At 40.8% G+C, this 57,671-nt stretch carries 45 protein-coding genes, 2 tRNA genes, 6 rRNA genes, 1 pseudogene and 1 riboswitch (1 of these 55 cut by a window edge); of the genes and pseudogenes, 8 read left to right on the top strand and 46 right to left on the bottom strand.

The window, feature by feature from the left end:
• Positions 1 to 188: 188 nt before the first annotated feature.
• The 4 genes from argF to ACJYYY_RS00850 all read right to left on the bottom strand — a co-directional run bounded on the left by argF (position 189) and on the right by ACJYYY_RS00850 (position 3,026).
• Complete coding sequence (gene argF / locus ACJYYY_RS00865; protein ID WP_408868996.1) at positions 189 to 1,172, bottom strand: ornithine carbamoyltransferase; 984 nt, start codon at positions 1,170 to 1,172, stop codon at positions 189 to 191.
• Positions 1,173 to 1,306: 134 nt separating this feature from the next.
• On the bottom strand, positions 1,307 to 1,573 hold the full coding sequence (locus ACJYYY_RS00860; protein WP_408868995.1) for a DNA-binding protein: 267 nt from the start codon (positions 1,571 to 1,573) through the stop codon (positions 1,307 to 1,309).
• Between the two features lie 151 nt (positions 1,574 to 1,724).
• Positions 1,725 to 2,081, bottom strand: coding sequence for a YxeA family protein (locus ACJYYY_RS00855; protein WP_408868994.1), 357 nt, complete (start codon positions 2,079 to 2,081; stop codon positions 1,725 to 1,727).
• 105 nt (positions 2,082 to 2,186) lie between these two features.
• The gene (locus tag ACJYYY_RS00850; RefSeq protein ID WP_035314443.1) at positions 2,187 to 3,026 is read right to left on the bottom strand and encodes a VOC family protein; all 840 of its coding nucleotides are present in this window, start codon (positions 3,024 to 3,026) and stop codon (positions 2,187 to 2,189) included.
• Positions 3,027 to 3,170: 144 nt separating this feature from the next.
• On the opposite strand from ACJYYY_RS00850, the gene ACJYYY_RS00845 reads away from it, so the two are divergent.
• Complete coding sequence (locus ACJYYY_RS00845; protein ID WP_035314445.1) at positions 3,171 to 4,325, top strand: amidohydrolase; 1,155 nt, start codon at positions 3,171 to 3,173, stop codon at positions 4,323 to 4,325.
• 244 nt (positions 4,326 to 4,569) lie between these two features.
• Here the strand turns inward: ACJYYY_RS00845 and ACJYYY_RS00840 are convergent.
• From ACJYYY_RS00840 to ACJYYY_RS00800, 9 genes are all read right to left on the bottom strand, one after another.
• Positions 4,570 to 4,642, bottom strand: a tRNA-Thr gene (locus tag ACJYYY_RS00840).
• Positions 4,643 to 4,692: 50 nt separating this feature from the next.
• A tRNA-Asn gene (locus tag ACJYYY_RS00835) sits at positions 4,693 to 4,765 on the bottom strand.
• A 5-nt stretch (positions 4,766 to 4,770) separates the two neighbouring features.
• A 5S ribosomal RNA gene (gene rrf / locus ACJYYY_RS00830) occupies positions 4,771 to 4,886 on the bottom strand.
• Positions 4,887 to 5,008: 122 nt separating this feature from the next.
• A 23S ribosomal RNA gene (locus ACJYYY_RS00825) occupies positions 5,009 to 7,938 on the bottom strand.
• A gap of 301 nt (positions 7,939 to 8,239) precedes the next feature.
• A 16S ribosomal RNA gene (locus tag ACJYYY_RS00820) occupies positions 8,240 to 9,787 on the bottom strand.
• Between the two features lie 220 nt (positions 9,788 to 10,007).
• Positions 10,008 to 10,123 (bottom strand): 5S ribosomal RNA (gene rrf, locus ACJYYY_RS00815).
• 122 nt (positions 10,124 to 10,245) lie between these two features.
• Positions 10,246 to 13,175: ribosomal RNA gene (locus tag ACJYYY_RS00810) — 23S ribosomal RNA — on the bottom strand.
• A 301-nt stretch (positions 13,176 to 13,476) separates the two neighbouring features.
• Positions 13,477 to 15,024: ribosomal RNA gene (locus tag ACJYYY_RS00805) — 16S ribosomal RNA — on the bottom strand.
• The 16S, 23S and 5S rRNA genes sit together here with 2 tRNA genes alongside, the layout of an rRNA operon.
• Before the next feature lie 632 nt (positions 15,025 to 15,656).
• Entirely contained in the window at positions 15,657 to 16,205 is a 549-nt protein-coding gene (locus tag ACJYYY_RS00800; RefSeq protein WP_035313568.1) for a biotin transporter BioY, read from the bottom strand.
• 133 nt (positions 16,206 to 16,338) lie between these two features.
• Positions 16,339 to 16,441, top strand: a riboswitch (TPP riboswitch).
• 109 nt (positions 16,442 to 16,550) lie between these two features.
• Between ACJYYY_RS00800 and ACJYYY_RS00795 the strand changes: the two genes are divergently transcribed.
• Genes ACJYYY_RS00795 through ACJYYY_RS00785 form a run of 3 tightly spaced genes read left to right on the top strand, consistent with a single transcriptional unit; the run spans position 16,551 to position 19,252 of the window.
• Positions 16,551 to 17,129: an ECF transporter S component gene (locus ACJYYY_RS00795; protein WP_035313566.1), complete on the top strand. Its 579-nt coding sequence runs from the start codon at positions 16,551 to 16,553 to the stop codon at positions 17,127 to 17,129.
• Complete coding sequence (locus ACJYYY_RS00790; RefSeq protein ID WP_408868993.1) at positions 17,116 to 18,516, top strand: ABC transporter ATP-binding protein; 1,401 nt, start codon at positions 17,116 to 17,118, stop codon at positions 18,514 to 18,516. The genes ACJYYY_RS00795 and ACJYYY_RS00790 overlap by 14 nt, the downstream gene beginning before the upstream one ends.
• Entirely contained in the window at positions 18,509 to 19,252 is a 744-nt protein-coding gene (locus ACJYYY_RS00785) for an energy-coupling factor transporter transmembrane protein EcfT (protein ID WP_035313565.1), read from the top strand. The genes ACJYYY_RS00790 and ACJYYY_RS00785 overlap by 8 nt, the downstream gene beginning before the upstream one ends.
• A 48-nt stretch (positions 19,253 to 19,300) precedes the next feature.
• On the opposite strand, the gene ACJYYY_RS00780 is transcribed toward ACJYYY_RS00785, so the two are convergent.
• The 4 genes from ACJYYY_RS00780 to murQ form a co-directional block, all read right to left on the bottom strand.
• Positions 19,301 to 20,146, bottom strand: coding sequence for a MurR/RpiR family transcriptional regulator (locus tag ACJYYY_RS00780; protein WP_035313562.1), 846 nt, complete (start codon positions 20,144 to 20,146; stop codon positions 19,301 to 19,303).
• Positions 20,147 to 20,184: 38 nt separating this feature from the next.
• A complete protein-coding gene (locus tag ACJYYY_RS00775) occupies positions 20,185 to 21,231 on the bottom strand; it encodes a MupG family TIM beta-alpha barrel fold protein (protein WP_408868992.1) in 1,047 nt (348 codons plus the stop codon).
• A gap of 90 nt (positions 21,232 to 21,321) precedes the next feature.
• Positions 21,322 to 22,776, bottom strand: a complete 1,455-nt coding sequence (locus ACJYYY_RS00770) for a PTS transporter subunit EIIC (RefSeq protein WP_035313556.1) — start codon at positions 22,774 to 22,776, stop codon at positions 21,322 to 21,324.
• Between the two features lie 12 nt (positions 22,777 to 22,788).
• Positions 22,789 to 23,682, bottom strand: a complete 894-nt coding sequence (gene murQ / locus ACJYYY_RS00765) for an N-acetylmuramic acid 6-phosphate etherase (protein ID WP_035313547.1) — start codon at positions 23,680 to 23,682, stop codon at positions 22,789 to 22,791.
• Positions 23,683 to 23,887: 205 nt separating this feature from the next.
• Here murQ and ACJYYY_RS00760 point away from each other — a divergent pair, with 205 nt between their 5' ends.
• A complete protein-coding gene (locus ACJYYY_RS00760; RefSeq protein ID WP_035313545.1) occupies positions 23,888 to 24,505 on the top strand; it encodes an MBL fold metallo-hydrolase in 618 nt (205 codons plus the stop codon).
• A gap of 40 nt (positions 24,506 to 24,545) precedes the next feature.
• On the opposite strand, the gene ACJYYY_RS00755 is transcribed toward ACJYYY_RS00760, so the two are convergent.
• The 3 genes from ACJYYY_RS00755 to ACJYYY_RS00745 all read right to left on the bottom strand — a co-directional run bounded on the left by ACJYYY_RS00755 (position 24,546) and on the right by ACJYYY_RS00745 (position 32,061).
• Positions 24,546 to 26,888 carry a beta-glucosidase gene (locus tag ACJYYY_RS00755; RefSeq protein ID WP_035313544.1) on the bottom strand — a complete coding sequence of 781 codons (2,343 nt, stop codon included), beginning with the start codon at positions 26,886 to 26,888 and terminating at the stop codon, positions 24,546 to 24,548.
• A 28-nt stretch (positions 26,889 to 26,916) separates the two neighbouring features.
• A complete protein-coding gene (locus ACJYYY_RS00750) occupies positions 26,917 to 29,682 on the bottom strand; it encodes a glycoside hydrolase family 3 protein (RefSeq protein ID WP_051456844.1) in 2,766 nt (921 codons plus the stop codon).
• A gap of 138 nt (positions 29,683 to 29,820) precedes the next feature.
• Positions 29,821 to 32,061 (bottom strand): helix-turn-helix transcriptional regulator, encoded by a 2,241-nt coding sequence (locus tag ACJYYY_RS00745; protein WP_408868991.1) that lies wholly within the window; start codon positions 32,059 to 32,061, stop codon positions 29,821 to 29,823.
• A gap of 238 nt (positions 32,062 to 32,299) precedes the next feature.
• Here ACJYYY_RS00745 and ACJYYY_RS00740 point away from each other — a divergent pair, with 238 nt between their 5' ends.
• Positions 32,300 to 33,463, top strand: coding sequence for a DUF3114 domain-containing protein (locus tag ACJYYY_RS00740; protein WP_051456841.1), 1,164 nt, complete (start codon positions 32,300 to 32,302; stop codon positions 33,461 to 33,463).
• Between the two features lie 280 nt (positions 33,464 to 33,743).
• Here ACJYYY_RS00740 and ACJYYY_RS00735 read toward each other — a convergent pair whose 3' ends face one another.
• The 6 genes from ACJYYY_RS00735 to ACJYYY_RS00710 all read right to left on the bottom strand — a co-directional run bounded on the left by ACJYYY_RS00735 (position 33,744) and on the right by ACJYYY_RS00710 (position 43,541).
• Positions 33,744 to 34,466 (bottom strand): hypothetical protein, encoded by a 723-nt coding sequence (locus tag ACJYYY_RS00735; protein ID WP_408868990.1) that lies wholly within the window; start codon positions 34,464 to 34,466, stop codon positions 33,744 to 33,746.
• Positions 34,467 to 34,469: 3 nt separating this feature from the next.
• Positions 34,470 to 35,933 carry a BREX-3 system phosphatase PglZ gene (gene pglZ / locus ACJYYY_RS00730; RefSeq protein ID WP_051456840.1) on the bottom strand — a complete coding sequence of 488 codons (1,464 nt, stop codon included), beginning with the start codon at positions 35,931 to 35,933 and terminating at the stop codon, positions 34,470 to 34,472.
• 11 nt (positions 35,934 to 35,944) lie between these two features.
• The gene (locus ACJYYY_RS00725) at positions 35,945 to 38,674 is read right to left on the bottom strand and encodes a DNA methyltransferase (protein ID WP_035313536.1); all 2,730 of its coding nucleotides are present in this window, start codon (positions 38,672 to 38,674) and stop codon (positions 35,945 to 35,947) included.
• A 7-nt stretch (positions 38,675 to 38,681) separates the two neighbouring features.
• Positions 38,682 to 42,404, bottom strand: coding sequence for a DUF6079 family protein (locus ACJYYY_RS00720; RefSeq protein ID WP_408868989.1), 3,723 nt, complete (start codon positions 42,402 to 42,404; stop codon positions 38,682 to 38,684).
• Between the two features lie 11 nt (positions 42,405 to 42,415).
• The gene (gene brxF, locus ACJYYY_RS00715; RefSeq protein ID WP_035313534.1) at positions 42,416 to 42,874 is read right to left on the bottom strand and encodes a BREX-3 system P-loop-containing protein BrxF; all 459 of its coding nucleotides are present in this window, start codon (positions 42,872 to 42,874) and stop codon (positions 42,416 to 42,418) included.
• Positions 42,875 to 43,103: 229 nt separating this feature from the next.
• Positions 43,104 to 43,541 (bottom strand): hypothetical protein, encoded by a 438-nt coding sequence (locus tag ACJYYY_RS00710; RefSeq protein WP_035313532.1) that lies wholly within the window; start codon positions 43,539 to 43,541, stop codon positions 43,104 to 43,106.
• A gap of 101 nt (positions 43,542 to 43,642) precedes the next feature.
• Here ACJYYY_RS00710 and ACJYYY_RS00705 point away from each other — a divergent pair.
• Positions 43,643 to 44,772 (top strand): annotated as a pseudogene (locus tag ACJYYY_RS00705) (IS3 family transposase).
• Between the two features lie 56 nt (positions 44,773 to 44,828).
• A complete protein-coding gene (locus tag ACJYYY_RS00700) occupies positions 44,829 to 45,392 on the top strand; it encodes a site-specific integrase (RefSeq protein ID WP_051456871.1) in 564 nt (187 codons plus the stop codon).
• A gap of 227 nt (positions 45,393 to 45,619) precedes the next feature.
• Here the strand turns inward: ACJYYY_RS00700 and rpsI are convergent, their stop codons facing one another.
• From rpsI to rpsH, 20 genes are all read right to left on the bottom strand, one after another.
• Entirely contained in the window at positions 45,620 to 46,012 is a 393-nt protein-coding gene (gene rpsI, locus ACJYYY_RS00695; protein WP_029091508.1) for a 30S ribosomal protein S9, read from the bottom strand.
• Between the two features lie 18 nt (positions 46,013 to 46,030).
• Positions 46,031 to 46,468 (bottom strand): 50S ribosomal protein L13, encoded by a 438-nt coding sequence (gene rplM, locus ACJYYY_RS00690; protein WP_035313824.1) that lies wholly within the window; start codon positions 46,466 to 46,468, stop codon positions 46,031 to 46,033.
• 151 nt (positions 46,469 to 46,619) lie between these two features.
• Positions 46,620 to 47,369 (bottom strand): tRNA pseudouridine(38-40) synthase TruA, encoded by a 750-nt coding sequence (gene truA / locus ACJYYY_RS00685; protein ID WP_035313826.1) that lies wholly within the window; start codon positions 47,367 to 47,369, stop codon positions 46,620 to 46,622.
• Between the two features lie 5 nt (positions 47,370 to 47,374).
• A complete protein-coding gene (locus ACJYYY_RS00680) occupies positions 47,375 to 48,163 on the bottom strand; it encodes an energy-coupling factor transporter transmembrane protein EcfT (protein ID WP_035313899.1) in 789 nt (262 codons plus the stop codon).
• Position 48,164: 1 nt separating this feature from the next.
• Positions 48,165 to 49,037, bottom strand: a complete 873-nt coding sequence (locus ACJYYY_RS00675; RefSeq protein ID WP_408868988.1) for an energy-coupling factor ABC transporter ATP-binding protein — start codon at positions 49,035 to 49,037, stop codon at positions 48,165 to 48,167.
• The gene (locus ACJYYY_RS00670; RefSeq protein ID WP_035313828.1) at positions 49,013 to 49,852 is read right to left on the bottom strand and encodes an energy-coupling factor ABC transporter ATP-binding protein; all 840 of its coding nucleotides are present in this window, start codon (positions 49,850 to 49,852) and stop codon (positions 49,013 to 49,015) included. The genes ACJYYY_RS00675 and ACJYYY_RS00670 overlap by 25 nt, the downstream gene beginning before the upstream one ends.
• A gap of 328 nt (positions 49,853 to 50,180) precedes the next feature.
• The gene (gene rplQ / locus ACJYYY_RS00665) at positions 50,181 to 50,591 is read right to left on the bottom strand and encodes a 50S ribosomal protein L17 (protein ID WP_035313830.1); all 411 of its coding nucleotides are present in this window, start codon (positions 50,589 to 50,591) and stop codon (positions 50,181 to 50,183) included.
• A 20-nt stretch (positions 50,592 to 50,611) separates the two neighbouring features.
• Positions 50,612 to 51,556 carry a DNA-directed RNA polymerase subunit alpha gene (locus ACJYYY_RS00660; protein ID WP_035313832.1) on the bottom strand — a complete coding sequence of 315 codons (945 nt, stop codon included), beginning with the start codon at positions 51,554 to 51,556 and terminating at the stop codon, positions 50,612 to 50,614.
• 68 nt (positions 51,557 to 51,624) lie between these two features.
• The gene (rpsK, locus tag ACJYYY_RS00655; protein ID WP_408868987.1) at positions 51,625 to 52,014 is read right to left on the bottom strand and encodes a 30S ribosomal protein S11; all 390 of its coding nucleotides are present in this window, start codon (positions 52,012 to 52,014) and stop codon (positions 51,625 to 51,627) included.
• Positions 52,015 to 52,042: 28 nt separating this feature from the next.
• The gene (gene rpsM / locus ACJYYY_RS00650) at positions 52,043 to 52,408 is read right to left on the bottom strand and encodes a 30S ribosomal protein S13 (protein WP_029091517.1); all 366 of its coding nucleotides are present in this window, start codon (positions 52,406 to 52,408) and stop codon (positions 52,043 to 52,045) included.
• Positions 52,409 to 52,429: 21 nt separating this feature from the next.
• The gene (rpmJ, locus tag ACJYYY_RS00645) at positions 52,430 to 52,543 is read right to left on the bottom strand and encodes a 50S ribosomal protein L36 (RefSeq protein WP_029091518.1); all 114 of its coding nucleotides are present in this window, start codon (positions 52,541 to 52,543) and stop codon (positions 52,430 to 52,432) included.
• Positions 52,544 to 52,578: 35 nt separating this feature from the next.
• The gene (gene infA, locus ACJYYY_RS00640; protein ID WP_029091519.1) at positions 52,579 to 52,797 is read right to left on the bottom strand and encodes a translation initiation factor IF-1; all 219 of its coding nucleotides are present in this window, start codon (positions 52,795 to 52,797) and stop codon (positions 52,579 to 52,581) included.
• 216 nt (positions 52,798 to 53,013) lie between these two features.
• Complete coding sequence (locus tag ACJYYY_RS00635) at positions 53,014 to 53,658, bottom strand: adenylate kinase (protein ID WP_035313836.1); 645 nt, start codon at positions 53,656 to 53,658, stop codon at positions 53,014 to 53,016.
• 134 nt (positions 53,659 to 53,792) lie between these two features.
• A complete protein-coding gene (gene secY / locus ACJYYY_RS00630; RefSeq protein WP_035313838.1) occupies positions 53,793 to 55,088 on the bottom strand; it encodes a preprotein translocase subunit SecY in 1,296 nt (431 codons plus the stop codon).
• Positions 55,088 to 55,528, bottom strand: a complete 441-nt coding sequence (gene rplO, locus ACJYYY_RS00625) for a 50S ribosomal protein L15 (protein WP_035313840.1) — start codon at positions 55,526 to 55,528, stop codon at positions 55,088 to 55,090. The genes secY and rplO overlap by 1 nt, the downstream gene beginning before the upstream one ends.
• 65 nt (positions 55,529 to 55,593) lie before the next feature.
• Entirely contained in the window at positions 55,594 to 55,776 is a 183-nt protein-coding gene (gene rpmD, locus ACJYYY_RS00620) for a 50S ribosomal protein L30 (RefSeq protein WP_035313842.1), read from the bottom strand.
• 14 nt (positions 55,777 to 55,790) lie between these two features.
• A complete protein-coding gene (gene rpsE, locus ACJYYY_RS00615; protein WP_035313845.1) occupies positions 55,791 to 56,294 on the bottom strand; it encodes a 30S ribosomal protein S5 in 504 nt (167 codons plus the stop codon).
• Positions 56,295 to 56,315: 21 nt separating this feature from the next.
• Positions 56,316 to 56,675, bottom strand: a complete 360-nt coding sequence (rplR, locus tag ACJYYY_RS00610) for a 50S ribosomal protein L18 (protein ID WP_029091525.1) — start codon at positions 56,673 to 56,675, stop codon at positions 56,316 to 56,318.
• 50 nt (positions 56,676 to 56,725) lie between these two features.
• Positions 56,726 to 57,265, bottom strand: a complete 540-nt coding sequence (gene rplF / locus ACJYYY_RS00605) for a 50S ribosomal protein L6 (RefSeq protein ID WP_035313847.1) — start codon at positions 57,263 to 57,265, stop codon at positions 56,726 to 56,728.
• A 27-nt stretch (positions 57,266 to 57,292) separates the two neighbouring features.
• A protein-coding gene (gene rpsH / locus ACJYYY_RS00600; RefSeq protein ID WP_035313849.1) for a 30S ribosomal protein S8 crosses the window boundary here: on the bottom strand, positions 57,293 to 57,671 show its 3' portion. The gene runs 20 nt beyond the window's last position; the window shows 379 of its 399 coding nt (coding positions 21–399); its start codon lies off the right edge, out of view — the gene reads right to left on this strand; its stop codon occupies positions 57,293 to 57,295.

Below are 57,671 nucleotides of genomic sequence, written 5' to 3'. Positions count from 1 at the left end.
TTTTCATCTTCCTCTACATCAAATTCAATATCTTTATTATAACACGTGGTCTATAGCGCGTAACGTGATTTCATTTGTGAAAAGCACATCAAAAAAAGACCAACCCTGCGGTTGGTCGGAGACTGAAGTTAAATGCTGTTCTCTATCGTCACTGTTGATACAATACCCTGTTATCTTGTAGAGAACTGTCAGATTGTATAATAGCTAGCTACCATTATCGCCTTGATCGTATGCAACCGATTTTCTGCTTGGTCATACACTAGCGATGCTTCTGATCGGAAAACCTCATCACTAACTTCTAATTCACTCAAGCCATACTGTCGTTGGATTTTTTGAGCGACGGTTGTTTCTAAATCATGAAACGCTGGTAAACAATGGAGGAAAATGCTGTTTTTGCCCGTTTTATCCATTAGTGTTTGATTGACTTGGTATTTATGTAATAAAGTGATGCGCTCTTCGTAAAGCGACTCTTCGCCCATCGATACCCAAACATCAGTGTATACTACATCAACTGTGTTTAAAGCAGATTGTTCCTCAGTGATAAAGTAACTCGCCCCTGATTTCTTGGCACATTGTTGTGCTAATTCTGTAAGCTCTACATCTGGTTGCAATTTTTTCGGTGCCAAAATCATCACATTGATTCCGACCTTTAAACACCCTATCGTTAAACTATTCGCCACATTGTTACGACCATCCCCAACAAAACAAACCGTGAGACCTTTCAAATAACCAAAATGTTCTTTCATCGTCAATAAATCAGCAAACATTTGCGTCGGATGCCATTTATCTGTTAAACCATTCCAAACTGGTACACCTGCATGCTTCGCTAATCCTTCAACAACCGCATGATTCGAACCACGGTACTCAATTCCGTCAAACATCCGACCTAACACTTTAGCCGTATCCTCTAACGACTCCTTTTTACCAAATTGAATGTCAGACTGACCTAAATATTCTGGATGTGCGCCCAAATCGTTGGCAGCTACTGTGAACGCCGCCCGTGTCCGTGTTGAAGTTTTTTCAAATAATAACGCTATATTTTTACCCGCTAGTAATGGCCGACCTTTGCCTGCCTTTTTTTGTGCCTTTAGCTTGAATGCTAACTCTACAATCGCCAAAATACTACTTTCAGTAAGTTGTGTATCTGAAATTAACCCATTTATGGTTACCATCTGAATACCCCCTATCTTCTTCCTATTTCAACCCTACACTAAAACGGTTTTTTATTCAATTATAGCGTATTATTATGCAACCATGAATAAAAAAAGTTGCCAATAAAACTTCATGGCAACGTGGATATGTATGATTATACCTTTTCTTTTGATGACTCTTTGAAATCATAGGGACGGTATTTTTTACGCAACGCTTCTTGTTCAATAAGTCTTTTTTCAATATCTGATCTAAAATAGAGTTTCACACTGCCTTTTCGCACCTGTTCAATCTTATTACGTAGCACAAGTGAGTAAAGCGCTTGTTTTGTGATTTGCAATGTATCTAGGACTTCTTGCGTGGATAAAAACTCATTGTCTAAAATTTCTAACAATTCATTGCGTTTCCATTTTTTCCTAACCATCGTATGCGCCTCCTTAAAAACATTTTTGAATCATATAACGAAAAATTATATTTTTTAATTTACTACTTATCTTTATTCTACACTATTAGCGAAACAAAAAGAATAGCTTTTTGTAATGTTTCACAAAAACTATTCTTTCGCTTCTTACTATCTACTTACGTCCTGTTTGTAACTGCTTCAATGCCTCGTTCGGAATTTCATTTTCAGCGACTTCTTCGTATGTTTTGACACCGGTTTTATGAATAAACTGTGAGACTTTTAAGTAGTGATTCATTTTTAGTGGACGCTCTTGAAATCCCATGAATTTGAGTTTTTTTTCTTTTCCAGCTTCATTGTAACCCGGCAATTCGTATTCGTAGTTAATGTATGTTTCACTGCCATCTGTCTGTGTTGTTTTTGTTCCTTCATTTGTTATTTGAACATAATAGTCTTCTGATTGACCCATGTACCAATTATACCCACCGAAGACTAAAATCGCTAAAACAATTACACTTAAAAGATATTTCATTACGTTTCCTCCATTACTGTATGTTTATATCTATACTATACATGACAAATTCAGACGTAACCATTGCTTCAGCTTACAATATGACACTACAAGGTGACATTATTGTCATTGTTGTTCTAATTTAATCTTAATACCGTTTGGATCCGCAACAAAAAATCCATCTTTGTTTGTTACAACTGGATAGTTTTTCTCTTGTAACAAATTCACTATTTTTGAAACATCAGCAAAACGCATTGTATAATAGAGCATCCCACTCTCAGTATGTGGTCGTTCTGGTAATGTATGTCCTATCCAATTATTTGTGCCGATTTGATGATGATAGAGCCCCCGCGACATAAATAAGGCTCGTGGAATAATTGTTTTAATACTGAATGATAATAGGTCATGATAGAAAGCCTTGGTGTATTCAATATCACTCACTTGCAGATGAACATGTCCCATAATTGTTCCAGCTGGCATGCCCTCCCACAACGGTGTCTTGATTTCTTTTAAAATATCATTAACATTAACCGCATTTGTCGCTGTTGTAATTAAACCATCTTCGTGCACGTCCCACGTTTCATATGGTCGATCCGCATAAATTTCAATCCCATTACCATCGGGATCCGTAAAATAAAAGGCTTCACTATAGAGATGATCACCCGCACCACCAATCTCTCTTTTATTGATAATCAGATTATAAATAAACTGAGCTAACGATTCACGGGTAGGCAATAACAAAGCTAAGTGATATAAGCCAGCATGTGTTGTTTTTGATTCAGTTTCAACACCCTGTTCTAATCTTACCAATGGGTAACGATTATCCTTAAGACCTAATTCAGCACTCTTCTCCGTTTGAGATAACAACGTTAAACCAATTATTTCTGTATAATAACTAATCGAAGCTTTTAAATCACTTATATTTAAAGCAACTGTTCCTAATATCATATCACTTTTAAAATCCATTTTGATTCCTCCACTCTTTATCTTCTTCTATTAAACCATAAACCTTACTTTTTGTCTAACAAAAAGTAAGTAAGTTACTTTAAATGAAATTGACTATTCTCTCTTTTGTCGCTAATATTAACTATAACTAAAGGAGGCTTTTTGATGATTAGTAATTCTACATTCGAACAATTTTTGATTTCATTTAGACACGATTTACATGCCCATCCTGAGCTTTCAAAAAAAGAAGTTAGAACCACACATAAAATCCGTGAACAGCTTGAGCTCCATCAAATCACCATTCTACCATTAACTCTTGCTACTGGTCTTGTTGCCGAAATAATCGGGGATTATCCTGGTCCAACCATCGTCTTGCGTGGGGACATCGACGCTCTTCCTATCCAAGAAGAGAATGACGTTGCTTTTCGTTCGGTATCACATGGAATTATGCATGCATGTGGCCATGATTTTCATACCACAGCTTTATTAGGCGCGGCCATCCAACTAAAAAAACAAACTGGAAATATTTATGGTCGTATTCTCTTTGTTTTTCAACCTGCTGAAGAAATCGGATATGGTGCTGCTGCTATTATAGAAACAGGCCTACTAAATAAGGCTGATGCGATATTTGGATGGCATAATGATCCTACATTACCTCTTGGGACAGTCGCAAGTTGTCACGGGGCAGTTACGGCCTCGGTTGATGCCTTTGATATTACTATTACTGGTAGAGGTTCACATGCCGCGAAACCAAACGAAGGAAATGATCCATTTATCATTACAAGTCAATTAATTACAGCTTTTCAAACAATCATTAGTCGTTTTTTACCTTCTAATACGAATGCAGTCGTTAGCATTACACAAATTCATGGCGGTAATAATCGAAATGTCATTCCTGAAAAAGTTGTTCTTAGTGGTACAGTACGTGCTTTTGATGCGAAAATTGTCGAGCTTATCAAGCAACGCATGCAACAACTAATAACGGGTCTAGCTTTCACAAACGAAGCCATAATCGAATTAGAGTGGGTAGAAGAATTTTCCCCAGCGACAAATAATCACCCTGAATTAACTGATTTTGCACTCCAACTAGCGGAATTAAATGGTTTCACAATAGAAAAAATGGAACCTTTATCAATCGGTGAAGACTTTGCTAATTACCAAACAGTTATTCCAGGTGCCTTTGTCTTTATTGGATCTGGCAGTCCTTATCCGTTACATCATCCACAGTTCAAAGCAGATGATAACATCCTTCTTCCCATCACTAACTACTTGTTCCAATTAACATTAGCTGCTGGGCAACACCCATTCAAAAAACTTTGAACATTAAAGTTGAACATAAAAAAAGAAGTCCGTTAGGACTTCTTTCAGAGTATAGACAAAGTCTAAACAGTCTTCATTTTCTTTGAATTGATATTATAGTGACTTTGTCTACGAGATGATAAGACTGAATAGAAATGTTGTTATAGTAGGAAACACGAGCCTTTGAGATTGTAGACAAAGTCGAATTAAACTTCTTTTTCTGTGAACGTTAGTTCAAGTTCTTTACGAGCACTTTAAACTATTAAGCCATTTGCCGGGATCGAACCGGCGACCTCATCCTTACCATGGATGCGCTCTACCAACTGAGCTAAAACGGCATGATACAAAATTGGAGTACAACTAAGTTGCACTCCAATTTTTAATTTTACTCCGCAAGTAGGGCTCGAACCTACGACAACACGATTAACAGTCGTGTGCTCTACCAACTGAGCTATTGCGGATAAATGCTTGGCAACGTCCTACTCTCACAGGGGGAAACCCCCAACTACCATCGGCGCTAAAGAGCTTAACTACTGTGTTCGGGATGGGAACAGGTGTATCCTCTTTGCTATCGTCACCAAACAGATAAATATGTCTGGATAATTATGAAATTATCATGAAAGTTTGCACTCTCAAAACTGAATACTAATTGATTTTTTTCGAAAGGTAACAACCCATCGTCATTTTCGCTTTTAAAACTTAATAAGGTTAAGTCCTCGACCTATTAGTATTCGTCCGCTCCGTACATCGCTGCACTTCCACTCCGAACCTATCAACCTGATCGTCTCTCAGGGGTCTTACTCACATAAAGTGATGGGAAATCTCATCTCGAGGGGGGCTTCACGCTTAGATGCTTTCAGCGTTTATCCCTTCCACACATAGCTACCCAGCGATGCTCCTGGCGGAACAACTGGTACACCAGCGGTGTGTCCATCCCGGTCCTCTCGTACTAAGGACAGCTCCTCTCAAATTTCCTGCGCCCGCGACGGATAGGGACCGAACTGTCTCACGACGTTCTGAACCCAGCTCGCGTACCGCTTTAATGGGCGAACAGCCCAACCCTTGGGACCGACTACAGCCCCAGGATGCGATGAGCCGACATCGAGGTGCCAAACCTCCCCGTCGATGTGGACTCTTGGGGGAGATAAGCCTGTTATCCCCGGGGTAGCTTTTATCCGTTGAGCGATGGCCCTTCCATGCGGAACCACCGGATCACTAAGCCCGACTTTCGTCCCTGTTCGACTTGTAGGTCTCACAGTCAAGCTCCCTTGTGCCTTTACACTCTGCGAATGATTTCCAACCATTCTGAGGGAACCTTTGGGCGCCTCCGTTACTCTTTAGGAGGCGACCGCCCCAGTCAAACTGCCCATCTGACACTGTCTCCCACCCCGATAAGGGGTGCGGGTTAGAATGGTCATGTCACAAGGGTAGTATCCCACCAACGCCTCATCCGAAGCTAGCGCTCCGGAGTCCAAGGCTCCTACCTATCCTGTACAAGTGACACAAACATTCAATATCAGATTGCAGTAAAGCTCCACGGGGTCTTTCCGTCCTGTCGCGGGTAACCTGCATCTTCACAGGTACTATAATTTCACCGAGTCTCTTGTTGAGACAGTGCCCAAATCGTTACACCTTTCGTGCGGGTCGGAACTTACCCGACAAGGAATTTCGCTACCTTAGGACCGTTATAGTTACGGCCGCCGTTTACTGGGGCTTCAATTCGCACCTTCGCTTGCGCTAAGCACTCCTCTTAACCTTCCAGCACCGGGCAGGTGTCAGCCCATATACTTCATCTTACGATTTTGCATAGACCTGTGTTTTTGGTAAACAGTCGCTTGGGCCTATTCACTGCGGCTCTCTCAGGCTTTCACCTTAATAGAGCACCCCTTCTCCCGAAGTTACGGGGTCATTTTGCCGAGTTCCTTAACAAGAGTTCTCTCGCTCACCTTAGGATTCTCTCCTCATCTACCTGTGTCGGATTGCGGTACGGGCAGTCATTAACTAACTAGAGGCTTTTCTTGGCAGTGTGGAATCAGAACCTACGGCACTAGGTGCCACCACATCACAACTCAGCTTACGCGGAAAGCGGATTTGCCTACTTTCCTGCCTAATTGCTTGTACATGCATATCCATCAGCATGCGTTCGTATCCTACTGCGTCCCCCCATCGCTCAAACATTAATGACTGGTACAGAAATATCAATCTGTTGTCCATCGCCTACGCCTATCGGCCTCAGCTTAGGTCCCGACTAACCCTGGGCGGACGAGCCTTCCCCAGGAAACCTTAGATATTCGGTGGACGGGATTCTCACCCGTCTTTCGCTACTCATACCGGCATTCTCACTTCTAAACACTCCACCAGTCCTCACGGTCTGACTTCGCTGTCTTTAGAACGCTCTCCTACCACGAACATCATAGATGTTCATCCACAGTTTCGGTAATACGTTTAGCCCCGGTACATTTTCGGCGCGGTGTCACTCGACTAGTGAGCTATTACGCACTCTTTAAATGGTGGCTGCTTCTGAGCCAACATCCTAGTTGTCTAAGCAATACTACATCCTTTTCCACTTAACGTATATTTAGGGACCTTAACTGGTGGTCTGGGCTGTTTCCCTCTCGACAATGGATCTTATCACTCACTGTCTGACTCCCGAGTATAAGTCGATGGCATTCGGAGTTTATCTGAATTCAGTAACCCTAGATGGGCCCCTAGTTCAAACAGTGCTCTACCTCCACGACTCTCTACCTCGAGGCTAGCCCTAAAGCTATTTCGGAGAGAACCAGCTATCTCCAGGTTCGATTGGAATTTCTCCGCTACCCACACCTCATCCCCGCAATTTTCAACTTACGTGGGTTCGGACCTCCAGTAAGTTTTACCTTACCTTCATCCTGGACATGGGTAGATCACCTGGTTTCGGGTCTACGCCTACTAACTAATTCGCCCTATTCAGACTCGCTTTCGCTGCGGCTCCGTCTTCTCGACTTAACCTTGCTAGTAAACGTAACTCGCCGGTTCATTCTACAAAAGGCACGCTATCACCCATTAACGGGCTTTAACTACTTGTAGGCACACGGTTTCAGGAACTATTTCACTCCCCTTCCGGGGTTCTTTTCACCTTTCCCTCACGGTACTGGTACACTATCGGTCACTAGGGAGTATTTAGCCTTACGGGATGGTCCCCGTGGATTCCGACGGAATTTCTCGTGTTCCGCCGTACTCAGGATACATTCTGGAGAGAAGCGCTTTTCGTTTACGGGACTGTTACCCTCTTTGGTTAACCTTTCCAGGTTACTCAACTAAACGCTTCCTTTGTAACTCCGTGTAGAATGTCCTACAACCCCAAAGAGCAAGCTCTTTGGTTTGGGCTGTTTCCGTTTCGCTCGCCGCTACTCAGGAAATCGATTTTTCTTTCTCTTCCTGCAGGTAATAAGATGTTTCAGTTCCCTGCGTCTGCCGTCAAACAACCTATGTATTCAGTTGTAGACACTATGCGATCAAGCATAGTAGGTTTCCCCATTCGGAAATCTCTGGATCAAAGCTTACGTACAGCTCCCCAAAGCATATCGGTGTTAGTCCCGTCCTTCATCGGCTCCTAGTGCCAAGGCATTCACCGTGCGCCCTTTCTAACTTAACCTTCAGATTTGTGTTCGTTGTTAAACAACTACTAACGCCTCTTTACTAATCACCTTACGGCTTTTAGTTCGACATAATGAACATATGTCTGGTTGGTCGTGCGATACGACCTGATGATTATAAATCACCTAAAATGAGTCTCGGTTGTTACTTGGTCTTTCTATTTCATATCAATTAGTATTCAGTTTTCAAAGAACAAACATAAATGAGAAGATTGACTTCTCAAAACTAAACGAACAAGCAGATGTCATACAACAATTAATGTAACTTATCACACCCGAAGGTGTGTTCCTATTCCTTAGAAAGGAGGTGATCCAGCCGCACCTTCCGATACGGCTACCTTGTTACGACTTCACCCCAATTATCTATCCCACCTTAGACGGCTAGCTCCCGAAGGTTACCAAACCGGCTTTGGGTGTTACAAACTCTCGTGGTGTGACGGGCGGTGTGTACAAGGCCCGGGAACGTATTCACCGTAGCATGCTGATCTACGATTACTAGCGATTCCGGCTTCATGCAGGCGAGTTGCAGCCTGCAATCCGAACTGAGAATAATTTTATGGGATTGGCTCCACCTCGCGGCTTCGCGACCCTTTGTATTATCCATTGTAGCACGTGTGTAGCCCAGGTCATAAGGGGCATGATGATTTGACGTCATCCCCACCTTCCTCCGGCTTACACCGGCAGTCACTTTAGAGTGCCCAACTTAATGCTGGCAACTAAAATCAAGGGTTGCGCTCGTTGCGGGACTTAACCCAACATCTCACGACACGAGCTGACGACAACCATGCACCACCTGTCACTTTGTCCCCGAAGGGAAAGTTCTGTCTCCAGAATGGTCAAAGGATGTCAAGACCTGGTAAGGTTCTTCGCGTTGCTTCGAATTAAACCACATGCTCCACCGCTTGTGCGGGCCCCCGTCAATTCCTTTGAGTTTCAACCTTGCGGTCGTACTCCCCAGGCGGAGTGCTTAATGCGTTAACTGCAGCACTAAGGGGCGGAAACCCCCTAACACTTAGCACTCATCGTTTACGGCGTGGACTACCAGGGTATCTAATCCTGTTTGCTCCCCACGCTTTCGCGCCTCAGCGTCAGTAACAGACCAGAGAGCCGCCTTCGCCACTGGTGTTCCTCCAAATATCTACGCATTTCACCGCTACACTTGGAATTCCACTCTCCTCTTCTGTCCTCAAGTCTTCCAGTTTCCAATGACCCTCCCCGGTTGAGCCGGGGGCTTTCACATCAGACTTAAAAGACCGCCTGCGCGCGCTTTACGCCCAATAATTCCGGACAACGCTTGCCACCTACGTATTACCGCGGCTGCTGGCACGTAGTTAGCCGTGGCTTTCTGGTTAGATACCGTCAAGGGGTGAACAGTTACTCTCACCCTTGTTCTTCTCTAACAACAGAGCTTTACGACCCGAAGGCCTTCTTCGCTCACGCGGCGTTGCTCGGTCAGACTTTCGTCCATTGCCGAAGATTCCCTACTGCTGCCTCCCGTAGGAGTTTGGGCCGTGTCTCAGTCCCAATGTGGCCGATCACCCTCTCAGGTCGGCTATGGATCGTCGCCTTGGTAAGCCATTACCTTACCAACTAGCTAATCCAGCGCGGGTCCATCTCACAGTGACAGCCGAAACCGTCTTTCACTTGAACATCTTATGATGTTCAGCACATTCGGTATTAGCATCGATTTCTCGATGTTATCCCCAGCTGTGAGGCAGGTTACCCACGTGTTACTCACCCGTCCGCCACTAACTTCAAAGGAGCAAGCTCCTTATCCGTTCGTTCGACTTGCATGTATTAGGCACGCCGCCAGCGTTCGTCCTGAGCCAGGATCAAACTCTCGTTAAAAAGTAACGGTGTTTAAACCGTCAAATGATCCTTAACTAGTTCGCTAGCTAAAAATTTATTACTTGTTGTCGTTACGAAATTAATTGGTTAAACTCCTAAGAGTTTAAGCATATAACATCTTTTTGTTCGTTCAGTTTTCAAAGGTCAATCGTTGACTTAACAACTTAATAATCATACCATGATGAGTGATTAATGTCAAGCACTAATCTCATAGTAGATTGCTTGGCAACGTCCTACTCTCACAGGGGGAAACCCCCAACTACCATCGGCGCTAAAGAGCTTAACTACTGTGTTCGGGATGGGAACAGGTGTATCCTCTTTGCTATCGTCACCAAACAGATAAATATGTCTGGATAATTATGAAATTATCATGAAAGTTTGCACTCTCAAAACTGAATACTAATTGATTTTTTTCGAAAGGTAACAACCCATCGTCATTTTCGCTTTTAAAACTTAATAAGGTTAAGTCCTCGACCTATTAGTATTCGTCCGCTCCGTACATCGCTGCACTTCCACTCCGAACCTATCAACCTGATCGTCTCTCAGGGGTCTTACTCACATAAAGTGATGGGAAATCTCATCTCGAGGGGGGCTTCACGCTTAGATGCTTTCAGCGTTTATCCCTTCCACACATAGCTACCCAGCGATGCTCCTGGCGGAACAACTGGTACACCAGCGGTGTGTCCATCCCGGTCCTCTCGTACTAAGGACAGCTCCTCTCAAATTTCCTGCGCCCGCGACGGATAGGGACCGAACTGTCTCACGACGTTCTGAACCCAGCTCGCGTACCGCTTTAATGGGCGAACAGCCCAACCCTTGGGACCGACTACAGCCCCAGGATGCGATGAGCCGACATCGAGGTGCCAAACCTCCCCGTCGATGTGGACTCTTGGGGGAGATAAGCCTGTTATCCCCGGGGTAGCTTTTATCCGTTGAGCGATGGCCCTTCCATGCGGAACCACCGGATCACTAAGCCCGACTTTCGTCCCTGTTCGACTTGTAGGTCTCACAGTCAAGCTCCCTTGTGCCTTTACACTCTGCGAATGATTTCCAACCATTCTGAGGGAACCTTTGGGCGCCTCCGTTACTCTTTAGGAGGCGACCGCCCCAGTCAAACTGCCCATCTGACACTGTCTCCCACCCCGATAAGGGGTGCGGGTTAGAATGGTCATGTCACAAGGGTAGTATCCCACCAACGCCTCATCCGAAGCTAGCGCTCCGGAGTCCAAGGCTCCTACCTATCCTGTACAAGTGACACAAACATTCAATATCAGATTGCAGTAAAGCTCCACGGGGTCTTTCCGTCCTGTCGCGGGTAACCTGCATCTTCACAGGTACTATAATTTCACCGAGTCTCTTGTTGAGACAGTGCCCAAATCGTTACACCTTTCGTGCGGGTCGGAACTTACCCGACAAGGAATTTCGCTACCTTAGGACCGTTATAGTTACGGCCGCCGTTTACTGGGGCTTCAATTCGCACCTTCGCTTGCGCTAAGCACTCCTCTTAACCTTCCAGCACCGGGCAGGTGTCAGCCCATATACTTCATCTTACGATTTTGCATAGACCTGTGTTTTTGGTAAACAGTCGCTTGGGCCTATTCACTGCGGCTCTCTCAGGCTTTCACCTTAATAGAGCACCCCTTCTCCCGAAGTTACGGGGTCATTTTGCCGAGTTCCTTAACAAGAGTTCTCTCGCTCACCTTAGGATTCTCTCCTCATCTACCTGTGTCGGATTGCGGTACGGGCAGTCATTAACTAACTAGAGGCTTTTCTTGGCAGTGTGGAATCAGAACCTACGGCACTAGGTGCCACCACATCACAACTCAGCTTACGCGGAAAGCGGATTTGCCTACTTTCCTGCCTAATTGCTTGTACATGCATATCCATCAGCATGCGTTCGTATCCTACTGCGTCCCCCCATCGCTCAAACATTAATGACTGGTACAGAAATATCAATCTGTTGTCCATCGCCTACGCCTATCGGCCTCAGCTTAGGTCCCGACTAACCCTGGGCGGACGAGCCTTCCCCAGGAAACCTTAGATATTCGGTGGACGGGATTCTCACCCGTCTTTCGCTACTCATACCGGCATTCTCACTTCTAAACACTCCACCAGTCCTCACGGTCTGACTTCGCTGTCTTTAGAACGCTCTCCTACCACGAACATCATAGATGTTCATCCACAGTTTCGGTAATACGTTTAGCCCCGGTACATTTTCGGCGCGGTGTCACTCGACTAGTGAGCTATTACGCACTCTTTAAATGGTGGCTGCTTCTGAGCCAACATCCTAGTTGTCTAAGCAATACTACATCCTTTTCCACTTAACGTATATTTAGGGACCTTAACTGGTGGTCTGGGCTGTTTCCCTCTCGACAATGGATCTTATCACTCACTGTCTGACTCCCGAGTATAAGTCGATGGCATTCGGAGTTTATCTGAATTCAGTAACCCTAGATGGGCCCCTAGTTCAAACAGTGCTCTACCTCCACGACTCTCTACCTCGAGGCTAGCCCTAAAGCTATTTCGGAGAGAACCAGCTATCTCCAGGTTCGATTGGAATTTCTCCGCTACCCACACCTCATCCCCGCAATTTTCAACTTACGTGGGTTCGGACCTCCAGTAAGTTTTACCTTACCTTCATCCTGGACATGGGTAGATCACCTGGTTTCGGGTCTACGCCTACTAACTAATTCGCCCTATTCAGACTCGCTTTCGCTGCGGCTCCGTCTTCTCGACTTAACCTTGCTAGTAAACGTAACTCGCCGGTTCATTCTACAAAAGGCACGCTATCACCCATTAACGGGCTTTAACTACTTGTAGGCACACGGTTTCAGGAACTATTTCACTCCCCTTCCGGGGTTCTTTTCACCTTTCCCTCACGGTACTGGTACACTATCGGTCACTAGGGAGTATTTAGCCTTACGGGATGGTCCCCGTGGATTCCGACGGAATTTCTCGTGTTCCGCCGTACTCAGGATACATTCTGGAGAGAAGCGCTTTTCGTTTACGGGACTGTTACCCTCTTTGGTTAACCTTTCCAGGTTACTCAACTAAACGCTTCCTTTGTAACTCCGTGTAGAATGTCCTACAACCCCAAAGAGCAAGCTCTTTGGTTTGGGCTGTTTCCGTTTCGCTCGCCGCTACTCAGGAAATCGATTTTTCTTTCTCTTCCTGCAGGTAATAAGATGTTTCAGTTCCCTGCGTCTGCCGTCAAACAACCTATGTATTCAGTTGTAGACACTATGCGATCAAGCATAGTAGGTTTCCCCATTCGGAAATCTCTGGATCAAAGCTTACGTACAGCTCCCCAAAGCATATCGGTGTTAGTCCCGTCCTTCATCGGCTCCTAGTGCCAAGGCATTCACCGTGCGCCCTTTCTAACTTAACCTTCAGATTTGTGTTCGTTGTTAAACAACTACTAACGCCTCTTTACTAATCACCTTACGGTTTTTAGTTCGACATAATGAACATATGTCTGGTTGGTCGTGCGATACGACCTGATGATTATAAATCACCTAAAATGAGTCTCGGTTGTTACTTGGTCTTTCTATTTCATATCAATTAGTATTCAGTTTTCAAAGAACAAACATAAATGAGAAGATTGACTTCTCAAAACTAAACGAACAAGCAGATGTCATACAACAATTAATGTAACTTGTCACACCCGAAGGTGTGTTCCTATTCCTTAGAAAGGAGGTGATCCAGCCGCACCTTCCGATACGGCTACCTTGTTACGACTTCACCCCAATTATCTATCCCACCTTAGACGGCTAGCTCCCGAAGGTTACCAAACCGGCTTTGGGTGTTACAAACTCTCGTGGTGTGACGGGCGGTGTGTACAAGGCCCGGGAACGTATTCACCGTAGCATGCTGATCTACGATTACTAGCGATTCCGGCTTCATGCAGGCGAGTTGCAGCCTGCAATCCGAACTGAGAATAATTTTATGGGATTGGCTCCACCTCGCGGCTTCGCGACCCTTTGTATTATCCATTGTAGCACGTGTGTAGCCCAGGTCATAAGGGGCATGATGATTTGACGTCATCCCCACCTTCCTCCGGCTTACACCGGCAGTCACTTTAGAGTGCCCAACTTAATGCTGGCAACTAAAATCAAGGGTTGCGCTCGTTGCGGGACTTAACCCAACATCTCACGACACGAGCTGACGACAACCATGCACCACCTGTCACTTTGTCCCCGAAGGGAAAGTTCTGTCTCCAGAATGGTCAAAGGATGTCAAGACCTGGTAAGGTTCTTCGCGTTGCTTCGAATTAAACCACATGCTCCACCGCTTGTGCGGGCCCCCGTCAATTCCTTTGAGTTTCAACCTTGCGGTCGTACTCCCCAGGCGGAGTGCTTAATGCGTTAACTGCAGCACTAAGGGGCGGAAACCCCCTAACACTTAGCACTCATCGTTTACGGCGTGGACTACCAGGGTATCTAATCCTGTTTGCTCCCCACGCTTTCGCGCCTCAGCGTCAGTAACAGACCAGAGAGCCGCCTTCGCCACTGGTGTTCCTCCAAATATCTACGCATTTCACCGCTACACTTGGAATTCCACTCTCCTCTTCTGTCCTCAAGTCTTCCAGTTTCCAATGACCCTCCCCGGTTGAGCCGGGGGCTTTCACATCAGACTTAAAAGACCGCCTGCGCGCGCTTTACGCCCAATAATTCCGGACAACGCTTGCCACCTACGTATTACCGCGGCTGCTGGCACGTAGTTAGCCGTGGCTTTCTGGTTAGATACCGTCAAGGGGTGAACAGTTACTCTCACCCTTGTTCTTCTCTAACAACAGAGCTTTACGACCCGAAGGCCTTCTTCGCTCACGCGGCGTTGCTCGGTCAGACTTTCGTCCATTGCCGAAGATTCCCTACTGCTGCCTCCCGTAGGAGTTTGGGCCGTGTCTCAGTCCCAATGTGGCCGATCACCCTCTCAGGTCGGCTATGGATCGTCGCCTTGGTAAGCCATTACCTTACCAACTAGCTAATCCAGCGCGGGTCCATCTCACAGTGACAGCCGAAACCGTCTTTCACTTGAACATCTTATGATGTTCAGCACATTCGGTATTAGCATCGATTTCTCGATGTTATCCCCAGCTGTGAGGCAGGTTACCCACGTGTTACTCACCCGTCCGCCACTAACTTCAAAGGAGCAAGCTCCTTATCCGTTCGTTCGACTTGCATGTATTAGGCACGCCGCCAGCGTTCGTCCTGAGCCAGGATCAAACTCTCGTTAAAAAGTAACGGTGTTTAAACCGTCAAATGATCCTTAACTAGTTCGCTAGCTAAAAATTTATTACTTGTTGTCGTTACGAAATTAATTGGTTAAACTCCTAAGAGTTTAAGCATATAACATCTTTTTGTTCGTTCAGTTTTCAAAGGTCAATCGTTATCAACTCCCGCTGACAACTTTTTAATTATATCGCATCTTCTAATCAAAGTCAACAACTTTCTAAAACACTTTAGTTTGTTCAGAAAAGTTTTTCTCTAATGCAACTTAATCAGTATAGCATGTTAACCTCATACGTGTCAAGGTGTTTTCAACATTTAGTTGTTACTCTTTTCACATTCGATTGCCTACTTTTCTGTTCGATGCAACTTTTATATAATATAACATTTTAGCTATCAAGTCAATACTTTTCAACTATTTATTAGAAAGATTTCACCTTACTAAAATTTATCGCCTTCATTTATCTTTCACTTTGTTTGCTTCTAACTAATTGATTTCACAAAAAGAGTCTTTAAAGTGAGTGTGCTGATGGCACTCGACTCCGAGAAGGTGAAGCGACAGCGTTTGTGTTCAACCTCACACCATACAGGTGTTTCAACTTACACCGAAGATAGAACACAACACCCTCTCATGCACATACTTAGGCCTTCATTAGTTTAACCCGCATTTGTTGAGGCATTCGCATCATTACGATTACACTGATAACCGCCTTAATCAAATCTCCCGGAATAAAGACTACATTCGATAACAGTGCCGTTTTTAAAGAGAGCCCCGTATGCCAATGCAATCCAATGGAGCCACAGAGATCGATAATAAAAACCCCTCCGAAAAGCGTTAGGAGTAACAAACGTATGAAATTTACTTTGGATGATAATCTATCACGCCCGTAGCCAATCACAGTAACAGCGATAAGGTAGCCAATCACATAACCACCAGTTGGACCATAGAAAACTGCAACTCCACCACTCCCACCACTAAGCACAGGCAACCCTATACTTACCATTATTAATAGAAGCAATACTGTAATCGTTCCTTTTTTTTGCCCTAACAATAATCCAGTTAAAAAAATCCCCATATTTTGCATCACTATCGGAACAGGGATTACTCCAATGGCAATTGGTGGGACATAACCTAAAACAATTAGTACAGCTAACATAATACCTATATATGCTATGGCCTGTGTTTTCATCGCTCACTCTCCTCTTTTACTATCTTCTTAGTTTATCGACCTCACCCAACAATGTCAACTTTTTTTGATAACAGTTAACATAAAAGGTGTTTGCATCACCCTTTTTTATATGTTATATTTTAGGCAACTTATATCCATCCACTAGGGGTGCTATTTTTAGCTGAGATAGACATTCGTCTAATCCCTTTGAACCTGATTTGGTTAATACCAGCGTAGGAAAGTGGAAACGTCGATTATCTCGCTGTGAGTTCATACTCTCACACCTTCGTTTCGCTTACCGCCTTGTATTTGGCTGCTGTAAGCGGGCTTTTTTTGCCTTAATTTAAGAAAAGAGGAGATTAATCGATGAAAACGCAACAACTCACATTAAAAGATATTTTAGTCGCTATCGTTATCGCACTCGTCTTCGGCCTTCTTTATAAAGTTGGTAATGTTCCTTATGATTTATTAAAACCATTTGGCTTACAGCTAGAGCAAGTCATTTACGGTTTTTGGTTCATGGCTGGCCCCTTTGCAATGCTCGTCATCCGTAAACCCGGTGTCGCCTTAATTGCCGAAGCTGCTGCAGCCTTAATCGAAACCTTCTTCGCTGGTGGTTTAGGGATGCAAAGTTTCGTTTACGGTATTGGTCAAGGGATAGCCTGTGAATTAATCTTCATAGCGACTCGTTACAATCGTTTCACAATGGATACCACCATCATTGCGGGCCTACTTGCTTGCTTGGCGTCCTTTTTAATCGATTGGCCCTACGGCTATTTAGCTGTACAACCATGGGCCTTACTCTTAATTTTTATCTTCCGTGTAGTCGGTACTATTCTGATTGCCGGTTGTTTAAGTTTTTACTTAGCCAAAACGATGGAAAAAACCGGGGTCGCTCAGTTAGTACGACCGATTACAAAGGATGATTACGATGCCCTCGACTAATTATGGCGTTAAAAACCTCCGACTGCTCTTTCCTGGCATGTCTCAACCTTTTTTAAAACAACTTGATTTCAGCTATACGTCTGGTGAGAAAATTCTGATTCTTGGACCAAGTGGCGCCGGAAAATCAACCTTACTCGAAGTGTTAGCCGGGGTTATTCCTGATATCATCACCATCCCAACAAAATGGGACTGGTCCAACACACCTTCAAATACCGCTTACTTTTTTCAAGACCCTGATTCACAATTCAACATGCCCTACACAGATGAAGAAATTGCCTTTGTGTTAGAAAATCAGCAACGCCCTTCAGCCGAAATGCCAGAACGGATTCGCCACTTTTTAAAGTTAGCCAACGTGACCGCACCGTTTCATACACCAATTAACAACTTATCTGGCGGGATGAAGCAACGTTTACAACTGGCTAGTTTGCTCGCGCTCGAAAGTGACTTTTACTATCTAGACGAACCGACAGCAATGCTTGACCCCGCTGCCACTCGTTATTTTTGGCAACAACTAAAACACGTGACCAGTGAGAAAACGCTGCTAATCGTTGAACATAAGATTACCGAAGTCATTGATTTTGTTTCACGCGTTGTCATTATCGATGCTGATGGTAAAATCGTCGCCGACGGACCAACCGAACACGTATTAACAGCCCATCGGTCTTTTTTAGAAGCTGCCGGTATTTGGCACCCGAACAGTTGGGATCAGGCGCCTGCCTTTAAGAGAATCACACTCACCCAAACGACACCTCTGCTCAACATTAACAACCTAACCGTCAAACGAAAAAAACAAGCAGTTGTCTCACTAGAGCAACTGACAATCAACTCCGGCGACTGGTTATGTGTCACCGGAGAGAATGGTTCTGGTAAATCAACCTTGCTTGAAGGCATCCGTGGTTTGTTAAAAACAAGTGGTCACCTTACTTTTTCAGAAGGTTCGCAAGATGACTGCGGTTTTGTCTTCCAAAATCCGAATTACCAATTTATTTGTGATACAGTTGAGAGTGAGCTAGCCTATGGGCTGCAGTTTACCCAGTTAAGTGCTACAGAGCAAAATGAGCGTTTGGGGCTTTTTTTACAGTCCTTTAACCTCACTACAAAAAAAGATTTGCACCCGTTAGCGTTATCGATGGGGCAAAAACGTCGGTTGAGCGTGGCCTGTAGTCTCATTACACAACCAACACTGTTATTGCTCGATGAACCGACTTTCGGCCAAGATGCCCGTAATACGTTTCGTCTGATTGAACATTTAGAAGAATGGCGCCAGGCTGGGATGGCCATTCTCATGATTACGCATGAACCAGAAATCATTAACCGTTATGCCACTGCTGTGCTCGAAGTAACAGATGGCATCGCGACTTTAAAGGAGGCGACCTCCGATGCTTAAGCCTACGTCCTTTTTCGAACGGGTCAACCCCGCCTTGAAATTTTTAATTTTCTTCACCATTACGATTTCAACACTTTTCATTCATTCACTTACAACACTTGGCGCATTGGTCGGTTGTGCATTGTTACTTTATTTACTCTTTTCACCGATGAAATGGCGTTGGCGCCTTAGCTTACTACTGCCCTTTTTGCTGCTGTCGTTTACAAGTGGTATTACAGTCATGCTCTTCGGACTCGGTGATGATGTCTTATTCCAGTTTTGGTGGTGGCGGATTTCGAGTGAAAGCCTGCTGAACGGGAGTATTATTATGCTTCGGACCTTGTATTTTTCATTGCTCGGTCTATCCTTTGCAACAACGACAAATCCCGTCCTCTTTTTTTATGCCCTGATGCAACAATTTCGCGTACCGACGTTTATTGCTTATAGCTTTCTAACCGTTTTTAGATTACTGCCGATTATGCTGGAAGAGTTTACGATTTTAACAAAAGCAATGCGTGTACGGGGCATGCATAAACAGCATGGCTTAGCCGGACTCGTTGCTAAATTGAAGCGTTACAGCATCACGATGCTCTCACAATCGATTCGACGCGCGTTTAAAATATCAGTCGCGATGTCTGCCAAGAAATTTAAAAAAGGACCACGTTCCTTCTATTACATAACAACTTATTCGCGCAACGATTTTTACTACGTACTCCTTTGGCTTGTTGTTATCGGCAGTTGTCTCTTTTTAACCTAACTAAAAGAACGTCTTCGCTATCGAAAGGTCGATAAGGAAGACGTTCTTTTATTTTAATGCCTTAATTGCTGCACGTGTCTCTTGCAACGCTGCTTGGGTATGTTGGACATCCATTGCCGCATAGACATAAAATAAGGCATCGATAATAAACAATTGGGCCGTTCGCGAACTTGTTGCTGCACTGCGCAAAAAGGCTTCCGGCGCATGCGAGGTTTGCAAAACATAATCGCTCGCACGGTTTAACGTATTGCTGCCAAAGCCCGTTAAAGACACCGTTGTAATACCCTTTTCAATGGCACGATCGCGTAGCTTGATTACCTCTGGTGTTTCACCGCTGTATGAAACGCCTAAAAACAAGGCCGGTGTTTGGGCAGTCGCCATCATCGTCGCCATCAAATGAATGTCTTGGACAGCATGCACATGTTTCCCCATCCGTAACCACTTTTGCATAAAGTCTTCTGCCACAAGCCAAGAAGCACCAATTCCATAGACAAACACTGTTTCGGCTTGCGTCAGTGCTGTCGCAATGGCTTGCAACTGTGCGACATCAATGAGAGCCAATGTATCTTCCACCGTTTGCATCGTATTCGCTTTCAATTTCTCAATCAAAATAGCAGCGGGCTCATCTGCGACAATATCAAAATAACCCGTCATTTTGGCTTGCGCCCCTTCTGCCGATAGCGCCAACTTCAGCTCAGGTACACCTTTCAATCCCATTGATTTACAAAAACGCACGACTGATGCTGGACTCGTCTGCGACTCTTTCGCGATTTCTTGGGTTGATAACTGCATCAATGCACTTCCTTGATCCAAGACAAGTTGCGCGACTTGTTGCTCAACCTTCGATAAATTACTAATGTTCATTGCAATTCGCTGACTGATGATACCTTTCATTCCAATCCCTCCGTTCAACAACTCCTGCGCTTATTTTATCATTTTACAGCGCTAAAAGCGAAAGCGGTACCCGGACGATTAAGAAATCGTAACAATGAGTGCTCCCCTGTAATTACCTGCCCCAATACGTTCACTCGCGAATCTGCTTGCAAATCGGTTAACATAATTTGAACTTCACCTTCATAACGTAAATACGCCGCATTATCAATTGTGATACAGCCACGTAAACGCTCATTTGTCTGTTCGGCCGCAATCGGATGATAGCGTTGCGCTAAACGCACACGACTATCCGCTGCCCGAATCACATCCCGCGCCACATCCCGACGCACATGAAACACATCATCGAGCCATGCAAAGTCGCTTTGATTATCGACATGTAACAACAGGAGCTGATCGGTAAACCATCGTTCAAACTGTGCCATCGTGGCTGACTGCAACGATAAATCACCCACCAATACCGTATCAATACCACAGTCACGTAAATCAAGGTATTGGGCAAGGGGATGAAGGTCACGGTGTTCTTCCAACGTCGGTAAACCGGCATATATCGGCCCCCGTTGTTTACCATCACCATGAATAAATGCGCCCGTTTCAATCGCATAACTTTTAATAAAGGCCGTATGTTTTATAAACGCCTCACGTTCCAAGCCGGTTTCTGGACGTGGGTAATAATTGTACCAAGCCGCTAACCGATTCATGTGCGCATGGTTGTTCATCAAGTCATTCATATCCGCCGCAGTTAATGTACTCGCATTTAAAATAATCTGCCATTCTTCGGTCATGGCCGCAATGTCTGCCATTGAAATTCCATCATCAATCCTCAAACCGGTAAAACCAAACGCTTTTAAGCGATTCAAGGTAAACTGTTCAAACGTCATCGGTGAGACATCGGCAATCCATTGCACCTGATGCGCTTTTAAACAGGCGCCAATTTCAAGCAACACCGCTTGGAGGTCCGCTGGTTTTTCTTCAGGCATCTGCAATGAAGTAAACGCATAACGACTCCCCGTTTGTGCCATCCGTTCAATTAATCGCTTGTTTTCGGCTACCGTTTGTTCTGTTAATGAAATTAAAAAACCTAACATCTTTTCTCCTCCTTTAAAAAAACGTAGACCTGTTAAGTCTACGTTTTCATTTATACACTGTTGGACGCTCTAACAAGCCTTACGTCCCGTTTATTCCGTTTCGGCCGCGACTGCTTTCGTCGCTTCTTTTGGTACACCAAAGATGTAGGTTAATATCATCCCGCCAGCATAAGCTGCAAGTAAACCATACACATAGATGAGCCATTTTCCGTCATGAATGAGGGGAATGAGCGCGACACCCGATGGTCCAATGGCAATCGCACCAACATTACCGAAGGCACCAATGACAGCGCCACCAATCCCACCACCTAAACAAGCGGTAATGAACGGACGACCTAATGGTAATGTCACACCATAAATGAGCGGTTCACCAATTCCTAAAATTCCAACTGGCAACGCACCTTTAATGATGTTTGTAAACGGTTTGTTTTTGCGACATTTAACCCATAAAGCAATCGCTGCACCGACTTGGCCAGCACCTGCCATTGCGATAATCGGCAATAACGTTGTCATATGCACTTGATTAATCATTTCAATATGAATTGGGGTTAACACTTGATGTAAGCCAAACATTACCATCGGTAAAAAGAGGACAGCTAGTAAGAAACCAGAAATTGCACCTCCGGTACCGATCACCCAGTTAATCGCTGTTAACATCCCATCTGAGACGTAACCTGCGGCGGGCATAATTAAAAAGATTGTTGCTAAACCCGTAACTAACAGAGCAATCGTTGGTGTCACAATAATATCAATCGCATTCGGCACAAAGGTACGCAAGCCTTTTTCCACGATTGAAAGCAGATAAACCGCAATAATAACGCCGATAATGCCACCTTGATTCGAAAGCAATGCTTCATGCGTGAAAATATTTTGAATCGTTTGGTCGGGTGTCACACCATTAAGTAAGATGACACCACCGATGACACCACCGAGCGGTAAGGTTGCACCAAATTGTTTCGCCGCATTAATACCGACATAGATATTCAAGAAGGCAAACAGCGCGTTTTTAATGACATTCAGCACTAGTACAATTTCAGACCATTGACTACCATCTAACTTACCTGCCACAATCATGTTGGCTATTATCGCACCAACACCCGCAATTAAGCCCGCACCAACAAAGGCCGGAATGAGGGGAATAAAAACACCCGAGATTGTCGCTAAGAAGCGTTTCATCGCTCCGTTGCCACCTTTTTTATACTTCGCTTTATTGGCCGATGCAATCGCTTCGACTTGTTCACGGTTTGAACCACTCACTTTTGTTGCTTGGGCTGTTTTAATTTCAGCACCGAGTTCAACACCAGTCATGTCGGTCATCGCCTTCGCCACCTTGTTAACTGTTCCGGGACCGACGATAATCTGAATCGTGTCTTCTTCAACAACACCCATGACACCTTTAACTTGCTTTAACGCATCCATCTGCACTTGCTCATTATCACGCAATGATAAACGGACACGCGTCATGCAATGGTTCACGATTTTAATATTGTCGAGACCACCAATTTTTTCAACAATCCGTTGTGCCAATTCAACTTCTTTACTCATCTATGCTCCCCCTTACAATTTAGGTAATGTCCGACGGACAAAGCCTTTGCTTTCAACTAAACTCTTTGTTGCTGCGGTGTAATCCATCCCTGTTAATACCATAACAATCGCAGTTTTAACGTGATGATTACTTTCTTCGAAAACACGTTCAGCCGTTGCTTCATCACAACCGGTTGCGTCTTTAATGATATTTTTAGCACGTTGCACTAATTTGATATTGGTTGAACGGACATCAACCATTAAGTTTTTATAAACTTTACCAATGCCAATCATCGCTGTTGTTGAAATCATATTGAGCACTAATTTTTGGGTCGTACCTGCTTTTAAGCGGGTTGATCCCGTTAAAATTTCAGCACCTGGGACAACTTCAATCGCTAATTGTGCATGCGCGCTAATTTCAGCGGGTGCATTACAGGCAATGCTTGCCGTCATTGCACCAACTGTTGTCGCATAGTCTAAGCCACCGATGACATAAGGTGTGCGTCCACTTGCAGCAATACCAATGACAATATCTTTTTCATTTAAGTTGACTGCTTGTAAATCGGCCACAGCTAATTCTGTTGAATCCTCTGCCCCTTCAACTGCATCTTTAATCGCTTTAGCTCCACCAGCGATTAAACCTTGTACCATTTCTGCCTCTGTTCCAAACGTTGGTACGCATTCAACCGCATCTAAAATACCTAAACGACCACTTGTTCCGGCACCGATGTAAAATAAACGGCCTCCTTGTTCAAAGACGGTGATAACCGCTTTAACGACAGCTTCAATCTGCGGTAATTGCTCCGCTATCGCTAACGGTACCCGTTTATCTTCTTCATTCATCACTGCTAAAATTTCGTGTACTGACATTTGATCTAAGTTAGCTGTTCTCTCATTGCGTTTTTCTGTGTTTAAATGTTCAATCATTTTTCCCACTCCTCTAATTCGACTGTATCCGTTTACATCTTTATTGTACTTCTTCTGAAATATTATTTCAACTTTTTTATTTTATTAAGTAATTTTATTTCACAATTCATTCAAAAGATTGTCACTTCCCTATACATTTATAAAAATACCGCTTTATTTTAGTTCATGCTATACTTTACTTAACGAACATTGAGGAGGTTTTTTCATGCTAACAATTAAACGTATTATTAACGGTCGTATCGCCGAAAACTGTTACATTATTCACAATGAATCACACTGTTTGATTATCGATCCGGGCGAAGATTTCGAGGCAATTACGGCTGCGATTACTGCCACAGACACAACACCCGCCGCTATTCTTTTAACACATACCCACTACGATCATATTGAGTCACTCGAACAAACACGGGCTCGTTATCACGTTCCGGTCTACGTTAGCCCGATTGAGCAAGCGTGGTTGAGCAATCCTGCGTTTAACTTATCCGCTAATAGTGGTAACGCTTTGGTGGCTGCACCAGCTGAGGAGTTACTTGTGTCTCACACAGACTACACACTCGGGGGCATCACCTTTTATTGTGTCGAAACTCCCGGACATTCACCAGGGAGCGTGAGCTTTGTCTTTGACAATTTTGTCGTGTGTGGTGACGCCCTCTTTAAAGGCAGCATGGGTCGCACTGATTTATACTTAGGCAATCAGCAGCAATTGCTACAATCAATCAGCACACAACTGTTTACCTTACCAGCAACCTTTGCGGCCTATCCAGGCCATGGTGAGGCGACAACGATTGGGACTGAAATTGCCACCAATCCTTACTTTAATTAGAACAAAAAAGGAACTGCTTCGCGCAGTTCCTTTTTTTTAATCATTTGCCATTCACCCAACGTAAATAACGTAACACGGCTTTACGACTAATTTTCCCACCCGTAAAACGTTCCACTTGGCGAAACGGCATGTTCAACACAAAATACATATTATTGGCCCATAACGGTTGTTTCAGTAACTCTAATATTTTTTTCACGAAGATGACCAAACCATAACTGAGTTTACCTAACCAATTTTTATTTTTTGCTTGTGCAATCGTATCATTCATCCCTAAAGCAGCTTCGGGCTTCCATAGGGGTGCCGGTGGTTCATAACCTAACAACTCCCGATATTCAGCATCCGGAATCGCGTGGATGTTGCCTGCTGCATACTGTGGAAAACGACTGAGGGCATACTCCTCTGTTTCATTTTCACCTGAACGCTCAATCGTGCCACTGAGATGAATCGCCTGTATAGAACTCCCGATTTGCAACGTATACGTCCCTTCTTCGACTGCCCATGCCTGCTTCACCACGCTATAATATGCAAAATCACTCTCTTTGAGGGTGATGCTCACTGCTTTTGCTTCTCCTGGCGCCAATGCCACCTTCACAAACCCTTTTAACTCTCGCTTGGCACGAATCATCCGTGACTGCTCTTTTTGGATATAAAGCTGAGCAATTTCTTCCCCCGCAATCGTCCCGGTGTTCGTCACTGTAAAGTATACCGTTAACTCCTCACGTTTAAAGTCGCTGTAACGATAGCTTGTATAGGACAAACCGTGACCAAAAGGGTAACGAACCGGTACATTGAACGTATCAAAATAACGATAGCCGATAAAAAGACCTTCCCGATGCTCAGAGGTGGCTTCTTTACCCGGGTAATAAGGAGCTGAGGGGACATCTTCATAACTAAGCGGATATGTTTCACTCAACTTACCACTCGGATTATAGGCGCCGCTTAACAGTTCTACTAATGCCTGTGCCCCACCTTGGCCCGCCAAATACGTATGGACAATTGCCGCCACTTCATCGGCAAACGGCAGTTCAAGCGCACCACCACCCGCCAGCACGACAATTAGTGGTACCTGTAATGCTGATAACGCCTCGATTACTGCCAATTGATTGTCTGGCAAGCGCAGATTCTCGCGATCAACACCCTCTGCCTCACTGCTTTCATCCAACCCAACAAACAAGAGTACCTTATCGGCCGTCTGTGCTAATGCGATGGCTTCTTTCATTAAACGGTTACTTCGACCACCCATTCGTTTAAACCCTTGGGCATAGCCACAAATCGTCAATTCACTGTCAGCCAATACATCGATTGGACGCGGCACCTTTGTCGGGTTAATTAATGAACTCCCCGCCCCTTGATAGCGTGGTTTATCAGCAAAATCACCAATGACCGCTACTCGTTCAGTTGCCTGTAACGGCAAGCTGTTGTCGGCGTTTTTCAACAAGACCAATGAACGTTTAGCTGCTTCCACCGCTCGTTGGTGATGCTGCTCATGATTGATTGCCACTTGCGATTCTGTCGTCGGCGCCGTACTGAATACGAGTTCTAACAAACGATCGACCGCCTCATCGAGTACGGTTTCTGCTAACGTGTTCGCTTCAATCGCTGCAACAATTTCCAAGTCAGTAATGCCATTAGTCGCAGGCATTTCAAGTTGATTACCCGCACGTAGCCCTGCTACACGGTCGTCATTTCCGCCCCAATCAGTTACCATCACGCCACCAAAATGCCACTCATCATACAAGATGACGTTCATTAACTGCGGGTGTTCGTTGGCATAAATACCATTGACCTTATTGTAGGATGACATAATCATCTGCGGCTGCGCCTCAGTCACTACCCGCTGAAAGCCCTGCAAATACAGCTCACGCAATGAGCGTTCATCAACAACTTCGTCAATCGTCATCCGCAGATGCTCTTGACTGTTAACCGCAAAATGTTTCGGACATGCCGCCACACCCTGTGCCTGAATTCCCTTTACTTGCGCGCTAGCTAGTACTCCCGTTAAGAACGGATCCTCTGAGAAATATTCAAAATTACGGCCACATAAGGGATTTCGTTTAATGTTCAACCCCGGCCCTAATAACGCACTCACCTGTTCAGCGACACATTCCGCCCCTAAGTCTGCTCCGACTTCCTCCAACAATTGTGGATCCCAACTATTAGCGAGCGTCGCCGCTGTTGGATAACAGGTCGCAGGCAGACTAGCATTTAGACCGAGATGATCGGCCTTACCGCCTTGCTTTCGTAATCCATGCGGCCCATCCGTCATCATAATTGACGGAATATTTAAGCGTTCAATCGCCTTCGTTTGCCAAAAATTAGCCCCCGACATTAATGACGCCTTTTCTGCCACTGTCATTTGTTTGATTAGCGCTTCGTGTTTCACTGCTTCCACCTCAATTTCATTCGTTCTGTTATTTAATTAAATACGTTTGTAATAAGGCATACATGATATTGTGTACACTCGTTCGTAACCCAATCGCCGTTCCCGATGGGTCCGCCTCATAGGCTGCCTTAATTCGTTTCACATTTTTAGGCGCACTCATCGTATCGAGCATTAAGTCATTACCTGATACAACGGCATCATCTGCATGCATAAAACCAAAGACGGCATCGCTGGAGACAACCCCTTCAAAGCCCCATTCATCGCGCAACACCTGATTGAGCAGTTCCGCGTTGCCACCGGTCCATTTACCATTGATTAAACTAAAACTCGACATTGTCCCTAATGTTTTACCCTCTTTGACGGCAATTTCAAACGGACGTAAATGCAGTTCGCGGATTGATTGCTCATTGGCCCATACATATAAACCAGAGCGCGCATTCGTTTCTTGGTCATTCATCGCAAAATGTTTCATAAAGACGATAATATCTTGTGCCTGTGCCCCTTTAATGACTGCTGCACCCATCTTGCCGGATAAGACTGGGTCTTCTGAGAAATATTCAAAGTTGCGTCCACCCATTGATGTCCGATGTAAATTGACTGCTGGCGCATACCAACCATGCACACCATAAACCTTCGCTTCTTTCCCAATCGCTGCACCCATAGCGTAGCCTAACTGATCATTCCAAGTCGCTGCCAACACATTTTCAGATGGGAACGAAGCCGCTTTGAATTTTTTAAAGAAGGAATTAAGTCCAGCCGGACCATCGAGTAACATCGCAGACGGTACACCTAAACGGTCAATCGCCTCCGTTTGGTAGGCACCATTAACAACATAATCGATTAATTCTTCTTTAGTAAACTGGTCTAAAAACTGCTCCCACTTCGGATCATCGTAAGCAAGTCCTTTTAAATCAGCTAATTTCAACTGATTGTCTTGTTCAAATTGTGGCATTGGTAACTTCGAATCGGTTGGTTTCTTCGCTAACTCATCAAGCACGAACTGCGGTGCCCGATGATTGTTCGCCTTATCTGACGGGTATGTTCCTTGCCAATCTGCCCGTGAAAGATAAGTTAAATCAGCCTCACTCGCTGCAAATTGATTTTTAATCGTTGTCCCTGTCACAGCATCGGTTTTAATCACCTTCGTTTTCGGCACCTTATACGTAAAGTCGAGTGTCGATTGATGGACGTTTTGCGCTAACTTCAGCTGATAGTCGCCCGCCTCGAGTACGTAAGCTTCTTCTTTGTTCGCATCATATGAGGCCATATCATTCGTACTGTACGATAAGGTAAGTGTTTGTTTTTCTCCAGGTTGGAGCAGTTTCGTCTTACCAAACGCACCTAACACAACGGCAGACTTTTCAAGTCCTCCGTTTGTATACGGCGCAGAATAGTAAAGCTGGACCACATCTTTCCCGGCCCGTTTTCCGGTATTGGTGACTGCGACCTCCACGGTGATTTTATCTGTAGTTAACTGTTTATCAACAATTTCCCAATCGAAATCGGTGTAACTTAAACCATGACCATAAGGGAACTGGACGGCTTTATGATAACCGACCTCATCGTCTTTGTAGTAGGTCTCATAATAACGATAGCCAATATAAATCCCCTCTTGATAGTTAACGTAGGACTGTTTTAAATTATTATATTTATAATCGCCGAAGTTTTCAGTCGCTGGTGCCGACTTAGCATCATAGGCATACGTATCGGTTAATCGTCCTGATGGATTGACTTTTCCAGCTAACACATCACCAAGGGCTGCTGTTCCATATGGCCCTGGCGTTCCAACCCATACAATCGATTTAATTTGTGGAAATTCCTCTAAATAACCTAATTCCAGCGCATTACCTGCATTGACAACCACGGTAACATTGTCAAAATTAGCAGCTACCGTCTGAATCAGTGCACGTTTGTTTTTGGTCAGTTGCAGTTGCTCTTGGCTCATATCACTGCTTTCAACACCTGAACTCGCCAATAATATGACAGCATTATCTGAATAAGCCTGCGCTTGTTTAATGACCTTCTCTTTCAAATAAGCAATTGCCGGCTCATCTTCATCGTTACCTGAAATCATCGATTTAACGACCTGCATCATGCCACTATCGTTTTGCGTCGCCTCGGCTTTTTTTACCTCAGGTAAAGCTTCGTAAAACTGACGCAGTTCTTGATTATAGCTCACATCGGCTTGCTTCAAACCATCAAACAAATTAACCGCTGCTGATGTGTCGATTCCACCTGAACCCCCACCACCATAACGGAAGTTAAAGGCCGCAGTTCCAAACACATTGACACGGGTATCTTTCAACGGTAAGTTATCCGCCTCGTTTTTCATCAAAACAATGCCTTCGGCCGCTATCTCGCGCGACACCTTATTGCCGAGGGCACGCGCTTTTTCGCCCGCGGGTGTCTCTGTATTGATCACCACGTTTTTGCCACTCATAATCGTGTACATATGCGCTGCTGTTGGGCCGATTTTTATCGCGACACCGACGACAACCAAGGCAACGGCTGACCAAATAATGAGCCGTCGTGGTCTGTTTTTTAGTTTACGATAAACCTTGGCCTCTTTTTTACGTTCGTTCCGCTCCGCTTTCGGCAATGCTTTAAGCACACGTTTATCATTCAAGCGTGCTCTTTTTTGGGCCCGTTTATCAGCCACTAACGCTTCCTTTTTCTGCGCCAATGGCAGTTGCTTAATCGCTAATCGTCGCGCTTGTCGTTCAGCTCTATCACGAGTGAGCTGCTCGCTCATTTTAATTTTTCGACTGCGACGTTTCGTTAATTTACCACTCATTTAATCCGCCCCCTTTAGTCTTTACACCTCCATTGTATGACAACGCTTTCATTTGTGTTGTGCTGTTATTGTGCAAAAAAAATAAAATATTGCTGTTTCTTGAGGATTCTCCTCTTTTTAACAGCAATATTTAGCAGTTTAATCCGACAGCTTATTTAATTCGAGGTACACAATCGTTAGTAACCCGAGATCGACCTCGAACGAATAAGCGCCATCGAGGTGCAAGTGTTCACTTTTGTGCGCTGGACGTCGTAACGCATTATAAGAGCAGACATCCTCTGCCGTTAAACTCACGCCAGCAGCTACTTGGAAAAGTTGTTTTTGTCTGTCACTTATTAACGGTGATAAGGTTTCGGTCGTTTGGTGATAGCACCCCTTTATTGCATTGATTGTAAGAGCATAGCTATGATGAAATGCTGCCGACTCCGTTAAGGTCGAGGCCTTTTTAAAGCCGGTGACTTCCCTCATATTGTTAAGGTCAGGATGACAGAACAACATCCGATAATTTTCATTTTTTTTCGTTACGATACACTGCTGATCTCGATAAACGACTGTCTCAAATAGCTTATTCAATAATGTATAGGTATGAGTATTCAGTTTGAACCGACCATCAGGATAAGCCAATGCCATTTTACGTGATAACTCACGTGGAAAATCTCGATACAACGGTTGACCATCCAATGAAACCGGCAAATAGTAAAGCTCATGTTGTTGCAGGTGATTGAAACAATACCAAATCATGTAGTTAGCCATTGTCAGTTCCGTCAGTTTTGCAAAATATGCATCATTATCGGCCGCTCGCAATTGTTGTAACACAAGCTGTTGGCCATGACTATTGCTCATTTCCGCTATCTTTTCAATAATTGAGCGTGCCGAAATTAACCGCAGCGCCGCCTCATAAGGCAAGTCTCTCACTGCTGAAAAATCATCGATGACTTTGATTGTCTTCTCCTTTGTAGTTTGTGGTTCCTCCTGTCCTGGAAAACGCGGAAAATGAAGCAACACCTCACCAATCGGTTTAAAATAACGAACACTATCGACCAACGCCTGAATTAAAGCGCTACTATCGGCTTGTTCATTGAAACAACGAAACTCAAACACCCATTGCGCTGTCAAAGGATGCACCCGTTGCAAATGATAAGCAAACTGTTCCATCATCGTTGCAAAAGTCAGCTTCACTTTGGCAGATTGATAGCTTTGCCAATCGGACACCTGCCATTGGAAATACGGGATAAAACCAGCCGCACAAAGCTGACGTAAGCGTTGATCGATCCGTTGATAATCAATCGTGATGTCATCGACAAAAATAAAGTTATCCACAATGTTGTCAACAGCCACATACCGGATTCCACTCCGATGTAATTGTGTGACAATTGAGGCATTCAACTCGAGTACATCAAGTTTCACAAAAAAACGTTGCTTACTCAAAATTTTCTGTTCGTTCGTCACAGTCAGACGTTTCACATGCTTATCCACAGGCAGTTGCTTGACCAAATCACCCTCATTACTTGTTAAATAACCTCTTAACCGTTGTTCTACAAAGCGGGGGATTTCGGCTGCTGATTCTTTGGCTAAGGCTAGCTTTCGATTGCGAAAAGCTAACGGACTAATACCGTTACGCTCTCTGAACAAATCACTGAAGGCGCGCGCCGTTGAAAAACCAACCGCTTGAGCAATGCCGTTAATCGACATGGTGGTTGCTTCTAACAACCGAATCCCCTTCAACAGTCTTATTTCTCTAATATAGTTGCCGATTGTAAGACCTCGTTCTGCTTTAAAACGATGGGCCAAATAAAATTTACTCATATAAAACTGATCGGCTAATGACTGCAGACTAATTTTCTCGGTGTAATGACGGTGCAGATAGTCGACGATAGCGTCATTTCGCACCGAATGGCTTGGCGACTGCTGCTCATCTGTTAATTTTGTGCTGTACGGTAAACTTCTCACTAAAACACCAAGTAACAGTCTAATGTAACCTTCTATCACATAACGATACCCTTTCGCGCGCTCTGCTTGTTCCAGATAAAGACGGGCCAGCAGCTTCGTCAGTTGGTGATGCACATCCGGATAATAGCGAGGGGATAACGGCTGTGTCAATTGAAAAAAGCCGCTGAACGGTTCCAACTGAACGGTATCAACTTCAAGTGATAGCACGCTATTGTCTGCACTCGCTTCAACACTCACCATTTCACCGCGATTCACGAGCGCTATTTCACCGGTTTCAACGGCTGTCAGCCGCCCCTGTGTCACCAATTCGAGGCGACCTACCACAACAAACAGCAGTTTTAAGTCATTATTAAGTTGTAAATCAGTCGATGCCAGTGTTTCTAACGACAGACGCGTCGTTGTCACAAGCAATTCTTTATTTAAGTTCACAGGCTATCACCTCCTCAAAAAAACACTCTCCTTTTATTTTATGATAGTTCGAGCTGAAAAGACAGCTTTAGCGCTTGTTTATCCACATGTGGATAACTTGAACTAGGCTGCCTTGTCAACAGATGGGGATAAGGCTGTTAATAACTGCTTACCGAGTTGATTTTTTTATATTATCGATTAGATATGCTATTCTTTTAGTAGACGTATCACATCACTCTCACAGTTAGGATGAATGCCAATGACGAGACATAATGAGACCTTTCTTACAAATGCCGGTTGGGATGAAGCCGCGATATTAGTCTATCGGACAGCGACCGAACAGCAACCAACAGACACAACCCTCGCGGACTCCCTTTTTTTAATCGGTTCGCCCCTTTACGAAAAAATGTTTGATGCCTTGCACCTGTCAGCCACCTCGAAGTTGACGCTTTTAATACATCAATTAGAGGCAACGATTGATCAACACCAGTTTTTGCAGCTGACTGGGCCGTATCGTATTGATCCGGAACTGCCGCCGCATGCGCTTTTTTTTAGTAAATTACGACGCAGTGTGCAACTCGCCTTTCCGACGGCTGAGGGTCTCGGCACAAGTCCGCTCGGTCGTAAGCTCCATTTATTTCGCAGTTATATCGATTTGCATAATATGACCTACATTCGCACACACTATGATGGAAAAACGGATTATGAAAAATTACAACACTATCTCATAGCTTTTAAACTGACTTGTGATTACACAACCGGTGCTAATTTTCATAATCGGGCAGCGACTGGCTTTCGTTTCCCCGCCAACATGAAGCTCCAAATCCCCCAAAAAAACACGGCACCACGGCCGTATAACAATGCCCGGATGGCTGAATTCATCGTTGAGATTGCGACCGGCCGTTTTGTGAGTGAATGGAATTGTTACACGCGCTTGGCGAACGGGCACTATCAATCGGATCCAACTGCATACGAGTTAACCAATTGTCGCGATATCGCCAACACCGCCTCCTTTAATTACGGTGTGTCGCACGGACAAAATCATGACGTTTCAAAAAATGATCAGAGTCACCAATGGCTCGATGTGCAACATCCAGCTGATCCGTTATTACGTAAACAAGCGACACGGCTGTGGAAAAGCGAAGGTGATTTTAATAAAACGGGCAACTATGCGGACTTAGTCAAACGCGGGCCGCGAGATGTGAGCGCTTGGCACACGATTCCAGTCGCACAACAGGACGACATGTACCAGGCCTTCGTTGCCTTTTGCCGCAACAAGCGACGCAACAAAGGCTTCCACCGCTTTTACCGTCAACTGCCACACTCCCAAAAAAGACGCACACTTACTTTGGTGCTATATGTCATCAGTATCTGCTTACTGTTACTAATCCTGTGGTTATTCTCACAGCTCATCAGCCTCTAAAACAACAACCATCTGTCAGCTTCTTCGCGGCAGATGGTTTTTTTGACAAAAAAACACTTCCCAATTGCTTGGAAAGTGTTTGAAACGGCAATATGTAACTATTAACGTTTTGAGAATTCTATACTTAAAAACAAAGGATACTCAGTACCTATGAGCCCTTTTATTCCAATACATAAGAAATATAAAATGGTTTATTAAATGATAGAAATCCATTGTTTTGGATAAAATTAACACCAATTAACACCATAAAATAGACTAGTCATTCTTTAAAATATTACTCTTATGATAATATCGAAATATAAGTATCAAGTCTGTCTTCAATAATTTCAAATTGAGAAGATACTATATCTTCTTTTCGGATTAAATATCTAAAAGGAAACATAGATGCATGATTGTTAATTTGTTCAACAGTTAATGAATCACCCACGTAATTTTGAATAACTACAAGTACCAGGAGATTTAGTTGAAACTCATTACTAATCTCTAATAAGTTCTCCTTAAAAACATAATGATTCTTACTACTTCCTTCTGATAATATCTCCCAACTCTTCAAACCATTTAAAACAGCATTGACTCCCTTATAAACTGACTCTGCACTTCCATAGGAATTTCTCATTTCAGATAAAATAACACTAGATTTAAAAGTATCAGACATTTTTAAGTATTTCCCAATAAATGTTGTCGTTTCACTAAAGAATGGAAATGCTAAAGAAGTCATCAAATATTGATAGATAATCTTATCATTTTTATCTGACGCATTATATTTGGCTAATACTTCTTTTTGAAAAGTGGAAGGTTCCTTTTTACCACCTGACCATACTCTAGTCAAATTATTTATTATCTTTCGGCGACCTTCCTTACCTTTAAACTCTTTGGCTAAAACATCATCTAATATTTCAAATGTATCAGTTATCGAATACTTAACTAAAAGCTTAGCTGTTAAATCTAAGTGGTCAAATCTCAATGGGCGAAATAAACCGACTGTTTTCCTCATTCTATTCATTCCTTACCTTGTTACTTTAACAAATGGTACAAATACTTCTTCAATGCTTGTCCCACCATGCCCAACAATTTTATCATTTTTAGTGATAAATGCATAATTTTCTTTCGCAATTAAAGGATAATAATTCCGCGGTAAAAACTGGCTATCCCAATTCTCGCTTACTTCAAAATAATCTTCTCTAGTTCTATTTCGTATACTTTTATCATCATATACTCTGACTCTTTCTCCCTTTGAATTCGCTAACACACCTTGGTTAATCCTTCCAACACCATGGGATTCTATATTTCCATGATCTGAAGTCATATATACTTCAAAATCATTCTCAATCAAATCTTTTAAAAATGATAGTAAGAAGCCTCTATTCAACCAATAATTTAATTCAGAATGAACGGACCATAAACCTTGTTGAGCAGCATGCATAAATCTGTCTATACTATCTATCACACAACCAACAATTTTTTTATTTCTTAGTAAATGCTGTAAATCCATTTCTAAATAATTATCACTTCCTAGAGCCCTTTGATAAAAAACATCAGACTTGTCAAATCCTTTATCTATCCAAAAACTTTTCCATTGTATTTCTTCATAATTTGTTGTATTAATAGTATCACTAAAATTCAACGGTGGTTTTCCAGAAAAAATAGATTGTCTTGATACTGAAGTTATCGAAGGTACCCATGCTAAAGTTGGAGTAACTTCTGTTTTAAATTGATTATCTGCAAGATAGTCTTTTATTATATTCCACTGAGTAAAACTCATTCCATCCATTACAATTAATGCTTTTTTTTGACTATAATCACTATGATTCATAAAATCGGGAATTTGATGAACCATTTTGGGTTTAGGGTACGATGGTAAGGAGACTGTTTGATCAAAATTTTGAATTAACCACTTCTGAAATTTTGAATTAACATTATTAATACTTGAAATTTGCTTTTCATTTAAGGTATTATCCCCACTTCTCCATTGACCAATAATCATAGCTGCTAATCCAAATGTTTTTATATCATTTGTTACAGGCAACACATACTCTTTCATATCTTCATGTTTGTTTTTTTTAGATAACAATATCTTAGTTTCTTCGTAATTTAAAGTTTTATATTGAAAGGAATCAATGTCAATTAATTCAGGTAGTCCGATTTTACACTCTTTAATTGCTGTGTAATCCAAAAATGCTATTAAATCTTTTAAATTAATTTGTATCTGAAAAGCCTCAGCATAGACATCATAAGGTATATCAGAATAGTTCACAGTCCGAATTATCAAAGTATTAGTTCTTTCATATTTATAGGTAGCCTCATAAGTATGCCGAAAAACAATTGGGTCAAGAAAATCAACATAGTCAATATCATTCCTACTAAACATGTCTATTACACTTGAATCATCTAGGATTCCATCCGAATCCTTTACGAGATAAAAGTCTCCTGTTCTAGGGAACATGTTTTTTATTTTCTCTACCCAATCCATCATACAACCTCCTAAATATCTAATCTCATTAATGCGTGAGTATGGAACATTAACAACTTATCATCTTCTTGAATAATTTTTTCTGGTAAATATTCTGCTACGTCTACAATTTTTTGATAATCTTTTTCGCTCCAAGCTTTTTTAAATCCTGCTCGAATAGCTTCAGAACGGAAGAGTTTTAATTTCTTCTTAGTTCCACTAACTTCTTCTACGTAATGATTAAATTCTCTTAACAAACTCTTTTCTCTTAATTTTTCTAAATCGGCTTGTTTGTTTGGATCAGGAACATACCATCTATTTTTAGCCTTACTCTTCATCTTATCATCTTGATTTTCTAGACCACGCATATCATGATAATTTTTTCGTAAATAAGCAGCAATTTGATCTGGCACAACATCTTCACTATCATATAACAAGAAGTTTTCTGCCAAAAGATTATCTAGTTCAGGGAGCTCCTCATGTTTTGCAATATATTGAATTTCTTTCATAAATTGAGGATGAATATCCTGTCTACTTTGTGGTTTCTTCATCAATTGTTGACGTAACCATTCGATTGCACTACCTTCATCTGAGACGAATAATGACTGTTGCGAAAATTCTTTCGCTAAAATTCTCTTCTTATCATACTCAGCTACTTGAGACTCTAAAAAGACCATTCCATCTCTCATAACATATTTTTGAGCGACTTTCTCCTGAAACTCAGCAGAAGAGATTGGAACTGCCATACCCGATTGAACGTGATATGCAATCATTCTATCAAATAATATTCTAGGCGTTCTCTCCGTAACAATAGTTGCTTCTCCACGTTCCCCATCAAATACAGGTAGCTTTAAAAGATGTTGATCTATAAATAGCCAAGCTGAAGTTTCACTCCCATTAGCTTCTTTAATTTTCGATATGTTTGATTCTAAAGGTTTATATGCTGAGATAACTAAATCTTGTTTAACAGCTGTTGTAGTCGTAACTGCTTTAAAACTCCCCTGTTGCTTATCCAAAGCTGAAACATTAGCTATAATAAATCCTGATTTCTGCATAGCGTCTTGTATTGCATTCCAGACACTTGCTTTAGAATTACTAAATTCGACAGTAATCCATTTATTAGGTTTTAATATTCTATAATACTCTGAAAATGTAGCTGTTAATAATCTTAAATATTCATCCACCGCTTTGTTTTGTTTTTTACTAATTATCGTTTCTTTATCTGTATTAGTTTGTATTTTTAACCATGTTTCCCACATAAAACTAAGTTCTGAATACATTAAATTAGCTCCAAAGGGAGGATCTGTAAAAATATAATCAATACTATTGTCATTTAGATTAATTTTTGTTGAGGACTGTGTTGAAATCATTGTATTTCTATTTTTTATAATAAAAGCTTTTTCAAATTTCTTTAGTTTATTTCTATAAGCATCAATTACATTAGACTCACTTACAAGGGATCCTATGTACATAGTCCCACTCATTGGATTATATGGAAATGATACTCCGGGTCTAAATCTATTCAATTTTGATATATTAATTAATTGGCTAGTAAATAATAATAATAAAAAGTCTTTATTATTGGAATTATTTATCTTTTCTCTAAAATCTGATAGTATGATTTGAGATTTTTTAAAATATAATTGATTCACATTAGTTATTCCTAGCCTCCTAACTCTGGGTATCTCATCTCCATTAGGGATTTCATTTGTAGGCAACCAATTTGTAATTTCTTCTGAATCAATTTTTTTGAATAGTTCAATATCCTTTTTTGTCGCTCTTTCTAGTATTTTTTTTCCATTATAATTTGTATAATTCACCAAGACTATTACCCTTTTAGCTTCATTAACAATTTTATCAATAGTTGGATCATGTTTCTTTTCAAATGCACGATTTAATTTATTCTTGGTTAGTCTTGCTTTACAATTAGGACACGCAAATTCTTTCTGTACTTTCCCATCATCATCACTAGCTGCATCAAAAAATACTATTTCTTCACTACAACTTGAGCATACAAACACATCACTCCATACCCAATAATTTACTTTAAACTCCCTTTCTTCTCTGTGAGTTATAAAGAAATTTTTGTATTTTTCTTCCAAATTATTTAATATAGTATTGGCTTCTTTCAAAAAAGATTCAATATCAATAGGTTTATTCAAACAACTAGAAATAAATGTCGCTTGTGGCGATAAGTCTTGCAATAATACATTTCTTTCGCCCATATTTCCTACCACTACTCCAGAACTATCGACCACTCGCTTATCTTTTAAATCATATCCAAGTTCTCTCACTTTAGATTCTATATTTAAATAACTAGATGCAACACCAGTCATACCCGTCCCAGAAAATCCATCAAATATAAAATCTCCTGGCATAGTATAGTGCAGCAAATATCTCATTATTGCTTTTGGAGGAACTTTTGTATGATACGTATGAACGTTATAAATGGGTTCGTTTTTCCCTTCGCTAACATCTGCAGTATACGGTTTTAACTCGGTATAGGCTTCATCAATTTGTTTATTATTAGAAACAAATTCATTCATCCATGGATTTGGACAAGCTGTATAATACGGTGGATCAGATAACTCAATAATATCTTCATCTTCACCAATAGGAAATCCCTCAATACTTCTTAAGTCTGGTAACTTTTTTCGCAACTCATTTCTGAAATATTCTCTTCTCTCATTATCACTCTCAAATGTCATTCCCAAACATTCGACAGGTCTATTTTCTTCTTCAAACAACGAATCTTGATCCATAAAATCATCATCCTTTATACATTATTCTTACTTTATCTTTATCTTTGCCATCAATAGCCGTCTCTATCAATTCACGAATTCTACCTTCTAATTCATTAACACTCATAGGACTACCATTTCCAAGCATTTTTATAATATCTTCTTGAGATAGCTCTACTTTTTCAAATCCATCAAAAAGGTTTTTTATCATATCTATATATTTCTGATCCAATGGTAATGGAAGTTCTTTGCTAGATATTAACAATTCAACGGATTTTTGCTCATCATTGGATAAAAGAGATAATCCCTCTTGGATAGAATCCTGTTTTAAATTATCTACTAAAATATTTAGCCAGTTATCATAAATATCAGTTAGCTCAGACATTGCATTCTCAACAATATTTCTTGAATCACGTCTATCTGCGCTCAATAAAAAATTACAATGTGGACAAGTCGGACTCGTTTCTAAATCAGTTTTCTTTAATTGATAACATGTTTTTGTTTTTTCCAGATTTTCTTGCCAAGTATTTAACTGCTCTCCTGGTAGTAAAGATATACTTGATTGTAGGCGTCGAAGCATATTTAATTGTGGGGAGCGTAATATTTCTTGTTTTTTATTATCTTCAGTCGCTGTTAATCTTGATTGTTCATGAATTATATAGTATTGCGTAATATACTCTTCCTTTAATTGACGTAATTCAGAAAGATTAGACATATATGATTGTCCATCAGAAATATTTGAACGTAGTTTAGATACAGTTTCATCAATAGTTTTAGACCAATCTGAATTTTGTCCATAACTATATTTTGCTTGATCAAGATAATTTACTAACTGACTTACTTCATCTACATTTTTTTTCAAAATATTTAATGATTCAACAAGTTCTTTATTTTGTTTTTGCTTTTCTATTTCAGAAATAGATACATTTAAATTTTTCATTTTAGGAATACTATTATAGCGTAGTAGTTGTTCGCAAAATAATTTAAACGACTCTAATTGATCTGCATATTCGCTTCTCGTATTGTTATCTAAAACATCTAAATTACCAACAAGATATCCTATTGATAGGTCACGTTTAACTTTTAACACTTCTTCAATAGAAGTATTAAGCTTAGAATTCATTCTGCGGATTGAACCTTCTAAAACTTCTTCATTATTATTTGGAGCTGATTCTCCAAATAAATGCAAAATTTCATTAATTTCTGTTAAAGGCAATCCTGATGGCTTTTTAATATATGAAAATCTTGTTAACTTATCCATAGATAATACTGCAAATTCTGAAAAATTCATTGCTGTATATGTTGTTCCATCTATATTCACTTCAATTTTCCCTGTACTTAACAAAGCTCCTAGTAAAACAACAACTAATTCAGGTTCCAAATCAAAGGATTTTGATAATCGACGATCTTCAACACCACGAACAGCGTTAATATTAAAAAATTCATCATTGTTTAATACTTTACCATTTCCTTTTATTTCTAATGTTTCAACTATCCAACGTGCATAAGCTGAATTTGTAACAGATTCACTAGTAATTGTCTTTTGATTACTTAGAAGAACTAAGCCTTCTAAAACTGACTCACCTTGAATACTGTTTCTACCATTTATTCTTTGTAATGCGTCAGAAGCAACACCTTTAATATTATTACTAGAAATAAATCCTGGTTTATAATTTCTAAAACTTGGGTATTCTGGATACTTCTCAGAAAAATGTTTTGCAAGAAATTCCTGTGCAGAAAAATTGACTAAAGACTTAACGTTATCCTCTTGAGGTAAGAACATTCCAAAATCATTTAAGTATCCTGTTTTTCCTTTATAAGTTATTTTAAATGCATTCACAAAGTGTTCTGTTAACCATTTATTTAGTTTTTTAAAATAACTATCTATTTTGTCTTTATATAACCTTTTTTGAGCTGAAGTAGTTTCATTATATAACTCGTTAGCTGCAGCATAATTCAATAAATTCATTTTAAAATTTTTATCTTCTAAACTAAGTTCAAAGAATACCTCATCTGATTTCAATTCATCTTTATATTGAACTTTTTCAAACGGTCTCAGCATATAGACATAAAAATCACGTTCTGGTTGAGCTGTAGATCTTTCGTTAGGTGACCCAAAGAAAAGGTATCCTCTTCTCATTACCCTTCTTTGTTCCCAAGGTAACTCATGTTGCCAAATACGATAGCCTGAAACGTAAGTGTTATCATCCAATGCAACAGCATTTTGTAGAATTTTATAATAGTAACTATCTAAAGTAGCATTTTCTATGATTTCTGTTCGCTCGCTAATTAAACTCTCAATATCAATATCTTTCTTTAAATCAAGGTAATATTGTCCATTCTCTTGGTTTACTGAAATATACTGATAGCTTACAGTTTCCATGATCGTTTTTATTGCAACAGACACACTTGTTTCTAAAAATGCTGACGGATCATCGTCCTCCAATAAAAAATCTAATTGTCCTGGAATTACAAGAAATAGATCATCTTTCAACGTTGATGCTGTTAATCCGACAGGACTATATATATCATCCATTGTTAGTCTATTCAACGCCAACCCGTTAATAACTTGAAGCGAAACATCTTTATACATCTGTCCTTTACGATCACTAGGAAATGATGAATTGACTTTATCTTTTAAAATAGCTGTTTTTTCTAAAACTTCTCGAACAGATGGGATAGTTTTATTAGATGGATCCTCTTCAATAAAAGACCAATAATTATCATATGCAACTACTCCTGTACTATCCACTGGTACATCGTGATCAATTATTTTCTGAATTTCCATAGTAATGATTTTTAATGCTACTCGTTTTTCAATATTGTGAACTTTCTCAAAAGCAGTTAAGTAACTTGGATGAATTGGATAAAGATCCACAAACTTATCCATATCTTCAGCTAGTCTACTGTATAATTTAGTGAAACTAGTTAGATGCTCCCTAACAAGAGCTTTTTGCTTCTCATCTTTCTTTAAAAGTCTTTCAGATATGACATATGAAATATCTTCTTTCACAATTCTTACTTGTTCAAAACGCTCTTTTACACGTCTCAAAGAATCCGCTACAAAACTAAATCTTGGGTTATCAAAAAGCATTTCTTGAATACCCGCAATAAATCGAAATCTTGTATTGTGTGCAATTTCGCCAATTTCTCGTAAAAATCCTAAATCTAAAGTTAACTCTTGCTCTTTTCTTCCTCTTAAATAATCTAGTAACTCATCAACTACTAGTAATAAACCTTTGTCAGGATATTTTTCATTAAAAATTGACATCATCTCTAGTAAAGAATTTTTATTACTAACAATTTGATCGGCATTAGGAAATTCGAAAGTAATTCCTAACTCCAATAATCCGAGTTCCAATTGTTGTGTTATTATTTCTCGTAATGACATTTCTGTACTTCCGATTTCAAATCGAATAACTTTAAATTCCCCTTCAATTTCCTGTGCTTTTTCAGCAACAGCTTCATTTTGAAGGCGCTGACTTGAATCACTATACTCAGCAATTGTAGAGATAACACTCATTAGATGAGATTTACCACTTCCGTAATTACCTACAATCATCAATCCTTTATTATCTGTGGGTTTGGAAAATTGCAACTGATTAATGATAGTATTATTAATTGTATCAGCCATTCTATCGGATATAACAAAGGTATCTAATAAGTGAAGAGCTCTATCTTTATTGTTTGCATCTGTTAATTGGATGACTGAATCTATTGGTTCAAAATTAACTAAATCTCTATATTTCATTCTTCATTCTCCTAATTGATAATCATTTCATTTTTATTTATCTGTGCTTCCTGATATTCAATATGTTCTGGGACCGCATAAACTAATCTATTATTTTCATAAGAATAACGCCAAATAACAATAATGGTTTTATAACGACTCAGTTCTCTAAATAATTCTATTGGTTTAACTTTTAATATTGGACTAAATAATATCTCAAAATTATCAATAACAATAACCTTTTGAGGATTATTTCTAATAACTTCAGTGATAATTTGCTGTGTTTTTATAGCTTGTAATTTAGAAGGTATATCTAATAATTGCTCTGATACGATTACATTGATATTAAGTATAGACGAATCTATTTCTTCAAAAAGGTGTTTAATCTCGGTATTATTATTCCATAACAAAACCATGAATCGATTATAATCTAAATTCTTTTCTTCTATTTTTTCTTCAAGCATCTTTACTAACCATTCAATATCTTCCATCCAGCCACCACCTATAAGATTTACTTTTTAAACCACATGTACTTATTATAACATCTATAACGACTAATATAGTTTATTTTTTGAATGTTACCTTCTTAAAGCAATTCAAATTTTTCTGAGTAATAATTTAGATGAAAGCATTCTAATCTATATATCCAGTATAATTTTCATCTAATTCCTATGTTGTCTAATGAGCTTAATAATAATTCATTATCATAATGTAACTTTTCTACTTGCTCTCTAAGTGTAATTCCAAATATATATATCTAAACTGTGCTGCTTCTGAAATGATACTATTATCTTTTGAGATTTCTATTTCAAGTTTTTCTAACTGATACTTCTCATATGAATAAATTGAAGATGAAATACTTTTTATTTTATCCTCTGTAAACGTAAAATCTTTATATTTATCACTCAGTTTTTCTTTTTCTTTCTTAATATCCAAATCAAAAATAAAGGAATTACTTAACTCGGATTTTATCTTGAAGAATTTTTCAAATAATTCCTTTTCCTTTAAACTACTAATAATTCGATCTATTACTTCTGGATAAGTATTTTGCCATTTAATAAAAAAGTGATCAATATTAAAATATCGCTCTATTTCAACATCTTTAGCTTTATTATGTGTAATTACTAAATTTTCTTTTTGTTCATTGAAGTCCTTCAAAAGAATATCTGAATTTTGTAAAATGGATAGGCTACACTAAGTTAGACAGAATAAATGAGGGCTTGTAAACTAAGACTACTAATAAAAAGGAGTGTGCTACTATGCCACGTCAACGTCGAACATTTACGCCTGAATTTAAACTGCAAATGGTGAAGCTTTATGAAAATGGAAAGTCACGTGCTGATATTGCTCGTGAATATGATTTAACCCCTTCGGGATTAGATAAATGGATTAAAAATCATCAAGCTACTGGCTCGTTCGCAGCTAAAGATAATCGAACAGAAGATGAAATAGAACTAGATAAATTACGTAAAGAAAATCAGCGGTTACTAATGGAGAATGATATTTTAAAGCAAGCGGCGCTGATCATGGGACGAAAATAAATGTGATTCGTAATAACGCTCACCTTTATTCGGTATCAGCAATGTGTGCCGTCCTCGAGATTAAAAGGAGCACCTATTATTATCATATAAATTTAGATGCCACTTCGCAGCGAAAAACAGAGGACATCGCATTTTCAAAAGAAATTGAACGGATTTTCAAAGAAAGCCGTAATAATTAGGGTACGCGTAAAATCAAAAGAGAATTATTAAAGTTAGCTGAACCTAAACATGTATCAAGACGCCGAATTAGCCGCATAATGCATTCGTTAGGTTTAGTTTCAAACTACACTGTGGCTCAATTTAAACCGCAAAAATCACGTTCGAATGAGGCACTTATAAGAAACGAGTTAAAACGTGCGTTCATTCAAGAAAAAGAATTAGCTGTCGTTGTAAGTGATTTAACATACGTTCGTGTCGGTGGAAAGTGGCATTATGTATGTTTATTTGTAGACCTTTTCAATCGTGAAATTATTGGACATAGTGTAGGAGAAAACAAGACTGCAAGTCTTGTCTATGAAGCATTAGCAAGCATTTCTGCAAATTTAAATGACATACAGCTGTTTCACACGGATCGAGGGAAAGAATTTGATAATCGGTTGATTGATGAAGCGCTTGAAACATTTAATATTCAACGTTCACTAAGTATGAAGGGTTGTCCTAACGATAACGCTGTAGCGGAAGCAACATTCAAAGTGTTTAAAACAGAATTCGCAAACCAAGCTCACTTTTCCAATCTTAATCAGCTGGAACTTGAATTAAATGATTACGTTCATTGGTTTAATAACATCCGTATTCATGGAACATTGGGTTATTTAACGCCTACCGAATTTAAATTACAGCCCTTATAATTTTTGTTCAATTTACTGTTGCCATTCCAGATATTGTAGAAAAAAATTATGATTACATGTTATTTGCTTCGTTTAGACTTTTAGCTTTTACTGGGTTAAGAAAAAGTGAGTTACACGCACTTAGATGGTCTGACATAATAGAAAATCAATCTATCATTGTTAATAAAAGCCTAACCACTATTAAACGGATTCAGTATATTGCAGACACTAAAAGCAAATCATCAAATCGAATAATTGATATCGACCAAAAAACTATGGATATATTAAATAAATGGAAACTGATACAACAAGCAAGATATGCAAAAGTGAATGATAATCATTTAATATTCACAAGGGATATTCCTCTTAAAGGAGTAAAAGATGTAGCTTTTGATGCTGACTATTTAAATAGAGCGTTACGCAAAATTACTACCGACCACCAATTGGATAAAATCACTATTCATGGATTTAGGCATACCCACGCAAGTTTACTATTTGAAAGTGGAGCGACCATTAAAGAAGTTCAAGACCGTTTAGGACATGCTAACTCAGAAATTACGTTACAAATCTACACGCATGTATCCACTGACCAAAAAAGAAAAACGGCTTCAGCTTTATCTGAGTATATTGATAGCGATTAAAAGTATAGGAACCCCCTATACTTTTTTATTTTGACAAAATTTCTCATTGGTTGACTAAACTAAATAAATTATCTAAACGTAAAAAAGAATTATGGCTTTATAATTTCTTTCACAACCTAATTAAATAACACCGTTAAATCAACGTTTGCAAGAAACAAATTTCTCTTTCCAACTAAAAAACACTTCCCAATTGCTTGGAAAGTGTTTGAAACGGCAATATGTAACTATTAACGTTTTGAGAATTGAGGAGCACGACGTGCACCTTTAAGACCTGGTTTTTTACGTTCTTTCATACGAGGGTCACGAGTTAAGAGACCAGCTTGTTTAAGAGTTGAACGGTATTCAGGATCTACTTGTAATAACGCACGAGCAACACCGTGACGGATAGCTCCTGCTTGACCAGTATAACCACCACCATCAACGTTTACGAAAACGTTGTAGTTACCTACAGTTTCAGTAAGTGTTAACGGTTGTTTGATAACTGAACGTAAAACTTCGAATGGGATGTAGTTTTCTACATCACGGCCATTGATTGTAATTGTACCATCGCCAGGAACTAAACGAACACGGGCAACAGAGCTTTTACGACGACCAGTTCCATAATATTGTACTTGTGTCATATTATTTTTCTCCTCCTATTATCCGCGTACTTTGTATTCAACTGGTGATTGAGCAGCATGTGGATGCTCTGTACCAGCGTACACGTTCAATTTTGTAAATTGTTTACGGCCTAAAGTGTTTTTTGGTAACATACCTTTGATAGATAATTCTAACAAACGTTCTGGTTTAGTAGCACGAAGCTCACCAGCTGAGATAGATTTTAATCCACCAGCGTAACCAGAGTGACGGTGGTAGATTTTACCATCGGCTTTGTTACCTGTTAAAGCGATTTTTTCAGCATTGATAATGATGACGAAGTCACCTGTATCAGTGTGGGGTGTGAATGTTGGTTTGTGTTTTCCGCGTAAGATAGCAGCGACTTCACTTGATAAACGACCAAGTGGAACATCAGTTGCATCTACGACATGCCAGTCGCGTTGGACTTCGCCAGTTTTTGCCATATATGTTGTGCGCATTTGTTTTGCCTCCTATTAATTAATCATTCTTTTTTATAAAAATTCTGTCATTGTTTGTATAAGCATAATAAGTTTCCGGGGCTTATCATGGGGTAAACAATACCACAATCAATAATACATGCTTTCACAAATTAAGTCAAGAGTCACATTCTTAATTCTTTTCTTTATAGCTAACTTCCCATAAATAAAGCCCTTGTGGTGGGGCTGTACGACAGTTTAATGCTGTCCGATCTTTTTTTTCTAAGGCAGCTTGTAGCTCCTGTGGTGTTAATTTTTGTTGGCCAACAGACAACAAGGCGCCGACTAAAATACGCACCATATTGTATAAAAAACCACTACCTTTAAATGAGAACTCCCAACCATCAACGTTTCGATTAATTGTAATTGCATAAAGTGTGCGTACCTTGCTGTCGCGCTCCGTCCGTGCCGAACAAAAACTCGTGAAATCATGTTCCCCTTCAAGTAAACGAGCCGCCTCATTCATGCGTGATTCATCGAGACTAAAAGGATAATGCAACGCGTAATGACGGGTAAATGGATCACGCTGCGCCGCTGTTTTCACAAAGTAACGGTATTCTTTCGCCGCAACATCGTAGCGTGCATGAAAATCATCAGCTACCTGCTCAACCGCGACAATCGCTATGTCATCCGCCGTTAAGGTTTCGAGTCCGCGCTGATAGCCTTCGAGCGGAATCGTAAGCTCAGAGTCCCAGTGTACCACCTGACCCTTAGCATGCACGCCCGTGTCTGTTCGACCAGAAGCATGGATTTTAACGGGCGTGCCCTTATGCATTTTTGTTAAGGCCTTTTGGAGTTCATCTTGCACTGTTCGACCAGTCGCCTGAATTTGATAGCCTAAAAACTGCGAACCATCATATTGAATAATTGCTTTATAACGCATCTACCTTAACCTCCTCGTGTTAAAAATAAGAGGAGCGTGTACACCATCATTAACACAATCATGAGCGTGTCACGGGCTTCCCATTTTAAAATACGGTATTTAGTACGGCCTTCACCGCCATGGTAACCCCGAGCTTCCATTGCAATCGCGAGATCTTCAGCCCGTTTAAAGGCACTAATAAAGAGCGGGATTAACAGGGGAATAATCGCCTTAACGCGGGCTAATAGCGAGCCACTATTGAACTCAACGCCACGGGATTTTTGCGCCTGCATGATTTTTTCAGCCTCATCCATCAATGTTGGAATGAAACGGAGGGCAATACTGAGCATCAATGCCATTTCATGTACGGGGAATTTCACTTTTCGCAGTGGATTCAACAACGACTCAATTCCATCGGTCAATGAAATTGGACTGGTTGTTAACGATAATAAGGTCGTCATAAAAATAATCAGCATAAACCGGAGCGCGATGAAGACGGCATTAATAATGCCGGCATCGGTAATTTGTAACGGTCCAAACTGTAACAATACCTGTCCTTCGGTCGTGAAAAATAATTGCAGGATGACTGTCAATAAAATTAAAAAGATAATCGGGCGTAAGCCACGAATAAAAAATAAAAACGGGATTTTTGAAAGTACTAATAAGCTAAACACTAATAGAAACGATAACAGGTAGCTCAGCAAATTATTTGCGAAGAAAACCATCACGATAAAGTACATGACGGCAACGAGTTTCGCGCGTGCATCTAACTGATGCAACCACGAATCACCGGGAACAAACCGTCCTAAAATCATATTATTCACTAACGGTTCCCTCCTTCCAGTGTAGTGTTAAGTAATCACTTAACTCTTGACGTGTTAAACAGGTCACCGGCCATCGTTCTCCTGTTTGCTCCTCCAAGCGACGTTGCAAGCTCAAAGCACTCGGTTGGCCTATTGCTAAGGCATTGACCTGCTCATCTTGAGCAAATAATGCCCGCGGTTCACCGACAGCCTCAATCTCGCCGTTGCGCAAAACGATCATCGCATCCGCATAGGCGGCGACATCATCCATATTATGCGTAACGAGCACAATCGTCAGTCCCTTTTCCTTATGTAACCGATAAAACAATGCCATCATCTCAGCCCGCCCACGAGGGTCTAAGCCCGCGGTTGGTTCATCAAGCACCAAGATACTCGGTTCCATCGCCAAAACGCCTGCAATCGCAACCCGACGCATTTGACCACCTGATAACTCAAACGGTGACGACTCGGCAATTGCTTCTGGCAGACCAACAACATTTAGCAAGGCTAACGCCCGCTCCTTTGCTTCAGCCTTGCTCACACCAAAATTCATCGGCCCAAACATAATGTCTTTTACAACGGTTTCTTCAAACAGCTGTGACTCAGGGAATTGAAAAACAACACCAATTTTTTGACGGATAGCTTTTAAATTTTTCTGTTTCTGACCAGCAATAATTGTCCGTGAATCAAAGATTATTCGGCCTTCTGTCGGTTCTAAAATAACATTTAAGTGCTGTAATAAGGTCGACTTTCCTGAACCGGTGCGCCCGACAATGGCAGTGTATTCACCATCCTTCACCGTAAAAGAAATATTAGTTAAAGCCTTTTTTTGAAAAGGCCCTCCCGCTTGATACGTGTATCCTACTTGTTCGAACGTAATTGGCATAAGGCGTTCACTAACTCTCCTTCCGAAAAATAAACAGTGTTAAATTTGAAACCGGCTGTCATTAAATCTGCTTGTACTTGGTTAACAAACGGTACATCTAAACCAATTTCTTGCAGTTTAGTGGTCTCCTTAAAAATAGTTTCTGGCTTGCCTTCCATCAAATAGCGGCCCTTGTTCATCACAATCACACGATCTGCCATCGCAGCTTCTTCTAAATCATGCGTAATTGAAATAACGGTTAACTGATGTTGCTCTTTGAGAGCCTTAATTGTTGCCAACACACTGACGCGTCCTTCAGGATCGAGCATTGATGTCGCTTCGTCGAGGATTATCAAGCCAGGACGTAGTGCAATCACACCAGCAATCGCCACACGCTGTTTTTGACCCCCTGACAATCGATTAGGTTCAAATGTTTCAAAACCATTCATAGCGACGTCTGCAAGCGCCTGAGCAACCCTCGTCACCATCTCTGTTTGAGGAATGCCATTGTTTTCGAGACCAAAGGCGACGTCATCTTGTACAGTGGCACCAACAAACTGATTATCGGGGTTTTGAAAGACCATCCCCACCCGTCGTCGAATCTCCCAAATGTTCTCCTCAGTCATCGGTAAACCACTAACAGTAATTTCACCTGTTCGCGCCACTAATAGACCATTGATGAGCTTAGCCATCGTCGATTTCCCTGAACCATTATGCCCGACAATAGCGAGCCACTCACCCTCTGCGACTTGTAATGATACGTCATCTAAAACAGTCTTGTCTTCTTCATATGAGAACGACACGTGTTCAAATGTTACGATGTTATTTGCTTTCATTGGTTTCTCCTCTAACTTTTATCATAGTCAATTACTGTCATTTTAGCATATTCTGTGATATTCACCAAAAAACAGCCCCTTTTAATGCTCAACAAAGCTGATTTCAATCCGTTTTGTTCAACAACAAAAAAAGGACCTTTGTCCATCGAATACTCGATTTCCAAAAGCCAGATTTTCTATCAAATTTACAACAAAAAAAGCCGTGCTCCTTTATCCCCGCAAAGAAAGAAGGAGCACAACAGCGCTAGACAAGATGATCAACGAGTCAATCACCTTATCATGACACGCCCAAGCTTTAGACGTTTTTCATAAAAATGATCGAATTTACTTATTTAACCAATTCAATAATTACAACTGGTGCGCCATCGCCGCGACGTTGACCTTTTTTGAAGATACGTGTGTAACCACCTTGACGTTCTGTGTAACGGCCTGCAATATCATCAAATAATTTTTGCAAAGCGTATACCGGACGTGTTTTAGTCACAGTTTTACCTTCTTTATCAGTTGTTTCTTTTTCTACATAACCTACGATTTCGTGACGTACAATAGCAGCAGCACGACGACGAGCGCTTAAATCTCCACGTTTCCCAGCAGTGATTAATTTTTCAACAAGTTTACGAACTTCTTTAGCGCGAGCTTCAGTTGTTTCGATGCGTTCGTTGATGATTAAGTCAGTTGCTAAATCACGTAATAATGCTTTACGTTGTGAGCTTGTACGGCCTAATTTACGGTAACCCATTAGTGTTTTGCCTCCTTTAATTAATCTTCGTTGCGAAGACCTAATCCTAAATCAGTTAATTTAACCTTAACTTCTTCAAGTGATTTACGTCCAAGGTTACGAACTTTCATCATATCCTCTTCCGATTTATCTGCTAATTCTTGCACAGTATTAATACCGGCACGTTTTAAGCAGTTGTATGAACGAACTGATAAATCGAGTTCTTCGATTGTCATTTCGAGCACTTTTTCTTTCTTGCTTTCTTCTTTTTCAATCATAATTTCTGCATGTTGAGCTTCATCTGTTAAGTTAACAAAGATGTTCAAATGCTCCGTTAAGATTTTAGCAGCTAAACTAATCGCTTCTTTAACACCGATGCTACCATCAGTTGTTAAGTCAAACGTTAATTTGTCAAAATCAGGATTTTGACCTACGCGTGTGTTTTCCACTTGGTAGTTAGCTTTAAGAATTGGCGTAAAGATAGAATCGATTGGTAAAACACCAATTGGCATATCTTCGCGTTTGTTTTGATCAGCTGGACGATATCCACGACCGCGACTTGCATGCAAGCGCATATGGAAATGTGCATTTTCACTAAGAGTCGCAATATGTAAATCCGGATTTAAGATTTCTACATCACTATCAAAGTTAATATCAGCTGCCGTAACCACACCTGGTCCTTGAACATCAATTTCTAATGTTTTTTCATCATCAGAATAGATTTTCAAAGCAAGTTTCTTCAAGTTTAAGATAATGCGAGTTACATCTTCAACGACACCATCAATTGCTGAGAATTCATGTAACACTGTGTCTGCTTGAATTGAAGTAACTGCTGCTCCTGGTAATGAAGATAAAAGGATACGACGCAAGGAGTTGCCTAAAGTGATACCATAACCGCGTTCTAGTGGTTCAATTACGAACTTACCATAACGGCTATCTTCACTGATCTCAATCGTCTCAATTTTCGGCTTTTCAATTTCGATCATTTAATTTACCTCCCATGATAAACGTCTTGTAACAATATTGAATATAACACTTTAACCAAGGTTAAAGATTATACACGACGACGTTTTGGTGGTCGACAACCATTGTGAGGAATTGGAGTAACATCTTTAATAGCAGTTACTTCAAGACCAACAGCTTGTAAAGCACGGATAGCAGCTTCACGACCTGAACCAGGACCTTTAACTGTTACTTCCAATGTTTTCAAACCATGTTCCATACCTACTTTAGCAGCAGCTTCTGCAGCCATTTGAGCAGCGAACGGTGTTGATTTTTTAGAACCACGGAAACCTAATGAGCCTGAAGAAGACCATGATAAAGCGTTTCCTTGCATGTCTGTTAATGTAACGATCGTGTTATTGAATGTTGAACGGATATGTGCAATACCTGATTCGACATTTTTTTTCACACGGCGTTTACGAGTATTTGTTTTACGTGCCATTTGTTAGTTGACCTCCTTACTTAATTAATTATTTTTTCTTACCAGCGATAGATTTCGATGGACCTTTACGAGTACGAGCGTTGTTTTTCGTGTTTTGACCACGAACAGGTAAACCACGACGGTGACGAATTCCTCGGAAAGAACCGATTTCTTGTAAACGTTTGATGTCTAATGCGACCTCACGACGTAAGTCACCTTCTGTTTTAACTGTATCAACAACTTCACGAATTTTAGTTAATTCGTCTTCTGTTAAATCACGTGTACGAGTATTTGGGTTAACGCCTGCTTCTTCTAAAACTTTTTGAGCAGTAGTCGTACCAATACCGAATACGTAAGTTAATGAAATAACGATGCGTTTTTCACGTGGAACATCCACTCCAGCAATACGTGCCATTTATGTGCACCTCCCTAATTATTAACCTTGTCTTTGTTTATGTTTCGGATTTTCACAAATTACCATGACTTTACCCTTACGGCGAATAACTTTACATTTTTCGCAGATTGGTTTCACGGATGGTCTTACTTTCATCGTAGAATACCTCCTTCAATATGCCGGAGTTCAGATTATTTGAAACGGTATGTTATTCTTCCGCGCGTTAAATCGTACGGAGAAAGTTCAACAGTTACTTTGTCCCCCGGTAAAATACGAATATAGTGCATACGAATCTTACCTGAAATAGTAGCAAGTACCGCATGACCGTTTTCTAACTCAACCTTAAACATAGCGTTTGGTAAAGTTTCTTTAATTACGCCTTCAACCTCAATTACATCTTCTTTCGCCATTTCTCGTTACCTCCTTTTGTCTTGAACTTTGGAATCGTCTTTATCCGCCGTTCGGAAGTTTAGTTAAAACTTAATTGACACTTCAAAAATAACGGGATCTTACGAAAAAGACGCATTATTTCTTCGTACAATTGAATAAATCACAGCAAAAAAGTGATGAAATTCAACAATTCGTTGCCAGTTATCCATTATACTAGACTTCGAGCGTTTTAACAACTATTTCGATAATAGTTTGTTAACATCCTTAAAGACTTCATCAATTGCTTGTCCACCATTAATATCTTTTAAATACCCTTTTGAGGTATAGAAGTCAAGCAATGGTTGGGTTTGTTTCGTATTAACAGCCAAACGATTTTTAACTGTTTCAGGTTTGTCATCTTCTCGTTGATATAATGTTACGTTATCATCGTCACAGACACCAGCAGTTTTTGGAGGGTTGTAAGTTGCGTGGTACGTACGTCCACACGTTGAACAAATCCAACGACCTGTTAAGCGTTCCATTAATAATGATTGATCAACTTGAATGTTGATAACAGCATCTAAGCTACGATTCAAATCATTTAAGATAGTTTCTAATTCTTCAGCTTGAGCGACAGTTCTTGGGAAACCATCTAACAAAAAGCCTTCTTTAGCATCATCTTGCGCCAAACGTTCGCGAACGATACCGTTCGTTACTTCATCAGGTACTAGATTTCCTTCATCCATAAACGCTTTTGCTTTCAAACCTAAGTCTGTTCCGTTTTTAATAGCTGCACGGAACATATCTCCAGTTGAAATATGCGGAATATGGTACTGAGCAACGATGCGCTCAGCTTGTGTGCCTTTACCAGCACCAGGAAGCCCCATTAAAACTAAGTTCATTTTGGTTTTTCTCCCATTCTTCAAAGCAAAAGCAAGCTTTGTTTTTCGAAGTTTGTTGCTACCTTGCAAAGCCTATAAAAAATTTTGAGGGTAAGGCAGATGGAAGCGAAGATAAATCTTGCTTCCATAAACACTTACTTAAGAAATCCTCTATAGTTACGTTTCACAAGTTGTCCTTCTAATTGTTTCATCGTATCTAACGCCACCCCTACCATAATGAGTAGTGATGTACCACCAATGCCAAGGCCTTGAGGTAAGCTAAATAACTGAGTTCCAATTGTTGGTAAAATCGCAATTGCTGCTAAGAAAATTGATCCAACAAACGTTAACCGAAGTAAAACGCGTGAGAGATATTTTTCTGTATCTTTACCAGGACGAATTGTTGGCACGTAGCCACCTTGCTTTTGTAAGTTTTCAGCAACTTTTTCTGGATTCACTTGAATGAACGCATAGAAGTAAGTGAAAGCTAAAATCAAGATAACATACAATACCATTCCCGCCGGTTGTTGGAGGTTAAATACTTTACCTAACGTCGTTACCCAACCTTTATCTTGGTCCGCAAAGGTCAAGAGTGTTTGTGGGGTAATGATGAAGGCAGAAGCGAAGATAACCGGAATAACACCAGCTGAGTTCACTTTCAAAGGTAAATGCGATACTTGAGCACCACGAGGGGCAGCTGAAGATGACGCACGTTTTGAATAATGAACCGGAATTTTACGTGACGCTTGTTGTACGAAGACAACTAACGCAACGATAACAATTACAGCTACAACAAGTAAGATCATTTCAATCACAGTGATGAAAAGAGGTGTGCCTGTTTTAGCAAGTTGTGTCGTAAGCAGTTGACCAACTGATGAAGGAACGTTTGCGATAATACCAGCCATAATAATGATTGATACACCGTTCCCGATACCTTTTTCAGTAATTTGTTCACCCATCCACATCAAGAACAATGTTCCAGTTGTAAGGATGATAGCCATTAATGCAAACTGACCCACAGAAGCGTTAGGAACGAGCGTAGCACCTGTCATGTTGTTGAACCCGTAAGAGACACCAAATGACTGTACTAAGCCTAAAACAATCGTTAAATAGCGTTTAAGTTGATTTAACTTACGACGGCCCATTTCGCCTTGTTTTGCCCATTCTGATAACTTTGGAACGACATCCATCTCTAACAATTGCACGATGATCGATGCTGTAATATACGGCATAATCCCAACGGCAAAGATTGAGAAGTTAGATAGCGAACCACCACCGAAGAGATCTAAGAAACCTACGAGTGATGTGTTTAAAGCCTTCAGTTGTGATGCATCCACACCAGGAACTGGAATGTGTGCACCAATACGAAAGACGATTAACATTGCCAAAGTAAACAAAATTTTACTTCTAATGTCTTTAACCTTGAAGAAGTTCAGAAATGTTGAAAACATTAAATCACCTCTACGCTACCACCAGCTGCTTCGATTGCTTCTTTCGCAGCTTGTGAGAATTTGTGAGCTTGAACAGTAACTTTTTTAGTTAATTCACCGTTAGCTAACACTTTAATGCCGTTAAGTTGTTTGCTGATTACACCTGTTTCTAATAAAAGAGCAGGAGTGATAACAGTTCCATCTTCAAAACGGTTGAAAGTCTCAACGTTCACAACAGCATAATCTTTACGATTAATGTTTGTGAATCCACGTTTAGGTAAACGACGGAATAAAGGCATTTGACCACCTTCGAATCCTAGACGAACACCACCACCTGAACGAGAGTTTTGGCCTTTTTGACCACGACCAGAAGTTTTACCCATACCTGATGAAGATCCACGTCCAACACGGTGACGTACTTTACGAGATCCCTCAGAAGGTTTTAATTCATGAAGTTTCATTATATATTGCACCTCCTTATATATTATACAAAAATAGTAGAACACTCCTCGAAAGGAGTATCATCTTATTTTTCTGTTACTTCAACCAAGTGAGACACTTTGTTGATCATACCGCGAATCGCAGGAGTATCGTTTTTCTCAACAGTACCATTTGTTTTGCGTAAACCTAATGCATAAACAGTGTTACGTTGATCTTGAGGACGTCCGATTAAGCTGCGTTTCAATGTTACAACTAATTTTTCAGCCATAATGTAGTACCTCCTTATCCTAATAATTCTTCAACAGAAATGTTACGTAGACGAGCTACATCTTCTGCTGTTTTAAGTTCTTTAATTCCTTCGATTGTTGCACGAACCATGTTGATAGGTGTGCTTGAACCTAAAGATTTAGAAGATACGTCTGCAACGCCACCTAATTCAAGGATAGCACGTACAGGTCCACCAGCTGTTACACCAGAACCTTCTGCTGCAGGTTTCATAAGTACAGAACCGCCGCCAAAGTTACCGATTACACGGTGTGGAATAGTACTTCCAACAATTGGAAGGACAACTAAGTTTTTCTTAGCATCTTCAACTGCTTTACGAATTGCGTCTGGAACTTCTTGAGCTTTACCAGTACCGAAACCAACGTGACCATTACGATCTCCGACAACTACTAATGCTGTAAAACGGAAACGACGTCCACCTTTTACAACTTTAGCAACACGGTTGATAGTAACGACGCGTTCTTCCAATTCTCCTAATGTGTTTGGATCAATATAAGCCATGAATGTATTTACCTCCTTCTATTAGAATTTCAAACCGTTTTCACGGGCTGCATCAGCTAAAGCTGCTACACGGCCATGATACAAGTAACCACCACGGTCAAAGACAACTTTTTCGATGTTTTTCGCAACACCACGTTCTGCTACTAATTTACCGACAGCTTGAGCAAGTTCAGTTTTAGAACCTTTAACGTCGAAATCTTTTTCGATGTTAGAAGCGCTAGCTAAAGTTACACCATTTACGTCGTCGATTAATTGAGCATAGATGTTAGTGTTTGAACGGAATACGTTTAAACGTGGACAAGCTGCAGTTCCGCTAATTTTAGAACGGACACGGCCATGACGTTTTTTACGAGTTTTGTTTTTATCCAATTTCGTAATCACAATGAGTCACCTCTTTTTCTCTTGGACTTAGTAAACAATGCTATGCAGCATTATTTACCAGTTTTACCTTCTTTACGACGAACATGTTCGCCTACGTAACGAATACCTTTACCTTTGTAAGGTTCTGGTGGACGAATCGCACGAATGTTAGCAGCTAAAGCGCCAACTTTCTCTTTATCAGCACCTTTGATGATAACTGATGTGTTGCTAGGTACTTCAACTTCAATACCTGTTTCTGGTTCAAACTCAACTGGGTGAGAGAAACCAACGTTAAGAACTAATTTGCTACCTTGCTTTTGAGCACGGTAACCGACACCAATAAGTTCTAATCCTTTAGAAAATCCAGTCGTTACACCTTCGATCATGTTCGCGATTAATGCGCGAGTTGTACCGTGAAGTGCACGTACTTTCTTATCTTCAGAAGAACGACCGATTACGATCTCAGACCCTTCTTGAGTAATAGTAAGTTGTGAATCAAATTGTTTAGCAAGTTCTGTTGAAGCACCTTTTACAGTTACGTGATTGTTATCAGTAATTGTAATGGTTACGCCAGCAGGAACTGTGACTGGTTTTTTACCAATACGTGACATGTTTGCACCTCCTTATGTTCTAAATTATTACCACACGTAAGCGAGTACTTCGCCGCCAAGTTGTTTAGCACGTGCTTCTTTATCTGTTAATAAACCGTTAGATGTTGACACAATAGCGATACCTAAACCATTTAATACTTTAGGAACCTCATCAGCTTTTGCATAAACACGGAAACCTGGTTTAGAAATACGTTTTAATCCTGTAATAACACGTTCGTCGTTTGCACCATATTTTAAGAATACGCGGATAACGTTTTGTTTGTCATCTTCGATGTATTCAACTTCACGGATAAAACCTTCACGCTTAAGAATGTTAGCGATCTCTTTTTTAACGTTAGAAGCCGGAACTTCTAAGCTTTCGTGACGAACCATGTTAGCGTTACGAACGCGTGTTAAGAAATCTGCA

Source organism: Brochothrix campestris (assembly GCF_046058945.1).
In the GTDB taxonomy this organism is placed as follows: domain Bacteria; phylum Bacillota; class Bacilli; order Lactobacillales; family Listeriaceae; genus Brochothrix; species Brochothrix campestris.
The sequence above is the reverse complement of the archived record's forward strand: the minus strand, read 5'-3'. Positions and strand labels throughout refer to the sequence as shown.

Coding starts and splice junctions, on each gene's coding strand:
- ACJYYY_RS00735 (WP_408868990.1), bottom strand. CDS start 34,466: ATGAATAGAATGAGGAAAACAGTCGGTTTATTTCGCCCATTGAGATTT.
- rpmD (WP_035313842.1), bottom strand. CDS start 55,776: ATGGCTGAAAAATTAGTTGTAACATTGAAACGCAGCTTAATCGGACGT.
- infA (WP_029091519.1), bottom strand. CDS start 52,797: ATGGCGAAAGAAGATGTAATTGAGGTTGAAGGCGTAATTAAAGAAACT.
- ACJYYY_RS00680 (WP_035313899.1), bottom strand. CDS start 48,163: ATGATTTTAGGACGGTTTGTTCCCGGTGATTCGTGGTTGCATCAGTTA.
- ACJYYY_RS00750 (WP_051456844.1), bottom strand. CDS start 29,682: ATGAGTGGTAAATTAACGAAACGTCGCAGTCGAAAAATTAAAATGAGC.
- ACJYYY_RS00675 (WP_408868988.1), bottom strand. CDS start 49,037: ATGCCAATTACGTTCGAACAAGTAGGATACACGTATCAAGCGGGAGGG.
- truA (WP_035313826.1), bottom strand. CDS start 47,369: ATGCGTTATAAAGCAATTATTCAATATGATGGTTCGCAGTTTTTAGGC.
- ACJYYY_RS00635 (WP_035313836.1), bottom strand. CDS start 53,658: ATGAACTTAGTTTTAATGGGGCTTCCTGGTGCTGGTAAAGGCACACAA.
- ACJYYY_RS00760 (WP_035313545.1), top strand. CDS start 23,888: ATGCTAACAATTAAACGTATTATTAACGGTCGTATCGCCGAAAACTGT.
- ACJYYY_RS00845 (WP_035314445.1), top strand. CDS start 3,171: ATGATTAGTAATTCTACATTCGAACAATTTTTGATTTCATTTAGACAC.
- secY (WP_035313838.1), bottom strand. CDS start 55,088: ATGTTTTCAACATTTCTGAACTTCTTCAAGGTTAAAGACATTAGAAGT.
- ACJYYY_RS00740 (WP_051456841.1), top strand. CDS start 32,300: ATGACGAGACATAATGAGACCTTTCTTACAAATGCCGGTTGGGATGAA.
- ACJYYY_RS00850 (WP_035314443.1), bottom strand. CDS start 3,026: ATGGATTTTAAAAGTGATATGATATTAGGAACAGTTGCTTTAAATATA.
- rpmJ (WP_029091518.1), bottom strand. CDS start 52,543: ATGAAAGTAAGACCATCCGTGAAACCAATCTGCGAAAAATGTAAAGTT.
- pglZ (WP_051456840.1), bottom strand. CDS start 35,933: ATGGATTGGGTAGAGAAAATAAAAAACATGTTCCCTAGAACAGGAGAC.
- rpsM (WP_029091517.1), bottom strand. CDS start 52,408: ATGGCACGTATTGCTGGAGTGGATGTTCCACGTGAAAAACGCATCGTT.
- rplO (WP_035313840.1), bottom strand. CDS start 55,528: ATGAAACTTCATGAATTAAAACCTTCTGAGGGATCTCGTAAAGTACGT.
- rplF (WP_035313847.1), bottom strand. CDS start 57,265: ATGTCACGTATTGGTAAAAAACCAGTCACAGTTCCTGCTGGCGTAACC.
- ACJYYY_RS00800 (WP_035313568.1), bottom strand. CDS start 16,205: ATGAAAACACAGGCCATAGCATATATAGGTATTATGTTAGCTGTACTA.
- rpsI (WP_029091508.1), bottom strand. CDS start 46,012: ATGACACAAGTACAATATTATGGAACTGGTCGTCGTAAAAGCTCTGTT.
- ACJYYY_RS00725 (WP_035313536.1), bottom strand. CDS start 38,674: ATGGATCAAGATTCGTTGTTTGAAGAAGAAAATAGACCTGTCGAATGT.
- murQ (WP_035313547.1), bottom strand. CDS start 23,682: ATGATTGAACATTTAAACACAGAAAAACGCAATGAGAGAACAGCTAAC.
- ACJYYY_RS00700 (WP_051456871.1), top strand. CDS start 44,829: ATGTTATTTGCTTCGTTTAGACTTTTAGCTTTTACTGGGTTAAGAAAA.
- argF (WP_408868996.1), bottom strand. CDS start 1,172: ATGGTAACCATAAATGGGTTAATTTCAGATACACAACTTACTGAAAGT.
- ACJYYY_RS00780 (WP_035313562.1), bottom strand. CDS start 20,146: ATGAAAGGTATCATCAGTCAGCGAATTGCAATGAACATTAGTAATTTA.
- rpsK (WP_408868987.1), bottom strand. CDS start 52,014: ATGGCACGTAAAACAAATACTCGTAAACGCCGTGTGAAAAAAAATGTC.
- ACJYYY_RS00790 (WP_408868993.1), top strand. CDS start 17,116: ATGCCCTCGACTAATTATGGCGTTAAAAACCTCCGACTGCTCTTTCCT.
- ACJYYY_RS00795 (WP_035313566.1), top strand. CDS start 16,551: ATGAAAACGCAACAACTCACATTAAAAGATATTTTAGTCGCTATCGTT.
- ACJYYY_RS00720 (WP_408868989.1), bottom strand. CDS start 42,404: ATGAAATATAGAGATTTAGTTAATTTTGAACCAATAGATTCAGTCATC.
- rplM (WP_035313824.1), bottom strand. CDS start 46,468: ATGCGCACAACATATATGGCAAAAACTGGCGAAGTCCAACGCGACTGG.
- ACJYYY_RS00660 (WP_035313832.1), bottom strand. CDS start 51,556: ATGATCGAAATTGAAAAGCCGAAAATTGAGACGATTGAGATCAGTGAA.
- ACJYYY_RS00775 (WP_408868992.1), bottom strand. CDS start 21,231: ATGTTAGGTTTTTTAATTTCATTAACAGAACAAACGGTAGCCGAAAAC.
- ACJYYY_RS00855 (WP_408868994.1), bottom strand. CDS start 2,081: ATGAAATATCTTTTAAGTGTAATTGTTTTAGCGATTTTAGTCTTCGGT.
- brxF (WP_035313534.1), bottom strand. CDS start 42,874: ATGGAAGATATTGAATGGTTAGTAAAGATGCTTGAAGAAAAAATAGAA.
- ACJYYY_RS00860 (WP_408868995.1), bottom strand. CDS start 1,573: ATGGTTAGGAAAAAATGGAAACGCAATGAATTGTTAGAAATTTTAGAC.
- rplQ (WP_035313830.1), bottom strand. CDS start 50,591: ATGGGTTACCGTAAATTAGGCCGTACAAGCTCACAACGTAAAGCATTA.
- rpsE (WP_035313845.1), bottom strand. CDS start 56,294: ATGGCTTATATTGATCCAAACACATTAGGAGAATTGGAAGAACGCGTC.
- ACJYYY_RS00670 (WP_035313828.1), bottom strand. CDS start 49,852: ATGAAAGCAAATAACATCGTAACATTTGAACACGTGTCGTTCTCATAT.
- ACJYYY_RS00785 (WP_035313565.1), top strand. CDS start 18,509: ATGCTTAAGCCTACGTCCTTTTTCGAACGGGTCAACCCCGCCTTGAAA.
- ACJYYY_RS00770 (WP_035313556.1), bottom strand. CDS start 22,776: ATGAGTAAAGAAGTTGAATTGGCACAACGGATTGTTGAAAAAATTGGT.